Here is a 57,671-nt window from a genome sequence, read left to right on the forward strand (position 1 = left end):
TCTACTATCCGTGAGTTGTAGAATTAAATAGCTAGATAGGGGCTTGTCTCGTGTCCACGCCTCATTCGACAACAAGTAGATTAATAGCGTTAGTTGTATGTTTTAAGTTATTGTTATTTATAGATCAAATGACTTTGTTGCGAATGGGGGATTTAGGGGTAAATTTGACACAATGGCGTGTGTTGGCAATGGTGAAAAGGAGTAAGATTAGCGCCAAACTTACTATTCTGGAGTTACAATGAAACACATTCTACTTTTAGTACTTGCCGTTATTTCTTTTCAAACCTACGCTCAAAGTAAATACGTGTGTACCAAAGGCCATGCTGAGCGTGATGTTGAAGTGATTTATCATGCCCCAAACAGTAATACCTTATGTGAAGTTAAATATACCAAAAATCATCACAGTGAAATTTTATGGAGCGCTCAGCATAAAGTGGGTTATTGCGAAACGAAAGCGCAGCAATTTACTCAAAAACTGGCTGGATTTGGCTGGTCTTGTTATGCGGTGAATGATCAAGTAACAGGATAATTATTGGGTTTTTAACACCTCTATTGTTGGTATTCTCCCCCTTTTGGCTATAACAATCATAGAAGCAAAAATACGGTTATTTACCGCCATGTTTTTGCTTCTAAGTATCTTTTTGTGTGCAATATCCCCCTTCAAATCTTCGCATTTATTATTTATAAGCATGTTCTTACATTCTAAATCGCACTTTCAAACTATATTAATAATTAACATATAACGATGTCATATGTTGATTGGCTTGTTTTATTTGAGGGCGTTGAACATGCGACAAAACATTGATGCAGATTACATTCATAAGTTAAACAAAAAATTTCATGATCAAGAGGAGGCATATAATTATGATTCTCGCATGGGAGCAACGTATGACTATGAATCACAACAACAAACGATTAAAGAATTAGAGTCGGTATTAGGGCATGCACTCCCTAAAGGCGGAACTGTGGTTGATGTGGCATCAGGGACGGGTAATTTAGCGGTTAAGCTCGCGGCAACCAATTGGTATAAGCAAGTGATAGCGGTTGATATTAGTGAGCGTAGTTTAGATGTTGCTCATCAAAACGCACACAAAATGCAGACAACGATTAAAACGATTACTTCAGATATGACCATATTACCTTTTGATGATAACAGTGTTGATCTGGTAGTCGGCTGTGCTTTTCTGCATCATCTTCCTGATCCTAAAACCTTTATGCAGGAAGTGTTACGTATTTTAAAACCGGGTGGTGAGTTTATTATTATTGGTGAGCCAACAACACATGGTGGACAATTAATTGAGATTATCAAAGCGCCATTAGTGTGGATCAATAACCTGCGACGTTATTTTTTTAATCAGCGCCAGCAGCAAATGCGTTGGGATCATGCCAATATTGATGTCCATGACTTTAATCAACAAGATGCAGAACAATTATTACGGGGTTTTAATACACCGAAGATCATTACTGAAGGTTTTTTGTCACCCATTGTTGACCAAGGCTTGATGACCCCCATTCGAAGTATATTGAGTGAAAAATCAAGAATAAAACCCATATTCGTATCGATTAATCGTGGTCTTGCTTGGTGTGATGCCACGATTTTCAATGCTATCATTCCTAAATTTTGGCGAGTGTCATTGAAACTTAGTGGTGAAAAGCCATAGCGTATACTTAGCCTTATGAGTACTCTTTCACGTATTATCGTGGCTAGTATCACAAAATTTAACTGTATTTATACACAGTGATTGGTGTTGACCTATGATGATGTATCAGAATTATTATTTACTCATTAGGGTGTTATGGCATGGCTGATTCAAAAGCGAGTTGTTTGTGTGGTGCGGTGAAGATTGTTGCTGCAGAGATCAATCCTAAGTTTACTGTATGTCATTGCCAATCATGCCGAACGTGGGGTGGTGCGCCATTTTTTGCAGTGCAATGTGGCACTAACGTAACCTTTGAAGGTGAAGAGAACATCAAAATATATCCATCATCTTCTTGGGCATCACGTGGGTTTTGTTCTGAATGTGGTACGCATTTGTTTTATAAAGTGAAAGCAAGTGGTGAATATAATATGCCCGTTGGCTTGTTCCCTGATGTGGAAGGGCTAACAATGAATATGCAGTATTTTAGCGATGCCCGTCCTAGTTATTATTGCTTTACTAATCAAACGCAAGAAATGACCACCGCTGAAATCATGGCTTATTTTGCCGATAAAATGTAAGTGTGAGATGGGCTGAAAAGAATCAGCCCATGATCATTCAATCGTTTCAAAATAGAACTTATAGTCACGTACTCCGTCTATCTGAACACCTTTTTCTCTTAACTCAATGAATTGCTGGAGCTTAACGGTTCTAAAATCCATCGCCTTCAGTGCCAGTATTATGCGTAGTTCATCCATTGAACGTGATTTAGCGTCAGAACTACAACTGTTGCAGACAACATGTGTTTTTTGCTTAAAACCAATCTGATTGAGCCAATTGAGATCTTTGGTGTCTTTACGTAAGCCACAAAAATAGCAGCGATTGTCTTGTTTCAATACCGCCTGCTCCCGTAATGCTTTCGGGGAGGGTGATTGGGTTGCAGGGGGCGTTTTTTTATTGCCACTAAACGCAGACAACTGAACGACATTAGACATGTGAAATTACTCTTATTTATTAAGAACTATAGTATATAACTGAACATTATTGCGGTGTGGTTTTATATGGTATTTCTTACATTCGATTAGTCCAATTATCATTTTTTTGCGGATAAATGTGAGTCTGATGACTGGGGATATTGCACACTATCGTCATTCCCTACAGTGAATGCCCGCGAGGGCGATAGAGAATCTACTATCCGCGTGTTGTCGAATTAAATATTTCGCTGGTGTCTTTTAGGCTTAATGACGTGGTAAATAGATCACGGATAGTTCGTGCCTTACTTTCGAGATGACGGATAATAACTTCTCGTTATTCCCAACAGTGAGTAATACGACAAATTGCACGATTATCACCTCGATAGTTACTGAAGGTTTAGCTTAGCTGCAATTAAGCATCACTGCCATTGCAACAATGATGCTTAAAAGACAAGATAATAACATTGAGCCGATTATGCTTTATCTTGTGCTAACCACTCAGCCACTTGCTTGGTGTAGTAGCTTACAATAAGATCAGCACCTGCACGTTTAAAGCCAGTTAATATTTCATAGACCACACGTTTTTCATCTAATGCGCCCGCTAATGCTGCGAACTTGATCCCCGCGTATTCGCCACCGACTTGATAGACTGCCAACGGTAGGTTGGTTTTACGGCGAAGATTGGCAACCACATCAAGGTAGGGTGTGCCTGGTTTCACCATCAAAATATCTGCACCTTCTTCTTCATCAAGTAAGGCCTCAACTAAGGCTTGACGACCGTTGGCACAATCCATTTGGTAGGCTTTGCGATCACCACTTAATTCACAGTCAACCGCGGTGCGGAATGGGCCATAGAAAGCCGACGCAAATTTTACCGCATGAGCAAGAATCGCTACATGTTCAAAACCTGCCGCATCTAATCCTTCACGAATGGCTTTTACCTGGCCGTCCATCATTGCTGATGGGGCTAGCATATCTGCACCTGCTTTAGCCGCAGTCACACTTTGCTTAACCAGTAGTTCTAATGTTTCGTCATTAAGGACATGTTCATCATGGTAGACACCGCAATGGCCGTGAGTGGTGTATTCACAAAAACAAATATCGGGGATCACCATCATATCTGGGCAAGCGGCTTTGATGGTTTTAACCATACGGGCCAATAAGCCATTATCGTTCCATGTGTCACTGCCGATTTCATCTTTAGTATGCGAAATACCAAATGGCATTACATAACGCACACCAAGCTCATAAAGTGTGTGTATTTCATCTGCCAGCATGGTTTCTGGAATACGTGAAATGCCCGGCATGGTGCTAATAGGCACTTCTTCAGTTAAGGTTTCTTCAATGAAGATAGGGTGAATAAGATCGGCTAATTTAAAGTCATGTTCACGCACAAGATCACGCATATTAGCAGTGCGACGCATACGACGAATACGTTTAACAGGAACAGAGATAGGGTTTGTCATTGGATGTATTCTATTTTTTATGTTAATCAGACATACATCATACAAATGTTATTGTTCACGATGCAAGTAATTGTGTTGTCTATCATCAATCCGACTAAACTTAATGCGAAAGCAAATATCCAGAGGTTATTATGAGAGTTATTTTATTATTAATGGTGACTATTTTTTCTTTTCAGGCCTACGCACAAGATCAGTATGTTTGTAAAAATGGTAATACTGAGCGCAGTGTTGAGGTTGTTTATAGCCAACCGGGTAGCAAAGTGCCTTGCGAGGTTAAATATACGAAACCGAGTGGTAGTCAAATATTATGGAGCGCAAACCATGAAGTTGGCTATTGTGAAAGTAAAGCTACAGCGTTTGCTGCTAAGTTAGATACCTTGGGCTGGTCGTGTTCTAAAGTAAATAACACGATGACAGAGTAGCTATTGAGTCAATAAAGCTGTTGTCAGGCGGCCATTAAACGGATTAAAAGACGTTGGGTTTTTTAATCCGTTTGATGTTCGAGTGAGCTTATTTTAATGAGGTAAGTAAATATCCTCTAAGTGTCGCTTATAAAACCCGCAGCCAAAGCATTTAAGTGTCATTAATCAACAATACAGATCCATCGGTTTTCCCTATCAACTTAATCAGTTAAAACTGCTTTTGTTCTGATAAAGAAGGGGATAGATTAAAAGCAATTAATTTAGAATTAGATCTGGAATATCATTATGACAACCATGACAACGCGTTGCCCACATTGTAAAGCATTGAACCGTTTACCCCTTGAGCGTGTTAACGACGAAGCAACATGTGGTACTTGCAAAGAGAAATTACTTGATGGCATGCCAATTGAAGGTACAGCTGATAACTTTGCAAATTTAATCAATGGTGATAAACCTGTTGTTGTCGATTTCTGGGCCCCGTGGTGTAGTCCATGCGTAGGTTTTGCGCCTGTTTTTGCTGATGTTGCTAATGAGCGTAATGGCGCTGCGCGTTTCGTTAAAATTGATACTGAAGCCCAACAAGCATTAGCGGGTCAATATCGTATTCGTAGCATCCCAACCATTATGGTTTTTAAAGGTGGTAAAATGGTTGATATGCTAAATGGTGCGATGCCTAAAACTGCCTTTAATGAGTGGTTAAATAACGCATTAACAAAATAATCATCAGTATTCTGTGGTATTAGTAACAGATATTTGCTGGTGGTATATAAATATAAGAGCCTAGTTATTTAAAAAATAGCTGGGCTTTTTTGTACGATTTTTTTGACTAAATACCCAAAAATACGACTATTTAGCATATTATTTATGCTAATTATGTGTAAATGTAAAAAAACACTATGCTAAATTTTTAATGTGATCAAGATCTCTATATACTCTCGCCTCGGCCAGAACAGTTACGTTCAGCCACCTTATTACAAGCTGTCACTAGGATATGTGAACGACCCACGGAGTTGGACCGGCGTTAACTTTAGCTTGTTAATTTAGGTGACTTGTATGTTGTACCATTGGACGAACACCCCTTTAGTTGTTTACGTATATAAGCGTAATACCCATCTTTTGTTGATTCTTCAGCAAATGTTTTTCCGATGCAGCAGCACAATCAATACCTTCATTATTCGACACCCATTTATAAACACAGCAGGACGAAATAATGCAGTTGTTAATTAGTTTGGCCGGTATTGCAGTACTGGTTTTATTCGCAATTTTACTTTCAGATAACCGTAAAGCGATCAATTGGCGTACCGTGATTGGTGCTTTGGTATTGCAAGCAAGTTTTGCTGCATTGGTATTGTATATTCCACTTGGCCAGAAAATGCTGGGCGCAATGAGTAATGGTGTTGCGGGTTTATTGAGCTTTGCTGATGTCGGTATTCACTTTGTTTTTGGTGATTTAGCTAATATTGAAAAAAGTGGGTTTGTGTTTGCAATCCGTGTGCTGCCATTGGTGATTTTTATCAGTGCGTTAATTTCTTTACTGTATTACTTCGGTATTATGCAATGGGTTATTAAAGTGCTAGGTGGTGGTATTCAAAAATTATTAGGTACGAGTCGTGCGGAATCATTAGTCGCTACGGGTAATATCTTTTTGTCACAAGGTGAATCTCCGCTACTTATTCGTCCATTTTTAGCCAAAATGACCCGTTCTGAACTATTTGTGGTGATGACATGTGGCATGGCATCCGTTGCGGGTTCGGTGTTGGGTGGATATGCAGGGTTAGGGGTTGATCTTAAATTTTTGATTGCGGCTAGTTTTATGGCTGCTCCTGGTGGTTTGCTAATGGCTAAAATTTTGGTACCTGAGCAACAAATACCAGAAGAACAAGTTGAAATAGAAATGGCAACCAGTGAGCACAGTAATGCGATTGATGCATTGGCTGCTGGTGCTATGAACGGTATGAAAGTATCGGTGGCGATTGGTACGATGCTAATTGCGTTTGTAAGTGTTATTGCAATGGCAAATGCAGGTCTAGAGCAAGTTGGCTATGGTTTAGCAAGTGTGACTTCAGCGGTTGGATTGGACTCTGTATCACAGTGGTTTACGACGACACCACTTAGTATGCAGCTTATTTTAGGTTATATTTTTTCACCACTTGCGTTTGTTATTGGTGTGCCAGCCCATGAAATGATGGCGGCAGGTACATTCATTGGTGAAAAGCTAATCCTTAATGAATTTGTTGCTTTTATGGATTTTGCATCCGTAAAACAAACTTTATCAGCGCATACACAAGTGATCATTACTTTTGCGTTGTGTGGTTTTGCGAATATTGGGTCAATCGCGATTCAGATTGGTTCGATTGGTGTAATGGCACCTGAGCGCCGTAGTGATGTGGCACGATTAGGCTTTAAAGCGGTAATGGCGGCGACATTAGCTAACTTAATGAGTGCAACTTTAGCGGGTATTTTTGTCGGACTATAATCAATAGCATTATTGGCAGATAAATGAATGATCAAGCCGTAGCAATGGTTGTTGCTACGGCTTCGTTGTTATTATCGTTGAGCGTTTTTTTAATAACTATTTATCAAATTGTTTAATTAAGACGGAGGTATCAGCGCGACTAAATCCACGTTGTTGTAACTGTTCATAATTAGCATCAACTTGCTTTGCTAGCGGTAAATCAATGTTAAGTTTCTCAGCAGCATCAAAACAAATCGCTAAGTCTTTACGCATCCAATCAACCGCAAAGCCGAAATCAAACTGATCATCAGCCATCGTTTGAGCACGATTTTCTAATTGCCATGAACCCGCAGCACCGTGTTTTAGCACTTCAGTCATGGTGTGAATATCTAATCCTGATGCTTTAGCTAGTGTTATTGCTTCGGAGAGTCCTTGTAATACACCCGCTATGCATAACTGGTTGGCCATTTTTGTTATTTGACCATAGCCTGTTTCACCCATCAGTGTGCTTGCTTTAGCATATTGATCAATGGCATGTTTAGCTTTATTAAACACCGCTTCATTACCGCCAACCATTACCGTTAAGCAACCATTAATGGCACCGGCTTCTCCGCCTGATACTGGTGCATCTAAAAAGTCACAACCAACAGCATGGGCAGCATCCGCAATTTCTCGTGCAACGTCAGCAGAGGCGGTAGTATGGTCGACCAAAATAGCGCCAGGTTTAGCTGTCACTAAGATACCTTGTTGACCTTTATAGATCTCACGCACATCATTATCATTACCGACACAGGTAAAAACAATATCAGCATCTTTCACTGCATCGCAAGGCGTAAGGGCAATGGTGCCATTATATTCTTGAATCCAAGCGTCTGCTTTTGTTTGGGTGCGGTTATAAACTGTTACGTGATAGCCTGCTTTGGCAAGGTGACCTGCCATTGGGTAACCCATTGTTCCTAGACCTAAAAAAGCAACATTTGCTGTCATGATTAATACTTCCTTGGTTTCAATTGTAAGCAATATGTAACATTATAACAGACTCTACTATTGCGTAAATGGGGGGAGTTGTATGTGTTTTGTTTAAATAACTGATGATTATCAACAGGATTAATTATTCGAGATTAATCGCTTGTAACAACTTGTGTTGCCAATTATCATAACACTCACTTTTGTTTTATGGATTGGTTTAGTTAAATCTAATGTTGTCAGCTGTATTGCGTATGATGTTATTGGTATTATGTTTAGGAGCAAGTTCATTTGCTTCCGCATCGTCACATGCAAATATTATTCAGTTTACTTCGACCAGTCCTGTTTATACGGATGTTATTGAAGCGCCTGTGCTTAACACGAAAACGGTTAACACTGCTGCAGTTACTCTCGATATAGCAACGCATCCTGCTCCTGCTCTTACTCATCAACATAAGACAGATCAAACGCCGCCCCAAAAAAAACACCCCACTGATCGCTATGTTAGTAATAATGGCTTGCCGGTTTCCTTTTATAACACCAAGTTAGTATGGAACTTTCCATCGCCAGCCAATATGAAGTTTCCACTTCACAGTGGTAAACATCATCGTTCAGAAGTGCTTAATTTAAAAAATATTATTAATACATCTAATCGATCGTTGAAGAATTTTCACCACAGTGCAGATGAAATAACGCCGATATTTGAACTGGCGTTTGAACTCCCTTTACTCCCTATACCGATGCTCGCCATTGGATATGAAGAACCCCTCAGCCCACAAAGTGATTGGATATTAACCATCAAATCCACATCATCACGTATATCTGGCTGGAAAGAATCTAATCTACTCTATTCACATTACGAGCATTCGTTCGTTACTGCGTAAGACATTACTAGCGCTTGTGTCATTTATGGCATGGTGTGCTTTACTTAGTGATGTTGCTTTCATCAACACATAAAACGTTTTATCAATTTATGTATTAAATCTATCAATAGCTATTATTAATACCAACTGTTATCGGCTGTGAATATGATAACAAGCGGTAATGTTTCTTTTTAAAGAGAAACGTTAATAATTATTATTGATGTGTTATCGGTCGCAACAAGATGGCTTGTTGCTAGATATATGGCTTAAAATAATGAGAAAAAAGAATAATAAACAGATTCTGAATCATTACTCAGCATGGAAATATGTTGTATTAATTGTGACAGTCTCGATTATGTTGCTCAGTGCTATTCCAACTTGGTATGGCGAAAATGCAGCAGTACAAATCAGTGCGAAAGGCGGCGTAATGCCAACACCTTTTGAGATTCAACGTGTTCTAAAAGACCATGGCATAGATGCCAAAACTATTGAACAGCAGCCAACTCGCACTATAGTGGTAGTTAATTCAACCAAAGAACAGACCAATACTAAAGAAGCGTTAAACAGCATTATTCATAATGAAGACCGCTTAACGTTAGCATTAGAACCTGCAGCACCTAAGTGGCTATTAGGCTTAGGTTTTGAACCTATTAAGTTAGGTCTTGATTTACGTGGTGGTGTGCAGTTCTTACTTGATGTCGATATGAAAGAAGTTTATAAGCAGCATGCACAGCAGCTGACTGATGATCTTCGTGGCGATTTCCGTAAGCAAGATATTCGTGCTGCACGCTCAGAAATGACCAATAACAATCAAGTTATTGTACGTCTGCCAAGTGAAGATGCGAATGATAAAATACGTGCATACATTCGTACTCAATACCCACAATGGCAAGCGAAGAATGGCGAAGGCAATAACTTAGTCTTGTCTATGAATGAAGATGAGCAAACCAATCTGCGTAACCTAACGGTACAGCAGAACTTGCAAACAATGCGTGGTCGTATTGAGCAGTTAGGTATTACTGAAGCATCTGTTCAGCGTCAAGGTGAAAACCGTATTCGTATCGAACTTCCTGGCGTACAAGATCCTGCTGCAGCGAAGAACGTTATTGGTGCCACAGCAAGTCTGGCTTTCTATGCGGTTAAGCAAGAAGGCACAGGTAGCACCATGATCATTGACGACAAAGAAGGTCGTCCAGTACGTGTTAGCCGTAAGCCTGTATTAACGGGTGATCATATTATCGATGCGCGTGCGAGCATGGGTGAAATGGGTTCTCCTGAGGTTAATATTACCTTAGATAGCGCGGGTGGTAGCATGATGTCAGATTTCTCACGTAATAACGTGGGTCAGCCAATGGCAACATCGTACAGCGAATATACCCGTAATGCGAAAGGTCAAACAGTACAAACCAATAAGATCATCAGTGTTGCAACTATTCAAACTCAGTTAGGTAGCCGTTTCCGTATTACGGGTGCAGGTTCACTTGCTGATGCACAACAATTGGCGTTATTACTACGTGCAGGTTCATTAACTGCGCCAGTAACTATTGTTGAAGAGCGCACAATTGGTCCAACATTGGGTGCTGAAAATATTAAGAATGGTTTCGCTGCTCTAGCATTAGGTTTAGGTGTGACATTAGTCTTTATGGCATTGTGGTACCGTCGCTTAGGTTGGGTGGCAAACATTGCGTTGATCACTAACATGATCATGCTTTTCGGTTTAATTGCCTTAATTCCTGGGGCGGTATTAACTTTACCGGGTATTGCCGGTTTAGTATTAACTGTGGGTATGGCAGTTGATACCAACGTACTTATTTTTGAACGTATTCGCGATATGGTTCGAGAAGGGCGCAGTTTTGCTCAAGCCATTGATCGTGGTTTCAGTAGCGCATTTGGTACTATTTTCGATGCCAACTTTACAACAATGATCACCGCAGTGGTTCTTTACTCTATCGGTAATGGTCCAATTCAAGGCTTTGCATTGACGTTAGGTCTAGGCCTTCTAACCAGTATGTTCACTGGTATATTTACTTCCCGTGCCATTATTAACTTGGTTTGGGGTCGTGATTCTCGTCGAGATGTAAGGGTTTAACGCAATGAAAAATTGGATTATTACAAACTTAACGAAATTGCGTTATATGACAGGTATTGTGTCAATTGCGCTAATGGTTATCTCGATCAGCTTCATCTGCATTCGTGGTTTAAACTGGGGTCTTGATTTTACTGGCGGTGTTGTTAGTGAAATTCAGATGAACAGTCAAATCACTAGCAGTGAAATTGAACCATTGATGGATGCTGGTTTTAAGCAAGATGTTGTGGCAATTGCGGCAGATGAACCTGGTCGTTGGATTCTACGCTACGCCGTACCACCTAAAGGGGTAACTTACCCAGACATCATTCAAGTACTTGAGCCGCTACATGCACAAGTACAAGTATTAAATACCAGTATTGTTGGACCGCAAGTGGGTGCTGAAATGGCATCACAAGGTGGCTTAGCATTACTTGTTACTATGCTTTGTATCCTGGGTTACCTAAGTTACCGTTTTGAATGGCGTCTTGCTGCGGGTGCACTACTTGCACTAATGCACGATGTTATTTTAGCCGTTGGTTTCTTTGCAATGACTCAGATGGAGTTTAACCTAACCGTATTAGCGGCAATTTTGGCTATCTTAGGTTACTCACTGAATGACTCGATTGTTATTGCCGACCGTATTCGTGAGTTACTGATTGCGAAACCGAAACAAGACATTGAAGCGACGAACAACGAAGCTATCATTGCAACGTTTTCACGTACGATGGTGACGTCTGGTACAACCTTGATGACGATCAGTTCATTATGGCTATTAGGTGGTTCATCATTGCAAGGTTTCTCTATTGCGATGTTTATTGGTGTATTAACCGGTACATGGTCATCGATTTCAGTAGGTACTCTACTTCCTGAATTCTTAGGCTTAAAACCTGATCATTACTTACCAAAACCTGAGTCACAAGATCCTTAATCGTTAATGATTAATTATTAATAAACAAACCGCTAACAGCAATGTTGGCGGTTTTTTTTTTGCGGTAACGTCAATATATGTATTTATTTTCAGTGCTAAATACAAATTATTGCTAAGCTGATAAGAGTAGAACAAAGCATGAGATAAGGAGATAACATGCAACGAAGAATGATAGTGATGTGTGGTGTGGCATTGTTAGTAGCTGGATGTACTTATACCAATGATGGCGATATGCGTTTTTTACCAGATAAACATATAAATAATATTGAATATAATAGCATTTATCATTATGGCTATAATCAAGGTTGTGAATCGGCATTAGCTACAGCAAAAGTGGTTGGACATACATATGCCCAAGATATGACCCTAAAAGAGAGATCAATACGTTTTAATCAAGGTTGGGAGCAAGGTTATTCAGCTTGTGAAGTAGGAAAAGAGAAGTTGCTATATAACTTGACTAAAACAGACTAAATATTTGAGATAGCTCACTTTTTTATAAATTAATTATTGTTTTATAATTCTTTGGCGGCTATTATAACCAACAAAGGGCATATGCAATTGGTGGTTTTAATTACTCGTTACAAGATATGTGTCTTTATTGTTATGAAAAAAAACAGATCCGAAGATCTGTTTTTTATGAATTTAAAACTAGCCTAAGTTTTAATTTGGATATTATTTTTATGCAGCAATTGCTGTTATTTTTTGAGCGTCAAATGCGATATGTGTAGCAACATTTATTTCCGATAATAATAAATAATTGTCTAATTTATTATTATTGTTTACTTCAAGTACAATTTGTAAATGGTATTCAATCATATCTCTAAGGTATGAATAACAATTAGTAGTGTTACTAATATTTAATTGTTTATAGCATCCTTCTTTTGCATATACCCAAGCATTGTACGTACACTTCTCGCTTTCCAGCTGTGCAATAAATTCCGCAATATTTTTCATCTTTAGTCCTTTAATGAAATTATCTATGCTATAGACATAACTAGTATGCAGTAAAAATTACAAACTAAAACGATTATCTATAGTTAATATAAATAATGTGATATTGATAAGTTTTTTTTTGTAAAAATGATGTTTGCAAATAATGAGTATTAGAATAATTTAGAATTCATAGGGTATAGTGTTAGATATATTTATTAATGCTATAAATTTATCGGATAAAATTAAATAGTTTTAGTTATTACTATTATGGTTGGTATTGTTATTAAATATTTAAATAACCTCTGTTCTTGGGCTCTTCACTCTGATTTAGAGCGTCAATATCACGATAATGAGTGGGGTGTACCTCATAAAAATGATGATTATTTGTTTGAATTTTTAACATTGGAAGGCGCTCAAGCAGGGCTTAATTGGTATACTATTTTAAAAAAGCGTGCGAGTTATAGTGATGCTTTTGAAAGTTATAATATTGATAAACTTGCAGCTTATAATGAACAAGAAATAGAACTACGCATAACAGAAATTATTGAACATTATGATGTCGTGAGGCATCGAGGTAAATTACGCTCGGTATTTACTAATGCGCGGGCTGCTAAAGCATTGCAAATCCAGTATGGGAGTTTAGCCACACCATTGTGGCAGTTTGTGAATAATGAGCCCCAGATCAATCATTGGTTATCAAAAGATCAGGTACCAGTAACAACTTCGGTGTCACTCGCATTGAGTCAATATCTAAAGCAACAAGGGTTTAAATTTATTGGTAATATAACTTGTTATGCGTTTATGCAAGCAGTAGGAATGGTGAATGATCATACGATTAATTGTCATTGTTATCATAGTATTGCAAACAACAAGATAAAATAGTTATAAATGTAAAAAAGATCACATTTAAGAAGTTAAATTCGTTATTATATCGCATCCATTTTTCATGTTTTATGGGGCGTTATGTCTAAAACGGCAGTTAAATTAATTCAGAAAGTAACCTGGGTTGGATCTATTGCAAACATTGCTTTAGCATTTATAAAAATTACTATAGGTAAACTTACTGGCAGTCAGGCGCTTATTGCCGATGGTGTACACAGTTTTTCTGACTTGGTAACCGATACGGCTATTTTAATAGGCTCTCGTTATTGGACGGCACCTGCGGATAAAGAGCATCCCTATGGGCATGGGCGTTTTGAAACGTTAACCAATATCTTTATTGGTTTTATCTTAGCCATTGTGGGTATTGGAATCGGTTGGGATTCATTACATTCAATCAGTAGCGAATCACATTCAGAACCGGGCATGTTAGCGTTTAGTGCCGCCGTGGTGTCTATTGTTGTTAAAGAGGTGCTTTACCGCTGGACAGCAATTCAAGCTAAAAGTATTAATAGTCGCGCATTGTATGCGAATGCTTGGCATCATCGTTCTGATGCATTAAGTTCATTGCCTGTTGCTATTGCTGTGATCGCAAATTACTTTTTTCCTTCTTTCCATTATTTAGATCAAATTGCAGCATTAATTGTAACGGTAATGATTTTAAAAGCAGCCTTTGAAATTTTATGGCCTGCAATTTTAGAATTAACTGAAGCAAAAGCTGATTCAGATATTGAAAAACAAATTCAGGCATATGCAGCTGAAGATAAAGATATTAAAGAAGTTCATGCGATAAGGAGTCGTCGTACTGGCAGTACCATTCTATTAGATTTTCATCTATTGGTTGATCCTGAAATGAGTGTTGAGCGTGCACATAATATTACTGAAAATTTCAAAACACATTTGTTAAATAAATTAGATGAAGTTGTTGATATTATCATTCATATTGAGCCTTATAATTGCCAAGAGCGAATAATAAATAGGTGTTGTGATGATTGTGATGGTAAAAAAGAATAAATAGTGATTATTTAATGAATAACAAGACCGATAATTAAACGGTCTTGTTATTATTTTAATTATTGAAATAACGTTAATTAATCGTATTTTGTAACCAATGATTAATATCCATTAAAACATCATTATAATATGGGTATTCGATAGTTAAATTATTAATAGCGGTACTAATCGCGGTACTATTATAAGGTAAGTTAATTAATCGTTGCTCTAATAATTCTAACGGTGCAGGATCAAGACTGTCAGTAAAGAGTTTTACTTCAGTGATATTACCCTTATTGACATCAAGATGCAGTTCAATACCACCCCAGCTAAAGCGCTCATCTAGGCTATGTGTAAACTGAGGCGTATTGCCAAAATTCCAATCCCAGCGACTAAATTTTGCAAAGGTTTCATTAAAGCTAGCTAACTCGGGTAATGCCTGTGGTGAGATATGCTCGGCTTCAACATGATCGTTATAATAATCACAAAATGTATCAATGATGGCATCACATACCATTTTATGATCAATATTAGTGACTATTTGGTTGAGGTTCGTCACTCGCGAACGGACGGAAGTGATCCCTTTTGCTGCTAGTTTCTTTTTATCTGGATTAAGGTAATGTGCTAACTGTGTTAAATCGGCACTCAGTAATAAAGTACCATGATGAAACCCGCGATCCATTGTTTCACGGTATGCTGAGCCTGAAAACTTACGCTCTCCCTCGGCATCTTCAACGACTAAATCATTACGACCTGTCGCTTTACCATTAATCCCTAGTTTTTTTAGTGCTGTAAGTACTATATCGGTTGATATTGTTTTGTTGTAATCAGGTTTACCCGCCATAAAGGTAAAATTGGTATTACCTAGATCATGAAAGACTGCACCACCGCCACTTTGACGACGAGCAAGAGTAATACCATCTTGTTCCATTTTAAGCGTATTACATTCTTTCCATGGGTTTTGTGCCCGTCCGATGACAACCGTATTGTCATTTCGCCATAAAAATAATACTCGTTGCTGGGGCGACATTGTACGGAAAATAGCATCTTCAACAGCAAGATTGAACCATGGATTGGTTGAGTCTGAAATCAGCACTCTAATTTTTGAAGACATCACGCATACCTGACTAAATGTGGATGCAATGAATTTACCCTGTGATTCGAAAGAGGTAAAGCAGGGAGAGACAGAAGAGGGTCTTTTGTTTGAGGGCTATAAATAAAAAAACCAAATCACATCCTATAAACTGGAACAAATGTGATTTGGTAACATGTTTTTAATTATGGCTTGTCTAGAGAATCTTGGTGTTTTCTAGATCATAAAATAAGAATAGCATCACATTTTTAAGATGAAAATAACGATAATTGCAAGGTAAGGTTACTTTTGTTATGCATTACAATGAAAAATGTAATAGTTGAGTAAATAGAAATGTGTGAGTAATAGATATGGGGGGGAGTAAATAGATATGGGGGGGAGTAAATAGATATGGCTGCACATGATAAGAATAACAATAAGGCGTTGGAGTGATGAAGGAAGCGTAGGGTATAAAGCGTCTCAATCAGTAAGAGCATGGAATAATCACCATGCTACCTCTAATCTATTGATGATATAAGAATCTTATTGCTAGTAGATTAGTTACTGGTTGTTCGTTGTTTGTTCTGTTGGTGTTGGTTGACTTACTTGGTTAAAGACATCATACGTGATGAAATAGCCAATCAATAAAATGAGGGGGATGAATTTTATCCACTTGTTCATAATGATACCTAGCCCAAAAATGTTCGGCTACCATACCAGTCTTCTTCTTTGGGTAAATGACTATTAATGAAAAGTTAGGTTTATATTATAAGATCATCAAGATATGAAAAGAATAAACAGAAATAACATAATGAATTAAATGCTTTTTTTTTCTTCTTTAGCTCGGCAGTTGTAACGAATGCTTGCAAATAGATAAAAAGCCGACGTATCGGCTTTTTGGAAAGAGGATGATTGTACTCACAGTCAGATTAGAAATAAAGGCGCATGACTGATTCAGCAACACAAGCAGGACGACGACAGCCTTCGATTTCAACCGTAATTTCTTGCACTATTTCTAAACCGCGCTTAATCGGTGTTACCGACTGAATTTTTGTTCTTGCACGAATATTAACGCCAGTTTTAACAGGGTAAGGGAATCGAACTTGGTTTAGACCATAATTGACGGTCATTTTTGCAGATGGAAATTTTGGGCTAGCAGGATCGACACTGTCAGTTAATACTGATAGGAGTGAAAGCGTTAAAAAACCATGCGCGATGGTTGTTTTAAATGGAGATTCTGCTGCTGCTTTTTGTGGATCGGTATGGATCCATTGATGATCGTCAGTAACGTTAGCAAAGTTATTGATACGTAGCTGATCGACGGTTAACCATTCGCCAACATGAATTTCTTCACCTAATGATGCAGTAAGCTCAGCCATTACTTTAGTGGCTTCTGGATGCATCTCAATAACAATAGGATCAGAGATTACTTCACCGCTAGATATAGATACGAGGTTATGATCTTTTACCCAAGTTGCAAAATGGCTGCTATTGGCTTTATTGAGGAATTCAATCCAATAGTCACGGATTGATGGTGATAGCCAGTCTTTAAATTCAAACGGGTGATGTGATAACACTTCACGTTTACGTTTGATAAAATCGACTACTTTTACTTTCATAGAGCATAACCTTAGTTTGAAATGCCACATTTGGGTTTGGGGCTGGGCATTGTAGCTATTATTGACAGTAGCACAACTGGTATTTTTTATAACAAATACTTATAAAACTCATCGGATGAGTTGATTTTAAAGGATGTTGATGCCTTTACGCAATAATTAAATGGCGTTTTTTAACGATTTTTTATAAATCACCGCAGTGAGTCTCTCTAATAATATTAAATATTACTTATGGGTATGATAAACGATCAGTTCTTAACCATGGCTGAAATCATATAAAGGATAGATGGCTATAATAATAAAGGTATATGACTTATATCATGGAGGAACTGATGATTGCATATGAAGCTAATTTTGATGGTTTAGTCGGGCTAACACATAATTATAGTGGTTTATCGGCAGGAAATATTGCTTCACAAAAATATAGCCAGCAAATATCAAATCCTAAAAGTGCCGCATTACAAGGCCTAGATAAAATGAAAGCATTGGCTAATTTAGGATTGGTACAAGGTGTTATTGCTCCTCAAATGCGGCCAGATACAACTATGCTAAGACGGCTTGGTTTTAGTGGTAGTGATCATCGAGTGTTACAACAAGCAGCCCAGCAGGCGCCTAAACTATTAACGAGTTGTTGTTCAGCATCAAGTATGTGGGCTGCTAATGCTGCAACAGTATCCCCATCCGCTGATACCTATGATCGACGTATACACTTCACGCCGGCGAATTTAGTGAATAATTTTCATCGTGCTATTGAACCTCAAACAACAGCCCGTATTTTGACGGCGATGTTTAATGATGAGAATCATTTTTGTCATCATCAGCCATTACCTGCATCTGAACAATTAGGTGATGAAGGTGCTGCTAACCATAGCCGTTTTTGTGGACAGTATGGTGATCAAGGTGTCGAAATGTTTGTTTTTGGACGTTATGGTTTCGATCAGCATCAACAAGCCCCTACACGTTATCCTGCTCGACAAACCTATGAAGCCAGTGCGGCTATTGCTCGTTTACATCAACTCGATCCACAACAGGTTGTGATGGCTCAACAAAATCCATTATTGATAGATCAAGGTGTATTTCACAATGATGTCATTGCGGTGGGGAATCAACAAACCTTGTTTTGTCATCAATATGCTTTTTTAAATCAAGTGGATGTTTATCAACAGTTACAGCAAAAAATGGGAGCGGACTTTTCTATTATAGAAGTGCCTAATGATGTAGTTAGTGTTGATAACGCAGTAAGTAGTTATTTATTTAATTCGCAATTAGTCACATTACCTGATGGTGATAGTAGTTTGATTTTACCGCAACAGTGCCAACAGAATCCTCAGATATGGCAATATATACAACAGTTATTGCAAGCGCGGGTCGGCATTAATCGGGTTGATTTTTTTGATTTAAGCCAGAGTATGCACAACGGTGGTGGGCCAGCATGTTTACGTTTAAGAGTAGTATTAACCGAACAAGAACGGCAAGCGGTGAACCCTGCGGTATTATTAACGGATACATTATTTAAACGCTTACGAGAATGGATTAATTTACATTATCGAGATCGGTTACGAGAAGCTGATTTAGCTGATCCAGCATTAGGATTGGAATCACAAATGGCATTAGACGAGCTGACTTATATTCTAAAATTAGGCTCAGTGTATGATTTTCAGCGAGTATAATCCGCAGATACGTGAGTAGATATCGACTACAGATTATAATAGTAACATCGCTATTTTTTACCAAAAAAGGTTGAGGCAAAACTCTTCAGATTATTTATATCCATTAAATCATCAATACCATGAATTTCACCGGAAGGCTGAATAAGTAAGTTATGATCAATATCACCCCCAGGGCTTGCTTGATCAATCATCGTTGGTAATGCATCTTGTAGGCCGAGAATGACATCTTGCTCTGGCATTTTGAGTTCAGCCGCGAATGTGGCAAGTTTCTCGGTACTAAAAATAGTAGTAATGTTGGTCGCTGAAATATTAGCATTAACTTCGTTACCGAGCCAAGAGTTAGCAATATTGGATAAGTCAGCTTGATTGAGCGTTTTAATCACAGTTTGGAGATTCACATTTTGAGCTTGAGCGTTACCGTCTAATAAATGAGAGAGCGCTGAAAAAATACTATTTTCATCGACAGCTTGAGTATTTGCAGGCGATTGATTAAAAAATTGTGCACCAAGACTAACTATTTCTACCATATCCATGTCGAAGACTCCTTACTTGATAAGCTTATTATGCGGTGACTAAAAAACGTAATACTGATGTTACGCATAAAACTTAATAAGCTCATGTTATATTCCCTGCTGAGTATATTACTGATAACAATTAATAAGTATGTTGTTAATAATAATACAAAAAATAGATTTAATTATCAGCATTTTCTGACATTTTAGTGCTAAAAATGTATTTTATATTTATTTTCGATCGGGTTGCTTATGAGGCGGTATTTTCACTTTACCGTAATATTGATTTAAATAATTATTACATCTATGTGCAGCAATGCTTGACCTGTTTTAGACCAAACATGGATAATAGTATTCATAAATCTATGAGTGAAATAATCACTTATCGTTACGAATAATTGATGGAGTTTTAATGGCAAAGCTAAGCCTACAAGAGCAAATGCTAAAAGCGGGTCTTATTGATAAGAAAAAGCTAAAAAAAGCCGGTAAGACCACTAAAAAATCACGTACTCAAGCGAAAGAAGCCAAAGCGGCTGTTGAGGAAAATCGTGTCTCTCAGCTGGAGAAAGATAAAACGCTTAACCGTCAGCGAGATGAAGAAGCGCAACAAAAAGCATTTATCTCACAAGTGAAACAATTAATTGAGATGAACCGTTTAGATCGTAATCACGGTGATATTGGTTATAACTTTACCGATGGTACCACGGTGAAGAAAATTTATGTTGATAAGATAATCCAAACTCAACTTGTCAATGGCCGTCTTGCGATTGCACGTTACCTTGATGGTTATGAAGTTATTCCTGCCGCTGTCGCTGATAAGATTGCTTTACGTGATCAAGAATCGATTGTACTGAACAATGTGGTAGATGAAAGTATTGTTGATGAAGATGATCCGTATGCTGATTTTGTTATCCCAGATGACCTAATGTGGTAAATACGACGAAATAAAGAAAGCCTCGAAAGAGGCTTTTTTTATGTCTAAATATTTGCCTAGAGGATGTTTTAGGTATTACTGTTTTAAATAAACGCCCAAGAAATGGTAAATAGGCATTGATAACCGTAATCGTTTGCTAAAAAAATGTTACTTAACGGTAGTTGTAATTCAATGAAATAGGGAATATTTTAATGAGAGTATTTATCATTTGCATTACTGGTGCAATGGTAATGATAAATACATGTACGATGGTGATAACCCTGTCAGCATAATGGCTCAGTTGTGACCATTGCGTTGTGATGATGATAAATGAACTAGGATAACAATAATGAATAATGAAATTACGCGTTGGTTACAACGAGACCCTGACTCTAAATCACGTCAAGAATTACAACAATTAGTGGCTGATAATGCGACTGTTGAATTAGCTGATCGTTTTAATGGACGCTTAGAATTTGGTACCGCAGGTTTGCGTGGTGTTGTTGGTGCTGGGCCTAATCGAATGAATCGACTCGTCATTCAAGAAACAGCAACAGGGCTTGGCCAGTACTTATTACGCACAGACAGTACTGCAGCGCATAAAGGCGTCGTTATTGGTTATGATGGTCGTCCTGACTCACGTCAATTTGCTCACGATACGGCAGCAGCTTTAGCGGCACAAGGTATTAAGGTTTATCTCACTACTAAAGTTGCCGCAACCCCGATTGTTGCTTTTGGCGTTAAACATTTACACACTGCAGCTGCTGTTGTCGTTACTGCTAGCCATAACCCGCCGGCTTATAATGGCTTTAAAGTTTATTGGAATAACGGTGCTCAGATCATTCCGCCTCATGATGCTGGTATTGCTACTGAAATAGATAAAGCTACCCAATCTGAATTACACCTTATGGATCTAGCTGAAGCCGAAGAAAAAGGGTTATTAGTGTGGTTAGATGATGCTTATTATCAAGATTATCGTCAGGCAATAAATACTAACCCATTATTAAATAATCATCATAATCCACAAGATATAAGTATTGCTTATACTGCGATGCATGGTGTCGGTGCTGATATGGCAGAAACATTATTAACAGATGCCGGTTTTAAGCATGTCTATAGTGTTGCAGCTCAACGTGAACCTGATGGCGCTTTCCCAACGGTGAAGTTTCCAAATCCTGAAGAGTCAGGTGCCATGGATCTTGTTATTGCTGAAGCAAAACAACATGGAGCAATGTTAGCATGTGCTAATGATCCGGATGCTGATCGTTTTGCTGTGGCTGTACGCCGTAATGATGGCGAGTATCAGATGCTAACGGGTGATCAAGTGGGTACATTGTTTGGTTATTATTTACTTAATCATGTGCAAGCTTCAACCCGTTTAGTGGGTAATACCATAGTTTCATCAACATTATTAGGCAAAATTGCAACGGCACTCGGTGCGCAATATTATCAAACACTGACTGGCTTTAAATGGTTAACCAATGTCGCAATGGAGCGTCAAACCGTTGATCATCAATTCTTGTTTGCCTATGAAGAAGCGTTAGGTTACACCATTGGTAATACGGTATGGGATAAAGACGGATTATCTGCGTTAGTGGCATTTGCTCAGCTGACGGCAGAACTATCAGCAAGCGGTAAGACGGTTTGGGATCAACTTGAAGCGATTTACCGTGAGTACGGCTTATATATTAATGCTCAACGCAGTATTGCACTTGATCCAACCGCTGCACCTATTGGTGATTTACTCCGTGCAACGCCACCACAAGCGATTGCAGGATTAGCTATTCACAGTACTGAGGATTTTAAAACGTCATTACGTATTTTTGCTGATGGATCGGTTGAGGCGATTGACTTACCTGTTAGTGATGTATTGATTTATCACCTTGAAGATGGTGCTCGAGTGGTTGTGCGACCATCTGGTACTGAGCCTAAATTGAAATGTTACTATGAAGTGGTTGAACCAATGAGCCAAGACGATATATTTGAACATGCTCAACTACGCGCACGAGAAGCAATGGATCGATTAATTACTCAGCATCAAGCATCACTGTAATTCCGATTACCGTTATGTGGTAAAGCTGAACTCTGATCAATTTTCAGTGTATAATCATGAAAATTAGAATTTGTTTAAATAACCAAGGGTTTACCATGCACGATCTTAATTTATCGTTACCTGATGATTATGAAAAAGAGCCAGAATTACCGATTCCATCAATTGATGATCAAAAGAAAATTGTGGCAGAGCTTAAACGTTTAGAAGCTGCGGGTGAGTTAACACCTGAAATTTTACATGCGTTCATGACAGGTGAGCGTTTACCTGAATAAGGTAATGTGATCAGACGTAATAAAAAGCCTCTTACTGTACTTCAAGCTGAAGTTGTAAGAGGCTTTTTTATGTGTCATAGAGAATAACAATCGTGATATATACGTGTATCGATAACCCCAATTATCTTTACGCGATAATATTATTGATTTTTAGCCGTTGAATTTAAACGGTAATCCACCATATTAAACTTACGCGCTACGATAGGTAGTCGTGCCATGATAGTCGTAACAAATAAGATCAATAGCGTTGGTAATAACCAGCTAGCATGGGCTTGGTATAGCGGTAATGTTTTATTAAAAAACTGGTTAAGATCGACAGGCATTTTACCGAGAATACTCACGGCATCAACAGTACCAAATACCACAGCTGTCACTAATACTGAGGTATGCGTTAGTGTTGAAACATGAATGGTCGAAGCCGTTAAAGAAGCAAACACTAATGCAATCGCAACAGGGCATAATACTAAAATAGCCGGTAAGCTGACTTTGAGAATATCATTAAGACCAAAGTTAGCAATCATGCCTGTTAGCACCACAATAATTGTCGCGGTAAAACCAAACGATGCTTTGAATGTTTGTTGATAATATTCAGCGCAGGCATTGGTTAAACCAACGGTAGTGGTTAAACATGCCATGATGATAATCGCCGCCAGTAACCATTGACCATAGACCCCAAATTCACCCGCAACATAACGAGTAAGGATCACACTGCCGTTCATGCCATGAGTGGCAATAGAGGTTGAGGTTGCGCCAACATACCCCATAGCAATATAACAACTGCCCATTAATACAAAATAGATCATTGCGACTTTAAATGAGACGCTAGCGATTCCTTTTTGTGATACTACGCCTTTTGCTTTAATTGCTTGAATGATAACCCAACCAAAACCAACCGCTGCGATAGCATCCATGGTCATGTAACCTTGGATTAAGCCACTGGTGACAGCACTATGCTGATAATCGCCATAAGGTGCAGCAGGTACACCTAGCGGTGAAATAAATGCCGCTAGCCCTAATCCTGCTAATAAGAAAATCAGCGCAGGTGTCATGATCTTACCGATGTAATTAACCAGATTACCGGGTTTAAACGCTAAAATTAATGTTAAAGCAGAGAATACAATCGAGAAAGCAACCAGATGATCTGATTTGAAAAAAGGTTTTAATCCCATTTCATAAGCAACAGTAACTGCACGAGGCATGCCAAAAGCAGGACCAATCGCAGTAAATAATAAAATCCAGAATGTCGTTGCTAACCATTTCGGTAATGCTTTAGTGAGGTTGTTTGTGCTGCCTATGCGGCCCAGAACAATAATAGTAAAAGCAGGTAGACCCACAGCGGTGACTAAAAAACCACTCATTGCTGATGATAATGATGTACCTGCATCTAACCCCATCGCGGGAGGAAAGATCAAGTTACCAGCACCTAAAAATAGGGCGAAGGTCATAAGACCGATAGCGAGTAAATCTTGTGTTTTCAAATGTTGTACCTGCATTATGGTAAGTGTTGAACAGTAATTAATAACGTAATAGTGTAAGTGTTATCGCACTGTCACTTCGTTAATAATGGTTCCGCAGGTTTGCTGAAAGATGGTATGAAGAGTTGAAGCTTATCCTCCATCAGCAACGGCTGACGGAAACTTGCCCGCCAGCCTAGCGAATAATCACTAGAATAAAAGCGGAAATAATTCGAGATATTTTTATTATCGTCATAGAAGTCACTTCAACCCAAGCATTAGTCGCTTTCGTTGAAGCTAAGTGTTTGTGTGCTCTATGTTCAAACGCAGTTGAATGCATAAATTAACAACTTCTATTAGTGAATAAGTGAATTACACGTTAAAAGTATAAAGAAAAGTTAGTGTTGTAAATAACTTTCTTCAACTTTTTATTAATGATTGTGAAAAAAATTTAATTTAAGCGTTTAATGTTAACCAATTAGCGAGATTTTAAAGGTTTACTGTTGATCAATAGTGGTGGTGCTAATTTATTGTGTTGTTAGAGTGTGCTGTTTTTTGAAAAAGTGATGAGAGTGAAGGGCTAGATATCATCTAGCCCTACGATAATGAACCGTACACTTTATTAATTTACAGCGACGCTATCGTGATTTTTATAGCCATAACTGCATAATTTACTGATTAAAATAGTGATGCTAACGGGGACTAACCAAGAGGCATGAGATGCAAATAATGGTAGCCAATGTTCAGCAATGGTTGTGATGGTTGTGGGTAATTTATCTAAAATATTTAAGGCATCAATGCTGCCAAAAATTGTTGCAACGATCACCACAATAGTTTGGCTAGTGGAAATAATACGTTTTGTTGGTGTTGAGTGATTACGGATGAAAAATGTTGAAATAATTAGCGAAATAGAAATCGGACATAAAATTAAAATTGCAGGCAGACTCACTTTAATAATGGTTTCTAAACCGACGTTAGAAATAATTGCTGTTAACACCATAATTACGGTAGCACTGAGTTTGAATTTTACACCGTAGGTGTTTTTATAATACTCACCGTTAGCATTGGTTAGGCCTACCGTTGTCGTTAAACAAGCCATTAAGGTTATCGTGGCTAACAACAGTTGTCCAAGCGTACCAAATTCACCGGCCGCATAACGGGTAAGGATTTCACCGCCATTGGTTGCTTGTGGCGCAATACCAGAAGACGTCGCACCTAAATACCCCATAGCAAGGTAACAAAGTGACATTAGAACCGCGTAAATAAGTGCGATGCGAAGAGTATAGTAAGAAATTGCTTTATTAGATTCGACACCAGTATTACGGATTGTTTGAATAATAACCCAACCAAAAGCAACCGCTGCAATCGCATCTAATGTCATGTAGCCCTGAATCAAGCCATTAACAGTAGGTGCTTTTTGGTAGATTTCAATTGCTGTGGTTGGTGAGCCTAAAGGATTAATAACCGCTGAAATTGCCAGTAGTGCCAACATTGCAATCAATGCGGGTGTCATGACTTTACCAATATAATCCACTAATTTTCCTGGTTTAAGTGCTAACACTAATGTTAGTGCACAGAAAACAGCAGAAAAGACCATTAAACCATTGCCAGAATAGAAAGGCTTTATACCCATCTCATAAGCAACGGTAACCGCTCGCGGTAAAACAAACGCAGGGCCGAGTGTTGTTAGCACTAAGAACCAAAAAGAACGATCCATCCATTTTGGTAATGCAGCAGTTAATTTTTCAGCAGAAGATAGCCGTCCCAGAACAACCAGTGTTAATGCAGGTAAACCAACAGCTGTTAGCAAAAATCCAGCAATAGCAATTAACCAGTTTTCACCAGCTTGTTGTGCCATAAGAGGGGGGAATATTAAGTTACCAGCACCAAGAAATAGTGCAAAGGTCATAAAACCAATGGCTGCAAGTTCTTTTTTTTTCAAATGACATACCTTATTCAAAAACGAACAATATGAGTCAGTATGCTGGAAGAGATAATAAGAAGTGAAATTCATATCCGCCAGCGTTACTGACGAATAAATTACCCGTCAGCGTCAGAAAGTGACGACGACGACAGATTTTAGCGTACAAGCAATCTGTATGGTTGCTGTAATGGTAGCATCCTGATTGTTGTTAATGTTCTGAGACATAACTTATACGCTCTAAGAAAAATGAGCTCCAAACTTAATCGGTATTCGTGTGATTGTAAAGCTCGACAAAGAAATAATTACTGTTTTTTTTATGTTTACTCACTAGATACCATATAAGTAACTGAATAATAATCGTTATATAATGGTATCTGGTTTTTTATACAATCTAATGAGTCTTTAAGGCAGTAACAGAGCTTGTAGTTCAGCGAGCGATGATACGGTATAAGTGGGTCTAATACCGATAGGTTGCGGCAGGTGATCACTATTAAGCCAACACGTATCCATGCCTGCATTGATCCCACCTAAAATATCAGAGTGTGGGTTATCACCAACCATTAAGATTTGCTGGCGTTGAGTCATATTCATCTTTTGACAAGCATAATCAAAAATCTGAGTATCAGGTTTTGCTACACCGACTTGTTCTGAGATAATAAGTACATCAAAAAAATCTGTAAACCCTGTGCGTTGTAAACGAATTTCCTGCAATGCGGTAAAACCATTAGTAATAATACCTAATTTTGCATGTGGACTTAATGATTCAAGCAGTAATTTCGCCCCAGTTAATGGCGTACAAATATCAGCCATTGCCATTAAGAAATCGTGATTTAATTGCTCTGTTGATAGCGAAAGTTTGGTTGCCCATGCTTCAAAGCGAATGTTTTGTAATTCAGTCGCTGAAATTATACCGTTCTGATAATCAACCCATAATGGTTTATTAATCGCTTCATATTGTTCGAAATCAGCATCAGTAAAGGTAATGTTATGACGAGAAAACATCAGTTGAAGGCCGTGAAATGCATCAAAGTGAAACAAGGTTTCATCAGCATCAAATAAAATCCATTGGTATTTCATTACGTGTAATTCTCTATTTTTGTGAGTGAAAATGCGACTAGATGAACGCTCGCAAGCGGAGGGTATTTTACTTGAAGTCAGGAAGCTCACGCTAGTCAATCGCAGTAAATAATTGTGACCAGTGCGACTATTTTTATCGTGATGTAATTTTTATTGAACTCAATAGTGTGATATATGTCTACTTATACCATAATCACATTATCTCTATTGAGAGTGAAAAATCAGCCAATTGAGGAAAGAGAATGGGCATTTTATCTTGGATTATTTTAGGTTTAATCGCAGGTGCATTAGCAAAATGGCTAATGCCTGGTAAAGATGGCGGCGGCTGGATTGTGACAATGGCGCTAGGTATTGGTGGTGCTTTTGTTGGTGGCTTTGTTGGTAAATTTATTGGTTTAGGCCACGCAACAGGCGTTAACATTGGCAGTATTATCACTGCAACATTAGGCGCTTTCATTCTACTATTTGTTTATAACCGATTTATTCGTTAATAATCATAATATTAGAAGTGTTTGTAATAAAAAAGCGAATCGATTTATTCGATTCGCTTTTTTTGTTTTTATTTGAGGACATATTTTCCCTAAAAACGCCTTCCTCCGCTTTAGAATGATATTTTTATATAAATATTATCTCTTCCACATCTTTATTTTTACATGTATAAAAGTGCTTTTTTTTGAATGCTGTGGCTAAAAAAAGATGTTATCTGACTATCTTGTTGCATTAATGTTAGTTATTGAGCCTAAATTTGTGATTATTTTTCGCTAAATTAAAAAAGTTACTTCACACTATGTTTAGATTTTTAATGACCAAAAGCATTACTAATCGTTATAAAAAATCAGTTGTATTTATAAAAGCTGATATAGCAATTAGCTATTAATCATAACGTGGAGCACAAAATGGAAAAGGGATTTAATAAAACCCAAGTTGCGGGCATTATTGCAGGTTTTTTATTCGCAAGTACGGCCGCTCAAGTACAAGCCGCGCCAACACATGATAAGAACGTAATAGGTTACCTAACGCAATGGGAAGCATGGAAAGGTACTAATGCTGGATTTACTGTAAAAGGTGAAGCGACGCATTTGAACGTAGATATGGATATTTACTCCATTCTTAATTTCTCATTTTTTGGCGTAGCAAAAGACGGTACCTTACACAGTGGTGATTTACGTAATAAACAAATTTATAAGCCAGGTAGCGTGCAGGAGCCAGGGCCGTTACTCCACCCAGATGTGTATTCAAGCTGGGATTTCCATATTCTGTGGGGAGAATTGGAATATATTCACCAATACCCTGTTAATGAGCCGTGGGATGCCGAAAATTTAGAGAAAGTAAAAGCACAAGGTTTTGTTAAAAGTGGTAAAGGCTGGCGTCATAAGCCAACAGGTATCGAAGGCAATATGCCGATTCCACTTAAAAAAGAAGGTGGCGCTCCAGGTTTGATTGATCTTGCAAACCAAAAAGGCGTTAAAGTTATGGCATCACTCGGTGGCTGGAGTATGTCTAAGCACTTTCCTGAAATGGCCGCTGATCCCGTTAAAAAAGCCCGTTTCCTTAAAGATTTAGATAAGTTAATGGCATTAGGTTTCCACGGTATTGATATTGATTGGGAATATCCAGGCTTTGGCGGTATGAACTTCGCAGGCGATCCTGCTGATTTTGCTAACTTTGAACAGTTAATGGAAGACATCCGCAAGCGTATTGGTCCTGACAAATTGCTTACTGCTGCATTCTCAGCATCAACCGCTAAACTCGAAGGATTTAATTGGCCACGTCTTGTTAAATCAATGGATTACTTCAACATGATGACCTACGACCTTAACGGTGCGTGGTCAAATGTTACTGGGCATAACGCGCCATTGTATCCATACCCAGAAGAAGAATTTAAAGGTCTTGATTTAGATACGCTACGTATTTGGATGGCAGAGAAAGGCATCCCATCTAAAAAAATCAACTTTGGAGCAGCGTTCTATGGCCGTGGTGTTCAAACGACCGAAGCAGAGGCTTACTTAGGTGCGCCAACAGATAAGCGTATTTATAATATGTCGGTTGATGGGCCATTATTAACGGCAGTTGATGTTGATAACTGGAAAGAGTTCGAAGGTTCACCAAATTATAACTATATCGTTAAAACTTCCGGCTGGGAGCATAAGTGGGATGCGAATGCGGAAGTGCCTTATGCAGTTAAAGGTAAATACTTCTTAAGTTATGATGATGTTCCTTCGATAAAGAAAAAAGCACAATACATTGTTGATAATGATTTAGGTGGTGTGATTGTATGGCAAGTACACGGTGATATTCAATGTGAAGGCACCTTTATCAATCATGGTAGTAAGCTCAAAGAATGTACGAAATTAAGTTCACCACTTGCAGAAGCGATTGATGATGTCTTTAGTGCTGATACCACGCCAAATGCAGTACCTGAATTAACCGTACCAAGTGCACAAGCTGCTGCTGCGGGTGAGACAATTAGTTTTAATGTTTCAGCAACGGATGCCGATGGCGATAGTTTAAGCTTTAGCTCTGCAGAAGCGCAAATAATCGAAAATGGTGATGGTACTGCAACGGTAACTTATACAGCACCAAACTCAGCAACAGATATAGTGACATCAGTAACAATTAAAGTTACTGATGGCCGTAAGAGTGCAACTAAGTCTGTTGTTGTTAATGTGAAAGGTTCGGGTGTGGTTGAAAATACCGCGCCAGAATTAACCGCGCCAGCAACGGTTGATGTTGATAGCGGTCAGAATGTTGTTATTACAGTGACCGCGACAGATGTTGATGGTGATACATTAACTTACTCTGCATCAACGGGTCAGGTTACAGTGACTGCAACAGGTGCTGATGTTACCGTTACAGCGCCAACAACAGCCACAGATACAACCGTAAATGTTGTGATTACTGTTTCTGATGGTCAAGCATCAGCACAACAAACAGTGATTGTTAACGTGAAAGCTGAAAGTGGTACGGTTGGCGATACGTGGGATACAAATACTATCTATAACTCAGGTGATACCGTCGTTTATAACGGCATTACTTATACTGCTCAATGGTGGACCAAAGGTGAAATGCCTGGCGCTTCATCAGTATGGGTAGAAGAAGAGACGGGTGAAGTTGGTGGGTGGTCAGCATCTAAAACCTACAATAGTAGTGATGAAGTTATATTTGACGGTAATAACTACCAAGCAAAATGGTGGACCAAAGGTGATCAACCTGGCAATGCCAATGGCCCTTGGAAGCGTATCTAAATTGATCCGTTAGTATAAATAACTACGAATAAAACCCCGTTATAGTTATGCATTAACATGATAACTAACGGGGTTTTCTTTTTGGTTAGTCGATGGGATTACAACCCTAAAAGTAATGACATCGTTGTTGAAACAATTAACGCCCCGATCATTGGAATAGCGGTACGTTTTACTAATTCAAACGGAGATACATCAGCAACGCCTGCTACCGCTACAATAGCACCTGTAATTGGTGACATTGAGCGTGCAATACCTGATGCTAATTGCATTGGCATTAACATAACAATGGCATTAATACCGACCTTATCGGCAATATCTGGCACCATCGCTGCAAATGAGAAGAACGGTGCATTGCCTGATCCCATTAAAATTGCTGCAAAGGTAATAATAATAACCATTAGGATAATCATTAATGCTGGGGATACTGAAGCATTAATCGCAAAGTTAATCACCGTATCAAGTAAACCAATGACTTTCATACCGTGCGCAAACGCTTGGCCTGCAATAACAAGGGTGACGACGCGTGCAAATTGCTTACCCATACTGTCGAAATAAACCAAAATATCTTTAAAGATAGGTTTTGCACCATGGCGAATACCTTCACAAACCATCGCGACAGCAATCGAAATAAACATTGCGGTAACGACATCAATTTTCACGGTTGCGATAGCCATTGGGCTAAAGATCATGATCAGTGCCAGTGGAATGATGGGTAATAAAGCGTACCAAGCTGGTGGTGCAACTTGGGCTTCTTCAGTTTGAAGTTCAACGTCAGTAGTGGTTGCTGCACGACGGTCAAACCATTGTTGTACAAAAAAGTGCAATGTGGCAATCGTTATCATCGTTACGATCGCTACCGGCAATTGGTAGGTGATAAAATATTCAGTAACGGGAATATCAGCAGTACGAGCAGCAAGGTTTACGTTACCAGAGGCTGGACCTAAATCTAAACAAGCTGCGGTTGCAATAACGGCAACCCCTGACATTTTACTGACCCCAAGACGTACTAATATAGGGTAAAGCGTTACCATCAATAATAGCCCAAGCCCTGATGCACTTGGAATAAAGATATTCAGTATTTGGCCCATGATATAACCTAGCGCCATAACTAGATAAGGTGCTTTAAAATAGCCTAATGGTTTTATCGCAATATTGACCAACGCTCGTGAGGCACCAATATGATCCATATACTTAGCAAAACCGCCAACAGCCATGATGATAAGACCGAGCGTACCCACTGTTTTTGCCGTGGTATTTTTTAGAAAGGTAAAGATATCAAGCCACTGATTACCACTTGATATGTTTTCTGGAAGCGGTGTACCAGTATTAAAAATAATAGCCGCCGCCATCATTATAATACCGCCAAGCAGTAATGTTGTTTGTGGGTTGTACTTCTTGTAAATCAGTAAGCCTACAAGGAATATAATAACGAGGCTAAAAATTGTAACCATAATCCATCTCTATATCGGAATATATTCTATTAATATGGTGCTAGATTTTATGGGATTGAAAACGTTTACACGATAAAAAAACACGCCAATTAAAAGCAAATAAATGTAATTATGATATTGCTCAAATAAACACTTTTATTAATATCGGAATAATGCTAATCAAGCCACATAATTTGTTATGTTGCTATACAAATAAATAACATTATGTTTTTAAATGATATTTTATAAAAAATACAATCTTGTCTGTAAGGGGAGTCGGTTTGAATACTGGAGGTGTTTTTATCGGTAAATGGAATTATGGAGAGGCATAGCAAAGCCCGTTAGCTTTTTCGTGATAACGATTGGGAGCTCGGGCTTTATTATTTCAATTTACATGTTAGGCCGCTTGAGGTTGTAGGTAACCTAACCATGCCGTTTGGTAAAGCTGGTGAGATTGCTGACGTAACTTCTGAATTTGTGCTGTTTCAAATTCAGATAATGGACGCAGCTGTTGCTGCGCTAAACGCTCGATATGTTGAATTTTTTCATAGAGGTCATGTTCTGGACCATTTTTAATAGTTGATATTTCGTCTAAGTGTAGCTGAACTTCCGTAATGATTTGACTATGGGGTAAGCGAACTAACACATTTAAATCACGGTACCCTGATGGGGTTGGGTTTTTAAAACGATTTTTTACACTTACGATTGTTGCTTCTTTTGCTAGTAATTCATAAGCCTGAACTAATGCTGGAATGTTTTTAGCAACAATAGAACCGCGCGCAATATCGGTGATTTTGTTTGTCTCACCTTGTAATTCAGTGGTGATTTTTTGTTGTGAACGCTGTGCGGATTTAATATCAGGAATGATGATATTTGTCGCTGATGCAAGGCTGACAGTTTGAAGTAATGTCTGTAATTCGATTTGTGCGCTAGTCGCGGCTAAATAAAGAGCATCAAAATGGTTAAATGGTTGACGTAAATTATCATCTTTCCATGATTGAATACTGTATAAGCCACTCAAATCACGTTGAAATGCTTTACGACTAGCTTGGGTCTGGCGTGTTTGTGATTGGTCATGGGTATTAAAAGCGGGAGTAATAGCTGGCGCAGCCACAACAGAGCGGCTGAGCATGCAAAAAAGAACAAAACTTGTACGTAAAACAGATTTTATGTTCATTAAACAACTCCTGAGAATACTGCAATGCAATATCGAAACATACTAAAACGGGTATAACTAAAAAGACGTATGTTGGCTGTAATGTATTATCTGTTTACATGTTAATAACTTTACCTTGAATGGAACTTGAATACTGTGCTGATATTCATATTTTTGAATTATTTATTACAGTACATTTACACTATTCATAACCACACACAACTGCCACGTTGATGGTTAACTCGCCAAACGGTTATTACCCATATAATGTTGCCATACTCGATGATAAAGATGTTGTGAGTGTTGGCGTAATTTTTGAATTTTCCTTTGTTCTAGCTCATGCAGTAATCGTGATTCAATCACTGCTTGACGTTCGATTTTTTGAATTTGCTCATAAATTGAATGTTCAGCCCCATTTTTTATCGAAGCGATTTTTTTAAGATGCAATTGTATCTCAACAATAAAATGGCTATTTGGTAAGCGTATTAATAGTTTTATATCACGGTAGCCAGAAGCTGTTGGTCGACTAAAGCGATTTTTAACCCCGCGAACATCGGTATATTGTATTAAGTAATCATAGGCTGAAATTAAATCATCAATATTAGAAGCAATTATTGAGCCACGAGCGAGATCAGTTAAGGCATTAGCGTTACCATTGAGCTCTGTCATGATCTTTTGTTGGGCGCGGATTCGTGATTTGTGGGTGGGAAGAATTGCGTGACAATCAGTACGTAATGCCGCTTTTTTGATTAGTTGATTAAGCTCTATTTGCGCGAATTTTGCGTGTTTATATAATGTTTCAAATTGGTGGTAAGGCTGCTGGAGGTTATCATAGCGCCAATCATTAATAATGTTCAAACGCGTTGTTGCCGTATAGCTATTTAGGGTAGATCGTACATGATGCATCGGTATTTGCGAATATAAAGCCGTAACCATTTTTACTCCTTAATCCGTCTTTAGCAAATGGTAGCTAAATCGGTATTTTCAATGAACATCCTGTTCTGGCGCTAAATATAATACTTTTTTTAATATAAGCAACAATATTTAGCATCATAATTGTAACTTATTTGTCACATGTTGTTTTTGTCTTAAATGTTGTTACCAAAGGAGAGAAAAATGCGGCATAGTAACGAGAATGCTATCAATATTCGACGTCATGATCAGAGATTGATATGATTGATTTAACTCAGTAATTGTATGATCTTTAACCAATAAATATTGTACTTAGAAAATACTATTTTAAGGAAAAAAAATGCAGGAAAATCTATTAATTGGTTTCGTTGTGATTTGGTTAGGTTTAACTGTGGGGAGTGTAATGTTATTCCAACGTGGTAATGATGTGGCTAAAAAACGTCGTTTATGGCCAATTTATACTGTGTTTAGTAATGTTGTGATTGGTGGCTTTATTATCTTTATGCAACCACCAGTAGTATGGATGATTTCGATATTGATTTTATTAGTACCTGTGACATTGCTTACTATTCGATCCACAAAGTTTTGTGATAGTTGTGGTCAGGCGAGCCGTTCTCCTTTTTTTATGAAGCCACCACAAGCGTGTAGTCATTGTAAGAAACCTTTGTAGTTACCCCATATTTATATAAAGCCACTCGGTGAGACCTAACTTAATGGCTTTTATATTGTTGTTTTAAGTGTTAATGGAGAACGATCAAAAGTGATACCATTCCAACCTGATAGCATGAATTGACGAATATTTTGATGATTATTTTCTTGTGGATGCTCAAGTACATCATGGCGATAAAAGGCACCAAAACAGGCTAGGGTTTCATCTTTAGACAGTTGATGTAATTGTGCAAACGCAAATATTTTACATGATCCTTCATTAGTCCCTGCTTGATTGATGATCATATTATCTACATTACCATTAGTAAAACGTGTAGGTTGATAGTGATAATAGTGACAAATAGCTGTAATAATGTCGTTAAAATCAATCTTATTGGGTGTTTGTTTAATGTGTTCGAGCACTGTATTCAAAATAGACCCTATTATATGGGAAGCGTTAAAAATAAGGCTAGCTTTACGCTAGCCTATTGAAGAAGCATTGATTTAATTAGCGACGTTTATTGGCTAATGTTTTTAATTCATAATCAAGTTCATCTGGGTAGATAACAAGACCTTCTTGTTCGGGAATTGGGAAGACAACTAATGCAAGTTCGTCATCTTCTAAACCATGGGTCCAGCGGCTATGCCATTTATTTAATGAAATAGCTTCTGCTTTACATGTTTCCCATTCGCCCGTTGCCCATGCTTCTGCAAATTCTTTATTTGGCCATACAGGTACGCAATCTTCATCGTCTGTGTTGAGCATAACGCAACCATGTTCATCGGTAAGAATCCAAATTTCACGGTTGGCAACCACTTCTTTTACTAAGTGTTTGTAACGTTTCTCAGCATCAAAACTCTGAATTGTTTCAATCATTGCAGCATCTAATGGAGTAGACATACTGTCGTCCTATTTATTACACATTATTATGTCAGCAAGGATAAAACAAAAGTAGGGTAACGTCTCGTATTATCATTGCTTTTTTCTTTATAATTATTGCTTAATTTATTCAGTCAGTGTCTATATTATCGTATTTTAATGTATATTTTGATGTATAAAAAAAGCAATTAAATTCAATGTTTTCTTTTGTGTTTTTTTTTAAAGATAAATTAATTATATGATTAATTTTCGGTTACAGATATTTAATCCCATGAAAGATAACAATAATATAAGTATTTATATTATTGATGGTTTTTTATTGGTATATTTTTATTACTATTCTTATCGTTGATACAATGCAAAATACATTGTTGTTACCTATATTTTTTAATACACATCTAGAATAGCTATTTTCTTAAAGGGTGGCTCTAATGGTAGCTGTAAATGATAAAAAAAAGAATAATGGACGCTTGGTTGCCATGGGGTGCACTTATGAACCGTGGATTGCATTGTTAGAACAAGCGGGTTGGAAAACACATTGCTGTTATGATTTGCGAACTGCGGATGCAATATTAGAAGAATATAGCCCATGTGTTTGTATCGTAGATTTAAGTAATAATGATTTCAGTCTAAATAGTATTTCGCAACGCGCAAATAAAACCAAGCAGGTTAAATGGATCGCGATAATAAAAAAAGAGCAATTAAAGATTGACTCTATCTGTCAATTTATTAATAACTTCTGTGTTGATTTTTTTTCTACGCCAATACCATCAAGTCAATTATTAGATACAGCGGGCCATCAATTAGGGATGTTAGAAATTGAATCCACTTCGTTGAGTGATGTTAGTCAGCAATGCGAAATTGGATTGTATGGCGAATCTAAATCGATTAAGCATCTCAGAGATATGGTAAAAAGAGTGGCGATTACTGATGTTAATGTATTGCTGACTGGTGAGCAAGGTGTAGGTAAAGAGCTGATTGCTAAGACTATCCATAATCTGAGTAAACGGCGTAATGATGATATAACCGTCATTAATTGTTCTGCATTGGTTGAAGGTGATGAACGTATCTCTTTTTTAGACCCGACCCAGTGTGCCAGCTCGGGTAATATTATTAAAAATGGAACGGTATTACTGAATGGTGTAGAAGAGCTTTCTAAGTCGTTACAGCTAAAGTTACTCAATTATTTGCAGCAACCAGAAAATGAAAAATTAAATGAACATGATTTATTTGATGTTCGTATTATTACATCATCAAGTATTGATTTAGAACTGGCAGTAAAAAATGAAATTTTTAATAAAGAGCTTTATTATCGCTTGAACGTATTTCATGTTGTCGTTCCTACATTAAGAGAACGTGGTGCAGATATTATATTATTAGCTGAATATTATTTACAACAATTTGCGAAAGAATATAACACGCTAGCAATGCATTATAGCGAAGATGCTAAACAGTTATTATTGCGATATAACTGGCCTGGTAATGTACGTGAGCTTATTAATCAAGTTAAGCGGGTTTCATTATTAAATGATAGTAATGAAGTTAGCCTCGACCATTTTGATTTACCTAAAAAAACCAATGTGAGACAAAGTCTACGTACAATAAAAGATGAAGCTGAAAAAGATGTCCTTGTGACGATGCTTGAAGCGCACAAAGGGCAGGTTGCATCGGCAGCGAAAGATCTTGGTGTTTCACGTGCGACGATGTATCGGCTCTTGAATAAGCATAATATTATTCCAGATGTACGTTATTGTAATGGCGGCTATGCAGCGGATTAATGGTGTAGCAAAGGTTTAATTTAGCACTAACTTAAACAACAATGGGCAGTGATCGCTGAGTGTAAACTGTGACAGTTGTTGTTTATTATAGTTAATTTGACGCTGTTTAATGGCTGTTATGTTTTTAGTTGTAAAAAGATGATCAATGAGCTTTTTATAAGTGCGATAACGAATGACTTTATTTGTTAACTTTACTGTGCAATTGGCGTTAATAGTGGTTGATAGTGAATTAATTAATGCAGGTTCATTGGTTATTTGATTGAGAAAGTACTGATTATTACTAATGCGATGATTAAAATCACCCACAATAATCACTGATTGTGATTGTTGGAGCTGAGTATTAAGCCATTGTTTTATTAATTGAAGTTGTTGGGCTAGGGTTTTACATGCCTTCGTTTTTTGTTTCGATAGCTGCTTGGCAGTAAAACAACCTGATTTAAGATGAAGGTTGAGTAATACAACAGATTGTTGATTTATATTAATACGAATTATACTGCCATAACGCAATTTGTTTTTAAAAGGCATCATGATACCTGTGGCAATAGCAGGTGAACTTAATTGTGATAGATCCGTCGTATCATCGACAATAATATCGCGTTTAACTGCAAATCCTGTGTATTGATTGTTTGTATTGAAATGATCTTCGGGATTTTTTGCGCGTTCTGAAAGGTAAATATCATAGTGTTGTTGATCGATGACACGATATAGCGCTTCAATACTGTCAACTTCTTGAAATGCTAGAATGTCAGGTGAATAATGGATAAAAAAGTGCTGTAACGCCTGATAATCGGCATCCGATCGCACAATCGGTGAGGTTGGTTTTATCGATAACCATTGCATATTCCAGCTCATCAAAGTAAATGATGGTGTGTCACGGTTACTGTTTGAGTAGCTATTACTTGCTGGGAATACTATTAATAACAGTATCAAAAAACATAAATAAGGCATAGTCATTGTTGCCGTCATTATTATTGGCAGAACAATGACTATGCCTTGAGTACTTTCAAACAGGCATTATTTATGATGTGCTAGTGCGATAGTGCCGCCACCGTTATAGTTGAGTGTAATCATGGCATAACATGTTTCATTGAGGTGTGGCGCAGTATTGGTTTCGTCCTGATTCTTTAGCGTTATAAAGATTAGTATCTGCGGCGTTAATCAATTGATTTGGCCATTGATTGGCTTGCCAACTAGCGATACCTTGGCTGACAGTGACGTACTGGCTAATATCAGAACATGGGTGAGGAATAGCTAGAGTGACTAAGTTATTTTGGATACGATTAGCGACCTTACATGCTCCATTGATATCGGTATTGGGTAGTAATACGATAAACTCTTCACCACCATAACGAGACACAGTATCGTTATGTCTTAATAAGCTTTTACAGATCGTTGTTGCCACGGTTTTTAAGCAGATATCACCTTTTACATGGCCTTGAGAGTCATTAAAAAGCTTAAAATAGTCAATATCAATTAAAATGATAGAAAGTGGCTCATGATGATGTTTGGCATTAATGATTTGTTTATTAATAGAAAGGTCAAAAAAACGACGATTATTAATTTGGGTTAATTGATCGGTAAAAGATAATTGTGCCAGTCGTTTGAGTAAGCGTTTATTTTCATGTTCTTGTGTAATACGGGTCGTGAACCATTTAAAAAGCAGTTGTCGGCCTGATTCGATAATAATTATAGTAATAGTGAGTTTTGTGAAAGCAAAGAGAAGATCAAATCTGGGATCTTCAATGCTGTACCAGGTGGTAAAGATTAAGATTGGAAGTATTGCGAGATACACTGCCACGCGGTAGGCATAAAAGCTAAGTAATACGACAAGAAATAAGAGATTACCGACAATTTCGACAATAACATAGGCATGGCCTAGGTTATTAAGGTTGATAATGGCGCTTCCCCATGTTGTTCCGAATAATAATGCATAACAGGATGAGATTATTTTGTAATGCTGAAGTGTCTTCTTATGAGCAAAAAAAAACCAACCGGCAATAAACAGCAGCCCCTGAATACCAAAACTGATGGTGGTTAGTAATAAACGACTATTTTCGGTGTGAATAAAGTCAATCCAAATAATAATGGTTATTAACAGTAGTGTAATTAACGAAACTTTAGATGCCCAGATAAAACCCATGCGAAGATTTTTGTATATTGTGTTGTCAATACGTGTATCTAGTGATGAAAAATCCATTCTGTCACATCCATAATTATTAAGTAGTGATAGTCTCAATTATTGTACGAAAGGCAAGTGATTTTTTTTAAATTTTTGTCGAATGTGATAATAAATTTATTGACAATGAACTTTACAAATAAGCTTACATTCAAAAATTCGGGACGGCTCATAATCATCGTTCACAAGACAAACTGCTCGTTATAAAAATTGATCTCGATCAAGGTTTCTTTGCGCCAGATCGCGCCTAATACACCACATCTTGTTGCCGCTTATAAATAGAACACTATATTTTGTGTTTAAGTGACAGTGTCATTTTTCTGTGATTTTAGGAGCCTTGTGTGAATCCTGTAGTAATAAAGCGTGATGGTTGCCGTGTGTCTTTCGATGTTTTACGCATTAAAGAAGCCGTTATTGGGGCTGCAAATTCCATCAGCGATTCAGAGTGTCATACAATGGATGAGGCTTACGCTGCATCAGTAGCCGAAGCGGTATTAGCACAATTTTCGGGTTCTGATAATGTTGATATCCACGCCATTCAAGAAGCTGTAGAAACGCAGCTTATGGCAGGTCCACACAAGATTGTTGCTCGTGCTTATATTGAATATCGTCATGATCGTGATATTTCTCGTGAGAAGAAAAGTCGTCTAAATAATGAAATTCGTGGCTTAATAGAACAAAGTAATGCTTCATTATTAAATGAAAATGCTAACAAAGACAGTAAAGTGATCCCGACACAACGTGATTTATTGGCTGGTATTGTTGCTAAGCATTATGCAACCCAACATTTGTTACCGCGTGACATTGTTAAAGCACATGAAAGTGGTGAAATTCACTATCATGATTTAGATTACTCACCATTTTTCCCAATGTTCAACTGTATGCTGATTGATCTTAATGGCATGTTGAGTGATGGCTTTAAGATGGGTAATGCAGAAATTGATACGCCTCGATCAATTTCGACGGCGACAGCGGTAACAGCACAAATTATTGCGCAAGTGGCGAGTCATATTTATGGCGGCACAACCATTAACCGTATTGATGAGGTGTTAGCACCTTATGTTACTGTTAGTTATGCCAAGCATTTAGAAGTAGCAACAGAGTGGGGCATTGCAGATCCTATTGCTTTTGCACAAGCGCGTATTGAAAAAGAATGTTACGACGCATTCCAATCATTAGAATATGAAGTAAACACATTACATACTGCGAATGGTCAAACACCTTTTGTAACATTTGGCTTTGGTTTAGGCACATCGTGGGAATCGCGTTTAATTCAACAATCTATTCTTAAAAATCGTATTGCGGGTTTAGGTAAAAACCATAAAACAGCGGTATTCCCTAAACTTGTTTTTGCGATTAAAGACGGCCTTAACCATAAACAAGATGATGCTAACTACGATATTAAGCAATTGGCATTAGAGTGCGCCTCTAAGCGTATGTACCCTGACATTCTAAACTATGACAAATTAGTTGAAGTAACGGGTTCGTTTAAAACACCGATGGGGTGTCGTAGCTTTCTTGGTCCTTATGAAGAAAACGGCGAACTTATTCATGAAGGTCGAAATAACCTTGGTGTCGTAAGTATTAACTTGCCACGTATTGCGCTAGAAGCAAAAGGTGATGAAGCCCGTTTCTTTGAGATCTTAGATGAGCGTTTAGCATTATCTCGTCGTGCGCTAGATACACGTATTACCCGTTTAAATGGCGTAAAAGCCCGTGTTGCTCCTATCCTTTATATGGAAGGCGCGTGTGGCGTACGCTTAAAAGAAGATGATGATGTATCAGAAATCTTCAAACATGGCCGTGCATCGATATCATTAGGCTACATTGGTATTCATGAAACCGTGAATGCATTGTACGGTAATGACACTCACGTTTATGATAGTGAAATGCTACGTGAAAAATCGGTTGCTATTGTTCAGCGTTTACGTGATGCAACGGATGCATGGAAAGAAGAGTCAGGTTATGGCTTCAGTCTTTACAGCACCCCAAGTGAAAATTTATGTAGCCGCTTCTGTGCCATTGATACCAAAGAATTTGGTGTTGTTGCTGGTGTAACTGATCGTGGTTTCTATACCAACAGCTTCCATTTAGATGTTGAGAAAAAAGTGAATCCGTACGACAAGATTGACTTTGAAATGGCATACCCAGATATTGCGAATGGTGGCTTTATTTGCTATGGCGAATACCCAAATATTCAGCATAACCTTGAAGCATTAGAAAACGTGTGGGATTACAGTTATACCCGTGTACCTTATTACGGTACAAATACACCGATTGATGAATGTTATGAGTGTGGCTTTACAGGTGAATTTGACTGTACTAGCAAAGGTTTTACTTGTCCTAAATGTGGTAACCATGAGCCATCAAAAGTATCAGTAACCCGTCGTGTATGTGGTTACTTAGGTAGCCCTGATGCACGTCCGTTTAACTTTGGTAAGCAAGAAGAAGTTAAACGTCGCGTTAAGCACATGTAGCTGTTATCAATAGCATTATTTAGTTGTAAACAAGAAGTGCTTTAGGGCACTTCTTATGTTTTAAGTGTTGGTCGAATAGCCAATGCTAGCTGCAGTTAATCGAGATAGAAAATGAATTACCACAATTACTACCCTGTAGATATCGTTAATGGCCCTGGCACTCGCGTAACCTTATTTGTTTCGGGTTGTATCCATCAGTGTAAAGGGTGTTATAACCAAAGCACATGGCGTTTAGATGCGGGTCATCCATTTACCCAAGAGATGGAAGATAAGATCATTAGCGATCTTAATGATACGCGTATTAAACGGCGTGGTTTGTCATTATCAGGTGGTGATCCTCTCCATCCCCAAAATGTTGCAGCCGTTTTGAAATTGGTGAAGCGAGTACGTCAAGAATGTGTTGGTAAAGATATTTGGCTATGGAGTGGATATTTATTGTCAGAGCTTACGCCAGAGCAACAGCAAGTGGCTAATTTAATCGATGTCATGGTTGATGGAAAATATGAACAAGCCCAACGCAATCCTTCTTTAGTATGGAAAGGCAGTGAAAATCAGGTTATTCATTATTTTAAGCTTGATAGCGATAACTAAGTTGTTAAGTCACTGACTATCATTATAGAGTGGTGTTTTTTTTGTGATCTTTTTGTTTCAATAATGTTTATTTTGGTGTTTTCTTTTGAACTTATCCACTGTTTCTGTGCATAACTATGGGAAAAGTTGGTGAATGTTTGCCTGCTTAGTGTGTGGATCTGAATACTACTTATAAGTCAAAGCGGTATGTTTAAAACATTGAACGTATTCTTACTGCTTATCATTGATTTTTAGATTAAATTTCTTTGCTATTTATTTAATATTGATATTATTAAAGAGAGCAATTTTTACAATATAGTAATGGTTACTAATATTGATTTAGTTTAAGCATTTAGTATAGAAGCAGAAAATATTATGCCAATCTTTAAGACAATGTCTCATTTGTCTGCAAATAAATACCTTGTTGCGGTATCAAATGTTTTTTTAATGGCGTTGCCATTGGTATTAATTTCGACATTTTGTGAGTTGGTTGCTCTTGTTTGTGATCATTTTAATTTTAATGATTTTGGAAAAACAGCCCATTATGTCAGCCAAGTAACAGGGATTATGATCCCTATTCTGGTTAATTTTTATTTATCGACCTATTTATCTGCTGTGAAGCGAATTCCAAAAGGAACAGTAATTGCAACATCATTGACGGTGTTTTTTATTGTTTCTTATCAATGGAATTTAGTCTCTCCATTAATTCCATTGCCGAATAGTTTCCCTTTAGCGTTGCTAACGGCATATATTTCTTGTGAAATTATTGCCAATCTAAAAAAGATAACAATATTTAAAACCAAAACAGGTCATTCTTTTATTGATATATCAATGAGCATGTTAGCTGGTTCAATTGTTACTATTTTAATGGCATTTTCAATAAGCTCATTGGTACGTAAAGTATTCGAAAATTTATCGACATTTGTGTCTTGGTCATTTATTCCTCGCCTCGATCCGACCTCATTTTTAGATGGACTTATTTATGAAGTGTTACGGGGTTTATTATGGTCAGTCGGAGTTAATGGTCATAATATACTCCACTCCTATAAAATGGATCTCTATAATATTACGATGGTAAATATTACTGAGTGGCATAATTTTGGTGTTGATTTAAATATATTAAGTACTAATTTTTATGATTTTTTTACCGGTATTGGTGGTAGCGGTAATATGTTGAGCTTAGTTATTTGTATGTTGTTTTTTGCGAAAAGTAAAGGTTATAAGCTATTAGCGAAGGCGGCATTTATTCTTTGTTTATTTAATGTTAATGAACCTATATTATACGGTATACCGGTTATTTTTAACCCTATCATGCTTGTTCCTTTCTTATTAGTACCCGTAGTGAGCTTTATTATTGCTTATGGTGCTATTTATTTCGGTATAGTCCCCCCATTAAATGAAGTTTATAGTTGGTTAATGCCTCCGTTTGTTAGTGGCTACATGGCAACGGGAGGAGCAATATCAGGGGCGGTATTGCAACTAGTATTAGTTTTGATTGGTGCTGCGATATATTTACCATTTTTTAAGTTAATGGATAAGCGCAGTCTAGGGGTGGGTATTTCAGACATATTCTCTAATCGTTTATTTACCAGTGATGAAATTGAGGTAAAAACGCGTTTAACCAGTTTTATTCCATCACTACATAATAATCTGGCGGCTCAGCGGGAAATTGAAAAATTACAGAATGAAGGTGAGTTCATTCTTTATTTTCAACCCCAAGTTGATATTGAAAATAATAAAGTTGCTGGTTGTGAAGCCTTGCTTCGATTTAAAAATAATCAAGGGAAGGTTCTACCACCGACATTTATTGCTGCTTTTAATCAATTAGGTTTAATGCCTGAACTCGATTTATGGGTATTAGATAAAGCGATCCAAGCGGCAGAAAAATTTATTGTTGTTAACCCTAATTTTAAACTGTCGGTTAATATCTCACCCGATACAGTGCTTTCAAAAAACTTCGTCAAGATTGTTAAAAATCGTATTCTTGATAGTTCATTGTCTTTTTGCCATATAGAATTAGAATTTACCGAAGAATTATTGATTTTAGATGAAGCGAAAGTCGCGCAAGTGATGCTTGAACTACAATGTTTAGGTATATCTGTGGCATTAGATGATTTTGGTACGGGATACTCATCATTAGCGTACTTATCACGGTTTGAATTTAATAAGGTTAAAATTGATCGTTCTTTAGTGTTAAACCTTGACAGTCAACGTGGCCGAGAGTTATTTAAACTTGCGGTTCAACTGGGTAAAATTACGCAGGCAGATATTGTTGTTGAAGGCGTGGAACAGCAATCTGAGTTAAATTTTATTGCTTCACTTGGTGTGCGTTATATTCAAGGGTTTTATTTTTATCAACCTATGGATGAGTCTGAACTATTTAAGCGAGGCTTATTAGCTTTGCCAGTATATGAAGTTGTTGATAATTAATACACTGAAAAGTAAATCGTGATCGTAAAGACGGTTCTACTTCCATATTGGGCCCTTATACGGTAAATTCGCTCTCCTTTATATGCTCTATTGGGGACGTTATGTCACGTACTATTGTTTATACCTACAAAGAAGAAGAAAAGCAGTTAATTTTCTCTTTTGATATACACCGTAACATTCATGAAGCGGTAGCAGCTGCTGAAGGTATCGACTTAACGGCCTTTTTAAAAATGGAACAACAGGTTGAAGCGGTATCAACGTGTAGTAAAGCTGGACGTGAATACCGAGACAGCTATTTCCGCAAGTTAGGCTTTGGTAAAATTGCGCTTGCGAAGAAAGAAAACCGCGGTGTCGGTGAAAAATAAAGTATTTATAAAAAGCTGACTTTAAGTCAGCTTTTTTATTGCTATTTCTTGATGGTTAGTAACGCTAATCTAATTCGTTATATTTTTTAGCAGAGCCATAGCACTTACTAATAGGGTATTTGGCTGCATTTTGTTGGATCTTTTCTTGGCACGCCTGCATTACATCAATATCACATTTATCCGCTAAGCGTAGTAAATACATCATTACATCAGCGATCTCTTCACTGGCATGTTGTTTCTTTTCTGGCGATAACTGCTGGCTTTGTTCTGGCGTTAGCCATTGAAAGATTTCTAGTAATTCACCTACCTCACCACTTAATGCCATCGCTAAATTTTTGGGTGTATGAAATTGTTCCCAATCGCGTTGTTGAGCAAACTCGGTAAGTGTCTGTTGTAATTGTTTGATATCTGAATTGGGGCGGGTTGTGGTCATAATCATAATAAAGACAGTGAGGTTTGTTGTAGCATAAACACAAACACCGTTAAAAACACGATGTTTGCGTTAAAACAGCAGAATACTTAATGACCTGCCATTGGTGCTTTCTTACGGCGTGAGAGTGGTGGCAACGCTTCTAGTGTACAGAAAATCAAACCGAGCCAGATCAGACCAAAACTGATGGCCTTTGTATGATCAAAGACTTCACCGAATAAGAATACCGCTAATAAAAACTGTAAACTGGGTTCAATATATTGCATTAAACCTACCATAGTAAGGCTAGTTCGATTTAACGCTAAGGCAAAAAATATTAATGGTGCCACAGTGACAGGGGCTGCGCCTGCATACAATAAAAAGGTCGTGGTACCAGAGGTGAGAGCAACACTATCACCACTAAAATATAGCCATATCATATAGATGAGGGCAAAAGGAGTCAGGAGGGCAGCTTCTATCGTTACTGAGGTAAGTGCGTCATATTTAATGTATTTTTTGGTTAAACCATAGACGGCAAAAAAACTGCCCATGATTAAAGAAAGCCATGGTAATTGACCGTATTGCCATACCTGATAACCAATGCCTAGAATCGCTAGAATAACCGCGATAACTTGTGCTTTGGTGAGCTTTTCCTTTAAGAAAAACATTGCAAGAGCAATCGCAAATAAAGGGTTAATAAAATAGCCTAAACTTGCTGCTAATACTTGGTCATGGGTAATAGCCCATGTGAAGGCATACCAAGACACGCTCATTATTACGCCTGCAACACCACACATGGCCAATGATTTTTTATCTGCGAGAATATCTTTGATGGCAGGAATAGGCTGGCGTAGTAATACCATGACAATCAGCATGACAGGTACAGAGAATATCAGCCTTAATGCAAGTAGTTCATTGGTATTTGCTTGAGGTAAATATTGGTAATAGAGTGGTAATATTCCCCAAAGAATGAATGAAAATGCAGCAAGCATATTACCTGCACGATGTGATTGCATGTTAGTACCTAAGGTAGAGAGGAGTAATGATCTCAATATCATTGCAATATTAAGAAGCTGTTTTGATGAATGATCAAAAGTGGCACTCAGAGCCTTAGATACCATCCTGGTGTGAAGTGATAACATTCTCCGCTATTTTGTCATTGAATTTCTATAAGTCAATATACGCTGTGCAGAAAAGGCTGTTATTGATGCTGTTCATTTTTTATCGTTGCTGTACAGTGAAGCAGACTAAATAATAATGCTGCTAAGGTGTTTTTTTTGATAAAATATCTAGTAGGGTAAAGGTTGATATATTTAACTGATAAAGCCATATTATGGCATTTTAATTGAGAGAAAATAATGACTAAATTAACTGCAGATATCCAAGCAAATAAAGCTTTGTTCGTAACCGAAACACAAGCAACGCGTGTTGTTTGGAGCCTTCGTAATGAAGAGGGTGATTGGTTATCTGTTGCTTCTTCTGAATTTGAAGACTCTGAAGTGATGCCTTTTTGGTCAACTGAAGCTGATGCTAAAATGCAATGTGCGGATGAGTGGGCTGAGTTCCAGCCAAGTGAACTGCCACTAGATATTTTTCTTGAAGATTGGATGATCACGCTAGTAGAAGACGGCGTTTTAGTTGGTTTGAACTGGAATGAATCACTTGAAGGTGTTGAGTTAGAACCTTCAGATGTGGCTAAGCTTTACCTATAATTGTTTTATTTAATATAAAGCGGACCCTGTGAATAATAACGAAATTTTTATTTCCGTATGTTCATAGGGTTTTTATATTATTGATAATAAAGCTAATTACATGACAATGTGAATTGTCTCTAATCTTAATAGTAAAGAGATCGCATTTAATATTAAAAGATTTACAGTAGAGGCTGATGACATTTCATCATGTTTGTCTCTTCTATTATGTTCATTTTAGCTTGCACTGTTGTGTGAGCTTTTTTTTTATTATTTATTTACCCTTTCATTTATATTACGTGATGATAATAACGGCTTGATAATATCCTTCGATGTACTGGATTAAGGATATATATGGTTGACGTAATAACATGCTATTGTTTAGCTTATATCCTTGAACAGAATAATTCTTCATGTATTATCAGGTTGATTAAATAATAATATAGACAACAATTGAATCAATACCACAGTTATGGGTGACCGTTTTCGCTAAGATAGTAAATGTAGCAATAAGCATTGATTGATTGTATCTAACATATTTATTTCCACTGAAGGATTGCAGGATAAATCGTGAATAATGGATTGATTACAAAAAAAACGATATTAATTTTATTTGTTTTATTATCAAGTGTTGGGTGTTCGTCCACACCAGTGCTGAATGATACTACTGATGCAAAGGTATTAACGCTAACGCCTAAGCTGAAAAAAAACGCTGAATCAGTAGTAGATAGCCGTATCTTTGATGGTGTTTATCATCATTGGAAAGGAACGCCATACCGCTATGGTGGATCGTCTAAAAAAGGCATAGATTGTTCTGCATTTGTGCAGGTTGGTTATTCTAGTGTTTATCAAAAGCAATTACCTCGAACAACATTAGAATTAGTTAAAAAAGGTAAACAAGTTAACCGCAATAAAGCGAAAGAAGGAGATTTAGTCTTTTTTCGTACTGGACGTAACTCACGTCATGTGGGGATTTACTTAGGTAATTTAGAATTTCTACATGCATCACAATCGAAAGGCGTCATTATTTCACGCTTAGATAACCCTTATTGGAAACGCCACTTTTGGCAAATACGCCGTTTAGATAAATACTAAAAATAAACCCAGCTATTTAGCTGGGTTTTTTATTATTTCATATCAACCCAGGCTAAGCGGGCTAATAATCCTGGTGGTGTCACCAAGCCAGCGGTTGTTGCTTGTATTTTACCTTTTTTAATGATCAAAATAGTCGGTGCTCTTGAGAGTTTCCACTGGTGGGTTAATACGTTGCTATTATCATTTACTACTGGAAAATCATAACCTTTCATATTGAGATAAGCATGTAAGCGACGATCATCACCCGATCGCATTGCGATGGTGACTATTTTGGTATTTAACCAGGGTTGGTTATTCAGCCAATTAATCATAGGAGATACTACTTTACAGCTACCACACCATGTCGCCCATACATACACTAGTACGGTTTGATCATAGCTATCTTTAAAGATATTAATCTGTTGTCCATCAATGGTCGTAAAAGCAGGTTGAGTTGCTGATATTTGCATTTGATTTAAATGACGATTGCGCCATGCTTCTAATGCTGTCGTCGCTACCGTAAACATAATCATAAAAATAATAATGCTTTTGAGCCACCCTCGCCATTTTCGGCGAGGGGGTTGATGAGTATTTGATGACATTATTTACCTGCTTTTTTGAGTGCATTAAGCACACTATCGCTGGATAATATAACGGGTAATTCAATGCCTTTTGGTGCATTAGGGCCGTAGACGATATTAAATGGTACACCAAAACGCCCATAAGATTGTAAAAAGCCAGTCACGTAATCTGAAGGTTTTGTCCAATCACCACGCATTAAAACGATATTTTTATTATCTAAAGCTGAATATACCGGCTCTTGTAAAATAATGCCCATTTTGTTGGCTTTACAAGTAATACACCATTGCGCAGTAACATCGACAAATACGGTTTTTCCTTGTGCTACTTCGGTTGCTATTTTCGCAGTATCTAATGGGATCCAATGATGATCGGGCGGTAATGGCGTTGCCCATTTATTGGCAGTTAAGCTACCAGTAAATAAACTAGCAGCTACGCCTAATAACATCACAGCCAGCGTAATAATAACGGTTTTACGTCCTTTCTTACGCCCGATTAGCCATAAAATGATGACTAAGATAACTGCGCCTAGTCCCCATACGACATTACCACTGAAGAAACTGGTCATTAAGCTTAATAGCCACACTGATGTTGCTAGCATCATTAAGCCGAACAGTGTTTTAACCCGATCCATCCATAAACCAGGTTTAGGCATTAATGTTGCTAATTGTGGGAAAAGCGCAATCAGTAACCACGGTGCTGCCATACCAATTGCAAGCGCGGTAAAAATAGCAAACAGAGTCACTAAATTGGCACCTAATGCAAACGCAACGGCAGTGCCTAAGAATGGGGCACTACAAGGCGTTGCCAGTAGAGTCGCAAACATGCCCTGAATGAAATGACCTAAGTGAGAATTATCACCTTTGGTTGCTAACCAAGTATTGGTATTACTTGAAAGACGAATTTCAAACAAGCCCAGCATATTGGCACCAAATAGTACGGTGATAGCAATCATTGCACCAATAAACCATGGGCTTTGGAATTGAATGCCCCATCCAAGTGCTTGACCTGATAATTTCATTGCAGTCAGAAATGCAGCTAATAACCAAAAGGAAACAATGATCCCTGCTGCCGATGCTAAGAACTGGGTTCGAATTTGGCGACGGGCTAATCCTTGGGCAGAAATAACACTGCTTAATTTCATGCCTAATACGGGTAATACGCACGGCATAATATTAAGAATAAGACCGCCAATTAGGGCTAAGCCTATAATTTTCAGTAGATTATTCGTTGTGTTTGGAATACTAACTGGTGTATCTGTTGCTTTTGCCGTTATTTCAACCGCAAGATCATGATCACCAATAGTTACATGTAGTGGTTGGCCAACAAGTTTTGGTGTGCCAAACCAACTTGTTACAGGCAGAGTGGCGTAAAGTGTATTACCTTTTATGATCGTGGTTGGTTTTAAAAATGAGGTATCTTTAGCTGCTTGCGTATCACCATCAAGAATTACATCGGGCTGCTGCCATCCGGTGGTATTGGTTGCAACGACGGTTACTTTTTTTTCTGCTTTATTATAAGAAAGCGTATTTAACGTAACAGTGGGTGATGATTTCGGGACCTGACTTTCACCTTTGTTATACAAAAACATTGCTTCTGTCGATGGCATTAACTTATTTGGAGTGAAATCAAATGAAAGTTCGTAATCGGTAAGAACACAAATACTAGTACATGATGACATAGTTAATTTACCAGAGAGAAATACTGGCTTATTCATGTCTTTTATATGAATAGAAAGTGGGAAAATAACATCATGTTTGTAGCCAAGGGTTTCAACGCCTAAAAAGTCATGACGTTTAGGTAAAGGCCACTGCCAATCAACCTTGGCAATATTAGATGACATGTCCCAATTTATTGAGGGTGCGACACCGCCTTCACCGGGTGAACGCCAATAGGTTTTCCAATTTGTATCAAGTTTTACTTCTAGCAATCCCTGAACTGTGTGTTTAGCCAGATCTTTTTGCCCGGTAAGCATTAGTCTCACTTCAACGGGTGGGTGCTGAGGATTTTGAACCCAACCTGTTGTGTATTGTGGTGAGGCTATTGCTATTGATGCAAAGGTGATGCCAAACAAGGTTGTGAGTAAAGCAACAGTTACATTGAGATATTGGTATAACTTTTTCAATCTAGAGCTCCAAATAAACAACGCATAATGATGACGAATGCGGCAATGTTATACGTTATTCGATATATAATTCTTTGTGTTGAACCACGGTACTATCTGCGTTAAAAATATGGGTCTTTATAGTGTTAAGTATGAGACCGACAAGTAGCAGATGTTATTTCATAAAATAAAATTCTATTACATTGTCGGTAATTTCTGAAGTTAGAACAAGTCAGTAGTACGCTAAAGAACAGGGTTGATGTCATTTTTAAGTTATAAGATATAACACTGTTATAGTTTTCTGAACAGTTGCTTGATGCGAGTGCTGAAATTCACATTACGATGGTTTTTTCCTAAGTAGTATGATTGCATAAATTGGCATCGGAGTGAGTCTACTTTGGTGTTAAGCTGTTAAGCTGTATAGGTGATACGGTATTTTCATTGTTAATGATATTGCGACTTTGGATTTCAGCTTGTTCGTTGCTATAACTGTAATCAATCCCTGAAGCTCCCTGTACCATTAACCATAAATGCGTTAAAGCAAGCAGATAATGTTGATCTTGATGGGTAAAATTGTTGGCATGATCGTCACCAAGCGTAGCGCTAAAAATAGCGTTCATTTTTGTTGCAGCAGCGCGTTGATTTAACCATTGTTGATGTGCTTGTTGGTGGTGTAACGTCATAAAACCAAGTAATAAATTAAGTAATGTACTATTTGGACGTTGTTGGCGTATATGATCAAAATGTGCAGATGACGCGGAAATAAATTGTTCTAATTGCTGCTGGGTTGTTGCATCAATAGGTAAGTTGGCCATGCCAAGTAATAATAATTGCTGTTTTAGTTCTGACATGTTTATAAATTCTTATTGATTAATGATGACAGTGTCGTATAGGTAAAGATTGTAACTGAAACTATTTAAAGAGGATTGACAATCCGTTAATTTTTATCGGGAAGAATCAAAAATTAGCTTTTTATAGACAAGTATTTTGTTGGCATTGAATTTTATGGTACTGAAATTAGAGTAATCACCTTGTTTTTGTGACCTTATTAGGTATAAAGAAGGGTTAACCACTCTTATCATGTTGAAACTTATTGCTTAATGACATGAATAAACAATCTTATATGGCTAATATGTGGTAATATATAGCACGATGATACTAAAAAACAGTCATCTAATGGTGATTTTACCACCGTTATTGGCACTGATTCAGGTCAATTCAGTGCTCAGCTAGTTAATGATTTCCTTATGTATTGATAACAGTTTAATTAAAGTATCACCGCTATTTATAGCCAGAAATCATTGGTTTCAGTTATGTGTACTGTGTTCTATGAATTACCTTCGTTAGCTGTTAAGGAAGTTTGGGTTATTGTAATGATTAATAAAGAAACAATTGTGAATAAAAATAATAAATTTATTGTTGGTTGGCGCGAAGTTGCCGCTTTACCTGATCTTGGTGTCGATGATATCCATGTGAAAATTGATACAGGAGCACGTAGTTCTTGTCTTCATACATTCAAAATTGAAGAGTTTACTCAAAATGATGAATTATGGGTGAAATTTTGGCTGCATCCGATTCACAATAATACTGATATTGAACAGGTTTGTATGGCTAAAGTAGCAGACAAACGTGTTGTGAGAAACTCTGGTGGCGATGAACAATTGCGCTACTTTATTGTTTCAACCATTGATTTTAATGGTCAACGATGGCCAATCGAAATATCGTTAACAAGCCGTGACAATATGGCATTTCGTATGTTGCTTGGACGAACCTCCATGCATGGTCGTATCATTGTTGATCCAGAAGCCTCTTACCTCATTCAAAGCAAGGAAAAGTAATAGTAATGAAAATCGGTATCTTATCTCGTAATCAGTCATTGTATTCAACGTCTCGCCTTATTGAAGCGGCAGAGCAACGTGGCCATGAAATCAAGGTGATTGATGCACTTCGTTGCTATATGAACATTAACTCACAAAAACCATCGATTCACTTTAAAGGTGAAGATTTAGTGGATTTTGATGCGGTTATTCCTCGTATCGGTGCATCTGTAACATTTTATGGTACAGCGGTATTACGCCAATTTGAAATGATGGGTGTTTATGCTGTTAATGAATCTATTGCGATCAGTCGTTCACGCGATAAACTGCGTTCTATGCAGTTGTTATCACGTAAATGTATCGGTATGCCAGTGACTGGTTTTGCAAGCAAGCCTGATGATGTTAAAGATCTACTCGATATGGTGGGTGGTGCACCTGTAGTCATTAAACTGCTTGAAGGCACCCAAGGTATTGGTGTTGTGCTTGCTGAAACGCGTAAAGCGGCTGAAAGTGTTATTGAAGCATTCATGGGCTTAAAAGCGAATATCATGGTGCAAGAATACATTAAAGAAGCAGGTGGTGCGGATATTCGTTGTTTCGTGATCGGTGATAAAGTGATCGCAGCAATGAAACGTCAAGGTGCAGAAGGTGAATTCCGTTCTAACCTTCACCGCGGTGGTAGTGCAGCATTGGTTAAAATTACTCCTGAAGAGCGTAAGACAGCGGTTGCTGCTGCAAAAATCATGGGATTAAGTGTTGCTGGTGTTGATTTATTGCGTTCTGAGCGTGGTCCTCTAGTGATGGAAGTTAACTCATCGCCAGGTCTTGAAGGTATCGAAAAAGCAACTGGCAAAGATATTGCTGGTATGATTATCGAATACATTGAAAAGCATGCATCTAAAAAAACAGCGTTGCGTAGCCAAGGCTAATTAAGTCCTGTTTATGCATAAAAGCCCTTGATGATCATATTTGGTCATCAAGGGCTTTTTTTTAAAGGTGCTTTTCTATTGGTAACGTACCAGCAAGCCATGCGCCCATTTTTAGCATCGTACCGCTATCAGGTTCTGAATGAAATTGTTTACCATTGGTATCATCAGTCCAAACAATGTCATTGTGCTTATCTAATGATAAACGGTAGGCACTTTTTTCTAATAAGTGGTCCAAATCGGCATAAAAAATATCAGAGAATGGTTTCGAATCAACAATGACACCCAGTTCAGTATTCAGGTAGGCTGAACGTGGGTCAAAATTGAAAGAGCCCACAAATACTTTTCTGTGATCAATAATAAATGTTTTAGCGTGTAAACTTGAACGAGAATTGCCCAACCATGAATGCTTTTTCTTTATTTTTGGATCGATCTTGATTTCATACAGCTTGATCCCATTTTCTAGCATTTCTTTGCGGTATTTGGCATACCAGCCATGTACGGCAAATACATCATTAGACGCAAGTGAATTTGTGACGATGGTAATATTTAAGCCACGTTTAGCCGCTTTCACCAGTTCTTTTACGCCAACTTCTGTGGGTACAAAATACGGTGAAATCAATAAAAAATCTGTTTTTGCTTTGTTGATCATGGCTGATAAATGATGCAGCAATAAATCATCTTGGCTATTTTTTACTTTATAAGGCGTATCATAAATTAGCTCGGCATCAGCCCAATAAAACGGCAATGTTTGATTGGATAATTTTTTTGCCAATGGGTGCTGTTTTAATGAACGAGCATAATCAGATTTTAAATATTTTTTTTGTGCTTTTTTCCATTGTTGTAACTGGTCAGCAGTTGGCAAATGAGCTTCAGTGACAAGCGCTTCAATTGGCGTTGCAGGTTTACTGTTCCAATATTCATCAAATTGGCGTGATACTTGAGGAATAATCTTACCCATCATTAACAAGTCAAAATCCCCGAATTCAACATTATCATTCGCTGAGAAATATTCATCACCAATATTACGTCCTCCAGTGATCGCAAAGACGCCATCTGCAATGATCGATTTATTGTGCATACGGCGGTTTAAGCGGTCAAAATCAGTGACAAAACCAAGTGGTTTAAAACTACGATTACCAAAGGTATTAAATAAACGCACTTCTACATAGGGATGAGCAGATAAATTTGCCAATGCTTGGTCATCACGATTTTGCATATCATCTAATAGTAGACGTACTCGAACACCTCGTTTTGCAGCTTGATATAAATACCAAGTCAGTAAGTTACTGGTTGCATCATCACGATAGATATAATATTGCACATCGACCGTTTTTTGAGCGCTTTCAATAATCGCTAAGCGAGCAAGTAGCGCTGCCTGTCCATCACCGAGAGGGTAAAAAGCAGTTTTGTTAGGGTTAGCTTGAGTATAAGGTAATACCTTCTGATGCAAGGTGGTATTGAAGTTATCAACATTACTGTATGTTTCTGTTTTTACTGTTGATAATGGCTGTGCACAGCCAATCAGCGTTAAGGTACTTATGGCAATAAATGAATGGGTGCAAAGTTGCTTAAGACGACTTAAAGTAATCATTAGAAAACATGTTTCTGAAAAAAGTGTGGCGATTCTACCCCCATTTATAAATTTATGCTTGAGATAAATAAGCGAATGATTAATTTTGACCATAAGGGATACCAATTGAGAATTATTAATCAATTAGATGTCATTGTTGACACCTTTGAGGGACAAAAAAACCCAAAATAGCAGCACTATTTTGGGCTTAGTAAGACGCTAAATTAAGCGATTAACTTGCTACTGTATCTACACCATGCCATTGATAATGGTTATTAGGTTTTTTACTTACAATACCTTGATCAAGCAGTTGATGGAAAATAGCATCGACTTCATCGGCTGTTAATTTGAGTAATTGGCTTACGGCGCGCTTACTGCAATTAACCTGATTTTTTGTTAGTGCTTCAAGTGCTTGTTCATAGATTGTCTTCGGTGGCTCTGGTTCAACTTCTTCAATAATAATTTCGTCAGTCTCATCGTTCGTAGTGATTGATGATGTTCCTACCGATGATGGGTCAAAATGGCTTAATAATTGTGGTTGGTCGAGCATATTATAGCCATTTAGGGACAAGTGTTGTTGGCGTTTAAACTGGTAACGGAAACGGTTCTCTTCACCAATCAGACCCACAAAAAAGGCAGCAAAGAAATCCAGTAATACTGACAAGAAAATAACCAAGCCAAGTTGAGCTGATTGGTTACTGACATTGAATGTTGTCGCCAGACTATCAATCAATCCAAGTACTGAACCTTGACCGACAATTGGCGTTGTATCTCGTTCAATCGCGATTTGTTGCTGTTGTTTACGTAGTGCTTCATTTTCTTTCTGGATACGTGTCACACCAGAAGCAATACGCTCCATTTGGATGTATTTTTCGGCGGCAACATTATTGAGATCAATTTGTTTTTCAATAGCTTGAATCTGCATATTAAACGCATTGATTTTGCTTTGCTGCACATTTGCTTCACTGTGTGCTTTATTGGTTGCGCTATTAATACCACCCACGGAGCCACCAATAGAAATAGCGGCTAACACTGCATAAAACGTAAATGCGGTAAAAGTGCCACTATAATTACGGCGCGCTTTGCGTTCTCCAACTTCGTACCATGCAAAGAATTTACCCAATTCAAAAATGACAGCTAAGCCACCAAAGAGAAATTTCATTAGTGGGTCATCATCAATGGATAAAAACAACAACAGTGAAAACACGATTGAAGCAAGAATAGCGGCACCTGTGAAGCTATAAACACTCCACATTGCGAAAATCCCTTTAGGGAAGCGTACTGGTATATTTTGGTTAAAATGCATAAAAATGTCTAAGTAAGGAGCATTTGTTCAGCTGGTCGCATTATAGCGGCAAGCATATAAAAGATTGATAGGATACAGTAAAACGCATGTTAACCCCTTATAAAATGTGACACCTAGAAACCTTGCGGTTGTAAATTGAATAAAAATCACTGTATCGGTCAAATATCGACCTATAAGTGTAAGTTAAAAAACTTTTATTAATAATTGCTAACATATAAATAATTATGCGATTTAGTGTTATTAGTAAAAATGGCTAAATAATGTAAGGCCGCGGTTATTTGAGCTGCAAATTAAGATGTGTTGATAATAATCGTTGAACAGGGTTCTTTTATATGAAGAAGATATCGTCTGTTTTGTGTCTATACTGATTAGTATGATTATTTTTATAGGTGTGCGGTTTATGTTTTATGCGAGCCAACATCAGCTTCTTAACTTGAAACACAACGTGAATGAGATTGCTGTCTTTGAGAGAAATTTACCGAATAAGATGATATTGCATTCAACATTTGTCTATATAGAAGAGGGGTATTTTCAGTGCTTATGGGAAGCGGATACCATTGATATGGTGCAACAGTATATTAGTACTACCGTGGGAGATGAGTGCCAAAGTGATTATTATAATGTTGATCCCATGACGACTATTGCATAAATATCTTATTAATTCACAACGTATCTGAAGATGTTTATTAAGGGAATACATTAGCAATAACCAATTGTTATGTAAGTGTTCTGCTTTGTTGCTATTTTTAGTTGCAGTTACTGTTGTGTGATTGTGGTCACTATGATTGTGTATAAACAGTGACATTAAGCGCAATAAATTATCCTATTAATAATATTATCCATACCATAAATAAATCTTAACAATATGACTTATGGTGTGAGTAATGAATAACAATCCTATCCGTGTTGGTATGCTAATAGCTGGTTTATGTGTGAGTTCGTTAGCTATCGCTGCTGATGATTTACCCAATATTAAAA

Annotated in this window: 54 protein-coding genes (1 of these 54 running past the window's edge); 30 read left to right on the forward strand and 24 right to left on the reverse strand. The window is 37.7% G+C overall.

The features are described 5' to 3' along the window. Positions 1 to 238 precede the first annotated feature (238 nt). The 3 genes from BTO21_RS12145 (at position 239) to BTO21_RS12155 (ending at position 2,218) form a co-directional block, all read left to right on the forward strand. Positions 239 to 529: a hypothetical protein gene (locus tag BTO21_RS12145; RefSeq protein ID WP_045032289.1), complete on the forward strand. Its 291-nt coding sequence runs from the start codon at positions 239 to 241 to the stop codon at positions 527 to 529. 259 nt (positions 530 to 788) lie between these two features. Further along, on the forward strand, positions 789 to 1,661 hold the full coding sequence (locus tag BTO21_RS12150; RefSeq protein WP_052672724.1) for a class I SAM-dependent methyltransferase: 873 nt from the start codon (positions 789 to 791) through the stop codon (positions 1,659 to 1,661). Positions 1,662 to 1,801: 140 nt separating this feature from the next. Continuing rightward, positions 1,802 to 2,218 carry a GFA family protein gene (locus BTO21_RS12155; protein ID WP_045032291.1) on the forward strand — a complete coding sequence of 139 codons (417 nt, stop codon included), beginning with the start codon at positions 1,802 to 1,804 and terminating at the stop codon, positions 2,216 to 2,218. A 33-nt stretch (positions 2,219 to 2,251) separates the two neighbouring features. On the opposite strand, the gene BTO21_RS12160 is transcribed toward BTO21_RS12155, so the two are convergent. Together BTO21_RS12160 and hemB are read right to left on the reverse strand one after the other, a co-directional pair. Next, the gene (locus tag BTO21_RS12160) at positions 2,252 to 2,632 is read right to left on the reverse strand and encodes a hypothetical protein (RefSeq protein WP_105026836.1); all 381 of its coding nucleotides are present in this window, start codon (positions 2,630 to 2,632) and stop codon (positions 2,252 to 2,254) included. A 452-nt stretch (positions 2,633 to 3,084) separates the two neighbouring features. Then, positions 3,085 to 4,077, reverse strand: a complete 993-nt coding sequence (gene hemB, locus BTO21_RS12165) for a porphobilinogen synthase (protein ID WP_045032293.1) — start codon at positions 4,075 to 4,077, stop codon at positions 3,085 to 3,087. Positions 4,078 to 4,208: 131 nt separating this feature from the next. Between hemB and BTO21_RS12170 the strand changes: the two genes are divergently transcribed. The 3 genes from BTO21_RS12170 to BTO21_RS12180 all read left to right on the forward strand — a co-directional run bounded on the left by BTO21_RS12170 (position 4,209) and on the right by BTO21_RS12180 (position 6,975). Beyond that, positions 4,209 to 4,499, forward strand: coding sequence for a hypothetical protein (locus tag BTO21_RS12170; RefSeq protein ID WP_045032295.1), 291 nt, complete (start codon positions 4,209 to 4,211; stop codon positions 4,497 to 4,499). Between the two features lie 285 nt (positions 4,500 to 4,784). Next, a complete protein-coding gene (gene trxC, locus BTO21_RS12175) occupies positions 4,785 to 5,219 on the forward strand; it encodes a thioredoxin TrxC (protein WP_045032297.1) in 435 nt (144 codons plus the stop codon). A 490-nt stretch (positions 5,220 to 5,709) separates the two neighbouring features. Beyond that, positions 5,710 to 6,975 (forward strand): NupC/NupG family nucleoside CNT transporter, encoded by a 1,266-nt coding sequence (locus BTO21_RS12180; RefSeq protein WP_045032299.1) that lies wholly within the window; start codon positions 5,710 to 5,712, stop codon positions 6,973 to 6,975. A gap of 96 nt (positions 6,976 to 7,071) precedes the next feature. Here BTO21_RS12180 and BTO21_RS12185 read toward each other — a convergent pair whose 3' ends face one another. Next, the gene (locus BTO21_RS12185; RefSeq protein ID WP_045032301.1) at positions 7,072 to 7,941 is read right to left on the reverse strand and encodes an NAD(P)-dependent oxidoreductase; all 870 of its coding nucleotides are present in this window, start codon (positions 7,939 to 7,941) and stop codon (positions 7,072 to 7,074) included. 212 nt (positions 7,942 to 8,153) lie between these two features. Between BTO21_RS12185 and BTO21_RS12190 the strand changes: the two genes are divergently transcribed. The 4 genes from BTO21_RS12190 to BTO21_RS12205 all read left to right on the forward strand — a co-directional run bounded on the left by BTO21_RS12190 (position 8,154) and on the right by BTO21_RS12205 (position 12,250). Then, a complete protein-coding gene (locus BTO21_RS12190; RefSeq protein ID WP_045032303.1) occupies positions 8,154 to 8,804 on the forward strand; it encodes a hypothetical protein in 651 nt (216 codons plus the stop codon). Between the two features lie 253 nt (positions 8,805 to 9,057). After that, complete coding sequence (gene secD, locus BTO21_RS12195; protein ID WP_045032304.1) at positions 9,058 to 10,872, forward strand: protein translocase subunit SecD; 1,815 nt, start codon at positions 9,058 to 9,060, stop codon at positions 10,870 to 10,872. Between the two features lie 4 nt (positions 10,873 to 10,876). Next, a complete protein-coding gene (secF, locus tag BTO21_RS12200) occupies positions 10,877 to 11,779 on the forward strand; it encodes a protein translocase subunit SecF (protein WP_045032306.1) in 903 nt (300 codons plus the stop codon). A 156-nt stretch (positions 11,780 to 11,935) separates the two neighbouring features. Further along, positions 11,936 to 12,250, forward strand: coding sequence for a hypothetical protein (locus BTO21_RS12205; protein ID WP_045032308.1), 315 nt, complete (start codon positions 11,936 to 11,938; stop codon positions 12,248 to 12,250). Between the two features lie 207 nt (positions 12,251 to 12,457). On the opposite strand, the gene BTO21_RS12210 is transcribed toward BTO21_RS12205, so the two are convergent. Beyond that, the gene (locus BTO21_RS12210) at positions 12,458 to 12,733 is read right to left on the reverse strand and encodes a hypothetical protein (RefSeq protein WP_045032310.1); all 276 of its coding nucleotides are present in this window, start codon (positions 12,731 to 12,733) and stop codon (positions 12,458 to 12,460) included. A 246-nt stretch (positions 12,734 to 12,979) separates the two neighbouring features. Between BTO21_RS12210 and BTO21_RS12215 the strand changes: the two genes are divergently transcribed. Beyond that, positions 12,980 to 13,594 (forward strand): DNA-3-methyladenine glycosylase I, encoded by a 615-nt coding sequence (locus tag BTO21_RS12215; protein WP_065193240.1) that lies wholly within the window; start codon positions 12,980 to 12,982, stop codon positions 13,592 to 13,594. Between the two features lie 81 nt (positions 13,595 to 13,675). Continuing rightward, positions 13,676 to 14,605 (forward strand): cation diffusion facilitator family transporter, encoded by a 930-nt coding sequence (locus BTO21_RS12220; RefSeq protein ID WP_045032312.1) that lies wholly within the window; start codon positions 13,676 to 13,678, stop codon positions 14,603 to 14,605. A gap of 73 nt (positions 14,606 to 14,678) precedes the next feature. Here the strand turns inward: BTO21_RS12220 and BTO21_RS12225 are convergent, their stop codons facing one another. Beyond that, a complete protein-coding gene (locus BTO21_RS12225; protein ID WP_045032314.1) occupies positions 14,679 to 15,698 on the reverse strand; it encodes a lipoate--protein ligase in 1,020 nt (339 codons plus the stop codon). A gap of 887 nt (positions 15,699 to 16,585) precedes the next feature. Then, entirely contained in the window at positions 16,586 to 17,275 is a 690-nt protein-coding gene (locus BTO21_RS12230; protein WP_045032317.1) for a MaoC family dehydratase, read from the reverse strand. A 329-nt stretch (positions 17,276 to 17,604) separates the two neighbouring features. On the opposite strand from BTO21_RS12230, the gene astB reads away from it, so the two are divergent. Continuing rightward, positions 17,605 to 18,942, forward strand: a complete 1,338-nt coding sequence (astB, locus tag BTO21_RS12235; protein WP_045032319.1) for an N-succinylarginine dihydrolase — start codon at positions 17,605 to 17,607, stop codon at positions 18,940 to 18,942. Positions 18,943 to 18,992: 50 nt separating this feature from the next. Here astB and BTO21_RS12240 read toward each other — a convergent pair whose 3' ends face one another. After that, positions 18,993 to 19,475: a YidB family protein gene (locus BTO21_RS12240; RefSeq protein WP_045032321.1), complete on the reverse strand. Its 483-nt coding sequence runs from the start codon at positions 19,473 to 19,475 to the stop codon at positions 18,993 to 18,995. 391 nt (positions 19,476 to 19,866) lie between these two features. Between BTO21_RS12240 and BTO21_RS12245 the strand changes: the two genes are divergently transcribed. From BTO21_RS12245 to BTO21_RS12255, 3 genes are all read left to right on the forward strand, one after another. Then, positions 19,867 to 20,388, forward strand: a complete 522-nt coding sequence (locus tag BTO21_RS12245) for a DUF2058 domain-containing protein (protein ID WP_045032323.1) — start codon at positions 19,867 to 19,869, stop codon at positions 20,386 to 20,388. A gap of 328 nt (positions 20,389 to 20,716) precedes the next feature. Continuing rightward, on the forward strand, positions 20,717 to 22,420 hold the full coding sequence (locus BTO21_RS12250; protein ID WP_045028840.1) for a phospho-sugar mutase: 1,704 nt from the start codon (positions 20,717 to 20,719) through the stop codon (positions 22,418 to 22,420). A 95-nt stretch (positions 22,421 to 22,515) separates the two neighbouring features. Beyond that, positions 22,516 to 22,692, forward strand: a complete 177-nt coding sequence (locus BTO21_RS12255; protein WP_045028838.1) for an ATPase — start codon at positions 22,516 to 22,518, stop codon at positions 22,690 to 22,692. A gap of 140 nt (positions 22,693 to 22,832) precedes the next feature. On the opposite strand, the gene brnQ (BTO21_RS12260) is transcribed toward BTO21_RS12255, so the two are convergent. From brnQ (BTO21_RS12260) to yjjG, 3 genes are all read right to left on the reverse strand, one after another. After that, complete coding sequence (brnQ, locus tag BTO21_RS12260; RefSeq protein ID WP_045028837.1) at positions 22,833 to 24,170, reverse strand: branched-chain amino acid transport system II carrier protein; 1,338 nt, start codon at positions 24,168 to 24,170, stop codon at positions 22,833 to 22,835. Positions 24,171 to 24,768: 598 nt separating this feature from the next. Beyond that, complete coding sequence (gene brnQ / locus BTO21_RS12265) at positions 24,769 to 26,055, reverse strand: branched-chain amino acid transport system II carrier protein (RefSeq protein ID WP_045028862.1); 1,287 nt, start codon at positions 26,053 to 26,055, stop codon at positions 24,769 to 24,771. 417 nt (positions 26,056 to 26,472) lie between these two features. Then, entirely contained in the window at positions 26,473 to 27,147 is a 675-nt protein-coding gene (gene yjjG / locus BTO21_RS12270; protein WP_045028835.1) for a pyrimidine 5'-nucleotidase, read from the reverse strand. 242 nt (positions 27,148 to 27,389) lie between these two features. Here yjjG and BTO21_RS12275 point away from each other — a divergent pair, with 242 nt between their 5' ends. Then, positions 27,390 to 27,638 carry a GlsB/YeaQ/YmgE family stress response membrane protein gene (locus BTO21_RS12275; RefSeq protein ID WP_060998390.1) on the forward strand — a complete coding sequence of 83 codons (249 nt, stop codon included), beginning with the start codon at positions 27,390 to 27,392 and terminating at the stop codon, positions 27,636 to 27,638. Positions 27,639 to 28,043: 405 nt separating this feature from the next. Continuing rightward, positions 28,044 to 30,392 carry a glycosyl hydrolase family 18 protein gene (locus tag BTO21_RS12280; RefSeq protein WP_045028833.1) on the forward strand — a complete coding sequence of 783 codons (2,349 nt, stop codon included), beginning with the start codon at positions 28,044 to 28,046 and terminating at the stop codon, positions 30,390 to 30,392. Between the two features lie 98 nt (positions 30,393 to 30,490). Here the strand turns inward: BTO21_RS12280 and dcuC are convergent, their stop codons facing one another. The 3 genes from dcuC to BTO21_RS12295 all read right to left on the reverse strand — a co-directional run bounded on the left by dcuC (position 30,491) and on the right by BTO21_RS12295 (position 33,914). Beyond that, positions 30,491 to 31,843 (reverse strand): C4-dicarboxylate transporter DcuC, encoded by a 1,353-nt coding sequence (dcuC, locus tag BTO21_RS12285; RefSeq protein ID WP_045028831.1) that lies wholly within the window; start codon positions 31,841 to 31,843, stop codon positions 30,491 to 30,493. Positions 31,844 to 32,219: 376 nt separating this feature from the next. Next, the gene (locus BTO21_RS12290; protein ID WP_045028828.1) at positions 32,220 to 32,999 is read right to left on the reverse strand and encodes a RelA/SpoT domain-containing protein; all 780 of its coding nucleotides are present in this window, start codon (positions 32,997 to 32,999) and stop codon (positions 32,220 to 32,222) included. 216 nt (positions 33,000 to 33,215) lie between these two features. Beyond that, on the reverse strand, positions 33,216 to 33,914 hold the full coding sequence (locus BTO21_RS12295) for a nucleotidyltransferase family protein (RefSeq protein ID WP_052672638.1): 699 nt from the start codon (positions 33,912 to 33,914) through the stop codon (positions 33,216 to 33,218). 316 nt (positions 33,915 to 34,230) lie between these two features. On the opposite strand from BTO21_RS12295, the gene BTO21_RS12300 reads away from it, so the two are divergent. Next, on the forward strand, positions 34,231 to 34,560 hold the full coding sequence (locus BTO21_RS12300; RefSeq protein WP_045028826.1) for a hypothetical protein: 330 nt from the start codon (positions 34,231 to 34,233) through the stop codon (positions 34,558 to 34,560). A 50-nt stretch (positions 34,561 to 34,610) separates the two neighbouring features. Here BTO21_RS12300 and BTO21_RS12305 read toward each other — a convergent pair whose 3' ends face one another. Together BTO21_RS12305 and BTO21_RS12310 are read right to left on the reverse strand one after the other, a co-directional pair. Next, entirely contained in the window at positions 34,611 to 34,961 is a 351-nt protein-coding gene (locus BTO21_RS12305; RefSeq protein WP_373455490.1) for a HopJ type III effector protein, read from the reverse strand. An 85-nt stretch (positions 34,962 to 35,046) separates the two neighbouring features. Next, positions 35,047 to 35,439 (reverse strand): DUF2750 domain-containing protein, encoded by a 393-nt coding sequence (locus tag BTO21_RS12310; protein WP_045028823.1) that lies wholly within the window; start codon positions 35,437 to 35,439, stop codon positions 35,047 to 35,049. 410 nt (positions 35,440 to 35,849) lie between these two features. Between BTO21_RS12310 and BTO21_RS12315 the strand changes: the two genes are divergently transcribed. After that, entirely contained in the window at positions 35,850 to 37,196 is a 1,347-nt protein-coding gene (locus tag BTO21_RS12315; protein WP_065194236.1) for a sigma-54-dependent transcriptional regulator, read from the forward strand. 15 nt (positions 37,197 to 37,211) lie between these two features. On the opposite strand, the gene BTO21_RS12320 is transcribed toward BTO21_RS12315, so the two are convergent. After that, positions 37,212 to 38,150 carry an endonuclease/exonuclease/phosphatase family protein gene (locus BTO21_RS12320; protein WP_170064512.1) on the reverse strand — a complete coding sequence of 313 codons (939 nt, stop codon included), beginning with the start codon at positions 38,148 to 38,150 and terminating at the stop codon, positions 37,212 to 37,214. Between the two features lie 130 nt (positions 38,151 to 38,280). Further along, positions 38,281 to 39,393: a GGDEF domain-containing protein gene (locus BTO21_RS12325; protein ID WP_045028819.1), complete on the reverse strand. Its 1,113-nt coding sequence runs from the start codon at positions 39,391 to 39,393 to the stop codon at positions 38,281 to 38,283. A 320-nt stretch (positions 39,394 to 39,713) separates the two neighbouring features. Here BTO21_RS12325 and nrdD point away from each other — a divergent pair, with 320 nt between their 5' ends. From nrdD to BTO21_RS12345, 4 genes are all read left to right on the forward strand, one after another. Continuing rightward, a complete protein-coding gene (nrdD, locus tag BTO21_RS12330) occupies positions 39,714 to 41,849 on the forward strand; it encodes an anaerobic ribonucleoside-triphosphate reductase (RefSeq protein WP_045028818.1) in 2,136 nt (711 codons plus the stop codon). Positions 41,850 to 41,960: 111 nt separating this feature from the next. Further along, positions 41,961 to 42,440, forward strand: coding sequence for an anaerobic ribonucleoside-triphosphate reductase-activating protein (nrdG, locus tag BTO21_RS12335; protein WP_045028816.1), 480 nt, complete (start codon positions 41,961 to 41,963; stop codon positions 42,438 to 42,440). Between the two features lie 354 nt (positions 42,441 to 42,794). Then, complete coding sequence (locus BTO21_RS12340) at positions 42,795 to 44,849, forward strand: EAL domain-containing protein (RefSeq protein ID WP_045028815.1); 2,055 nt, start codon at positions 42,795 to 42,797, stop codon at positions 44,847 to 44,849. Between the two features lie 101 nt (positions 44,850 to 44,950). Then, positions 44,951 to 45,214 carry a DUF2960 family protein gene (locus BTO21_RS12345; RefSeq protein WP_045028813.1) on the forward strand — a complete coding sequence of 88 codons (264 nt, stop codon included), beginning with the start codon at positions 44,951 to 44,953 and terminating at the stop codon, positions 45,212 to 45,214. A 64-nt stretch (positions 45,215 to 45,278) separates the two neighbouring features. On the opposite strand, the gene BTO21_RS12350 is transcribed toward BTO21_RS12345, so the two are convergent. Continuing rightward, positions 45,279 to 45,653, reverse strand: coding sequence for a nucleotide pyrophosphohydrolase (locus BTO21_RS12350; protein WP_045028812.1), 375 nt, complete (start codon positions 45,651 to 45,653; stop codon positions 45,279 to 45,281). Positions 45,654 to 45,733: 80 nt separating this feature from the next. Beyond that, a complete protein-coding gene (gene rarD, locus BTO21_RS12355) occupies positions 45,734 to 46,639 on the reverse strand; it encodes an EamA family transporter RarD (protein ID WP_045028810.1) in 906 nt (301 codons plus the stop codon). A gap of 342 nt (positions 46,640 to 46,981) precedes the next feature. On the opposite strand from rarD, the gene BTO21_RS12360 reads away from it, so the two are divergent. Together BTO21_RS12360 and BTO21_RS12365 are read left to right on the forward strand one after the other, a co-directional pair. Next, on the forward strand, positions 46,982 to 47,335 hold the full coding sequence (locus BTO21_RS12360; RefSeq protein ID WP_045028809.1) for a DUF2750 domain-containing protein: 354 nt from the start codon (positions 46,982 to 46,984) through the stop codon (positions 47,333 to 47,335). A gap of 630 nt (positions 47,336 to 47,965) precedes the next feature. After that, entirely contained in the window at positions 47,966 to 48,409 is a 444-nt protein-coding gene (locus tag BTO21_RS12365) for an NlpC/P60 family protein (RefSeq protein WP_232572758.1), read from the forward strand. Positions 48,410 to 48,441: 32 nt separating this feature from the next. On the opposite strand, the gene BTO21_RS12370 is transcribed toward BTO21_RS12365, so the two are convergent. The 3 genes from BTO21_RS12370 to BTO21_RS12380 form a co-directional block, all read right to left on the reverse strand. Then, positions 48,442 to 48,990: a thioredoxin-like domain-containing protein gene (locus tag BTO21_RS12370; protein WP_045028805.1), complete on the reverse strand. Its 549-nt coding sequence runs from the start codon at positions 48,988 to 48,990 to the stop codon at positions 48,442 to 48,444. Then, a complete protein-coding gene (locus BTO21_RS12375) occupies positions 48,990 to 51,092 on the reverse strand; it encodes a protein-disulfide reductase DsbD family protein (protein WP_420874934.1) in 2,103 nt (700 codons plus the stop codon). Before BTO21_RS12375 ends, BTO21_RS12370 begins: the two co-directional genes overlap by 1 nt. Positions 51,093 to 51,463: 371 nt before the next feature. Further along, positions 51,464 to 51,922: a hypothetical protein gene (locus BTO21_RS12380; protein ID WP_045028804.1), complete on the reverse strand. Its 459-nt coding sequence runs from the start codon at positions 51,920 to 51,922 to the stop codon at positions 51,464 to 51,466. A gap of 522 nt (positions 51,923 to 52,444) precedes the next feature. Between BTO21_RS12380 and BTO21_RS12385 the strand changes: the two genes are divergently transcribed. Together BTO21_RS12385 and rimK are read left to right on the forward strand one after the other, a co-directional pair. After that, complete coding sequence (locus BTO21_RS12385) at positions 52,445 to 52,909, forward strand: ATP-dependent zinc protease family protein (protein WP_045028857.1); 465 nt, start codon at positions 52,445 to 52,447, stop codon at positions 52,907 to 52,909. A 5-nt stretch (positions 52,910 to 52,914) separates the two neighbouring features. Continuing rightward, positions 52,915 to 53,817 (forward strand): 30S ribosomal protein S6--L-glutamate ligase, encoded by a 903-nt coding sequence (gene rimK, locus BTO21_RS12390; RefSeq protein ID WP_045028802.1) that lies wholly within the window; start codon positions 52,915 to 52,917, stop codon positions 53,815 to 53,817. A 61-nt stretch (positions 53,818 to 53,878) separates the two neighbouring features. On the opposite strand, the gene BTO21_RS12395 is transcribed toward rimK, so the two are convergent. Further along, complete coding sequence (locus tag BTO21_RS12395; RefSeq protein WP_045028856.1) at positions 53,879 to 55,408, reverse strand: phospholipase D family protein; 1,530 nt, start codon at positions 55,406 to 55,408, stop codon at positions 53,879 to 53,881. Between the two features lie 211 nt (positions 55,409 to 55,619). Then, complete coding sequence (locus BTO21_RS12400; protein WP_082056830.1) at positions 55,620 to 56,693, reverse strand: Preprotein translocase subunit SecY; 1,074 nt, start codon at positions 56,691 to 56,693, stop codon at positions 55,620 to 55,622. A gap of 400 nt (positions 56,694 to 57,093) precedes the next feature. Here BTO21_RS12400 and BTO21_RS12405 point away from each other — a divergent pair, with 400 nt between their 5' ends. Both BTO21_RS12405 and ansB read left to right on the forward strand, forming a co-directional pair. Continuing rightward, positions 57,094 to 57,342, forward strand: a complete 249-nt coding sequence (locus BTO21_RS12405) for a hypothetical protein (protein WP_045028798.1) — start codon at positions 57,094 to 57,096, stop codon at positions 57,340 to 57,342. A 235-nt stretch (positions 57,343 to 57,577) separates the two neighbouring features. Further along, on the forward strand, positions 57,578 to 57,671 hold the 5' end (the start) of the coding sequence (gene ansB, locus BTO21_RS12410) for an L-asparaginase 2 (protein WP_045028797.1). It continues 971 nt past the right edge of the window; 94 of the gene's 1,065 nt are visible here — the first part of the coding sequence; its start codon is at positions 57,578 to 57,580; the stop codon falls past the right edge of the window.

Source organism: Photobacterium phosphoreum (assembly GCF_002954725.1).
Taxonomy (GTDB): Bacteria; Pseudomonadota; Gammaproteobacteria; order Enterobacterales; family Vibrionaceae; genus Photobacterium; species Photobacterium phosphoreum.

Bases quoted from the DNA above. Each gene is read 5' to 3' on its own strand.
- BTO21_RS12145 (WP_045032289.1), top strand. From the start codon at position 239: ATGAAACACATTCTACTTTTAGTACTTGCCGTTATTTCTTTTCAAACC.
- BTO21_RS12150 (WP_052672724.1), top strand. From the start codon at position 789: ATGCGACAAAACATTGATGCAGATTACATTCATAAGTTAAACAAAAAA.
- BTO21_RS12155 (WP_045032291.1), top strand. From the start codon at position 1,802: ATGGCTGATTCAAAAGCGAGTTGTTTGTGTGGTGCGGTGAAGATTGTT.
- BTO21_RS12160 (WP_105026836.1), bottom strand. From the start codon at position 2,632: ATGTCTAATGTCGTTCAGTTGTCTGCGTTTAGTGGCAATAAAAAAACG.
- hemB (WP_045032293.1), bottom strand. From the start codon at position 4,077: ATGACAAACCCTATCTCTGTTCCTGTTAAACGTATTCGTCGTATGCGT.
- BTO21_RS12170 (WP_045032295.1), top strand. From the start codon at position 4,209: ATGAGAGTTATTTTATTATTAATGGTGACTATTTTTTCTTTTCAGGCC.
- trxC (WP_045032297.1), top strand. From the start codon at position 4,785: ATGACAACCATGACAACGCGTTGCCCACATTGTAAAGCATTGAACCGT.
- BTO21_RS12180 (WP_045032299.1), top strand. From the start codon at position 5,710: ATGCAGTTGTTAATTAGTTTGGCCGGTATTGCAGTACTGGTTTTATTC.
- BTO21_RS12185 (WP_045032301.1), bottom strand. From the start codon at position 7,941: ATGACAGCAAATGTTGCTTTTTTAGGTCTAGGAACAATGGGTTACCCA.
- BTO21_RS12190 (WP_045032303.1), top strand. From the start codon at position 8,154: ATGTTGTCAGCTGTATTGCGTATGATGTTATTGGTATTATGTTTAGGA.
- secD (WP_045032304.1), top strand. From the start codon at position 9,058: ATGAGAAAAAAGAATAATAAACAGATTCTGAATCATTACTCAGCATGG.
- secF (WP_045032306.1), top strand. From the start codon at position 10,877: ATGAAAAATTGGATTATTACAAACTTAACGAAATTGCGTTATATGACA.
- BTO21_RS12205 (WP_045032308.1), top strand. From the start codon at position 11,936: ATGCAACGAAGAATGATAGTGATGTGTGGTGTGGCATTGTTAGTAGCT.
- BTO21_RS12210 (WP_045032310.1), bottom strand. From the start codon at position 12,733: ATGAAAAATATTGCGGAATTTATTGCACAGCTGGAAAGCGAGAAGTGT.
- BTO21_RS12215 (WP_065193240.1), top strand. From the start codon at position 12,980: ATGGTTGGTATTGTTATTAAATATTTAAATAACCTCTGTTCTTGGGCT.
- BTO21_RS12220 (WP_045032312.1), top strand. From the start codon at position 13,676: ATGTCTAAAACGGCAGTTAAATTAATTCAGAAAGTAACCTGGGTTGGA.
- BTO21_RS12225 (WP_045032314.1), bottom strand. From the start codon at position 15,698: ATGTCTTCAAAAATTAGAGTGCTGATTTCAGACTCAACCAATCCATGG.
- BTO21_RS12230 (WP_045032317.1), bottom strand. From the start codon at position 17,275: ATGAAAGTAAAAGTAGTCGATTTTATCAAACGTAAACGTGAAGTGTTA.
- astB (WP_045032319.1), top strand. From the start codon at position 17,605: ATGATTGCATATGAAGCTAATTTTGATGGTTTAGTCGGGCTAACACAT.
- BTO21_RS12240 (WP_045032321.1), bottom strand. From the start codon at position 19,475: ATGGATATGGTAGAAATAGTTAGTCTTGGTGCACAATTTTTTAATCAA.
- BTO21_RS12245 (WP_045032323.1), top strand. From the start codon at position 19,867: ATGGCAAAGCTAAGCCTACAAGAGCAAATGCTAAAAGCGGGTCTTATT.
- BTO21_RS12250 (WP_045028840.1), top strand. From the start codon at position 20,717: ATGAATAATGAAATTACGCGTTGGTTACAACGAGACCCTGACTCTAAA.
- BTO21_RS12255 (WP_045028838.1), top strand. From the start codon at position 22,516: ATGCACGATCTTAATTTATCGTTACCTGATGATTATGAAAAAGAGCCA.
- brnQ (WP_045028862.1), bottom strand. From the start codon at position 26,055: ATGACCTTTGCACTATTTCTTGGTGCTGGTAACTTAATATTCCCCCCT.
- yjjG (WP_045028835.1), bottom strand. From the start codon at position 27,147: ATGAAATACCAATGGATTTTATTTGATGCTGATGAAACCTTGTTTCAC.
- BTO21_RS12275 (WP_060998390.1), top strand. From the start codon at position 27,390: ATGGGCATTTTATCTTGGATTATTTTAGGTTTAATCGCAGGTGCATTA.
- BTO21_RS12280 (WP_045028833.1), top strand. From the start codon at position 28,044: ATGGAAAAGGGATTTAATAAAACCCAAGTTGCGGGCATTATTGCAGGT.
- dcuC (WP_045028831.1), bottom strand. From the start codon at position 31,843: ATGGTTACAATTTTTAGCCTCGTTATTATATTCCTTGTAGGCTTACTG.
- BTO21_RS12290 (WP_045028828.1), bottom strand. From the start codon at position 32,999: ATGAACATAAAATCTGTTTTACGTACAAGTTTTGTTCTTTTTTGCATG.
- BTO21_RS12295 (WP_052672638.1), bottom strand. From the start codon at position 33,914: ATGGTTACGGCTTTATATTCGCAAATACCGATGCATCATGTACGATCT.
- BTO21_RS12300 (WP_045028826.1), top strand. From the start codon at position 34,231: ATGCAGGAAAATCTATTAATTGGTTTCGTTGTGATTTGGTTAGGTTTA.
- BTO21_RS12310 (WP_045028823.1), bottom strand. From the start codon at position 35,439: ATGTCTACTCCATTAGATGCTGCAATGATTGAAACAATTCAGAGTTTT.
- BTO21_RS12315 (WP_065194236.1), top strand. From the start codon at position 35,850: ATGGTAGCTGTAAATGATAAAAAAAAGAATAATGGACGCTTGGTTGCC.
- BTO21_RS12320 (WP_170064512.1), bottom strand. From the start codon at position 38,150: ATGACTATGCCTTATTTATGTTTTTTGATACTGTTATTAATAGTATTC.
- BTO21_RS12325 (WP_045028819.1), bottom strand. From the start codon at position 39,393: ATGGATTTTTCATCACTAGATACACGTATTGACAACACAATATACAAA.
- nrdG (WP_045028816.1), top strand. From the start codon at position 41,961: ATGAATTACCACAATTACTACCCTGTAGATATCGTTAATGGCCCTGGC.
- BTO21_RS12340 (WP_045028815.1), top strand. From the start codon at position 42,795: ATGCCAATCTTTAAGACAATGTCTCATTTGTCTGCAAATAAATACCTT.
- BTO21_RS12345 (WP_045028813.1), top strand. From the start codon at position 44,951: ATGTCACGTACTATTGTTTATACCTACAAAGAAGAAGAAAAGCAGTTA.
- BTO21_RS12350 (WP_045028812.1), bottom strand. From the start codon at position 45,653: ATGATTATGACCACAACCCGCCCCAATTCAGATATCAAACAATTACAA.
- rarD (WP_045028810.1), bottom strand. From the start codon at position 46,639: ATGCAATCACATCGTGCAGGTAATATGCTTGCTGCATTTTCATTCATT.
- BTO21_RS12360 (WP_045028809.1), top strand. From the start codon at position 46,982: ATGACTAAATTAACTGCAGATATCCAAGCAAATAAAGCTTTGTTCGTA.
- BTO21_RS12370 (WP_045028805.1), bottom strand. From the start codon at position 48,990: ATGTCATCAAATACTCATCAACCCCCTCGCCGAAAATGGCGAGGGTGG.
- BTO21_RS12380 (WP_045028804.1), bottom strand. From the start codon at position 51,922: ATGTCAGAACTAAAACAGCAATTATTATTACTTGGCATGGCCAACTTA.
- BTO21_RS12385 (WP_045028857.1), top strand. From the start codon at position 52,445: ATGATTAATAAAGAAACAATTGTGAATAAAAATAATAAATTTATTGTT.
- rimK (WP_045028802.1), top strand. From the start codon at position 52,915: ATGAAAATCGGTATCTTATCTCGTAATCAGTCATTGTATTCAACGTCT.
- BTO21_RS12395 (WP_045028856.1), bottom strand. From the start codon at position 55,408: ATGATTACTTTAAGTCGTCTTAAGCAACTTTGCACCCATTCATTTATT.
- BTO21_RS12400 (WP_082056830.1), bottom strand. From the start codon at position 56,693: ATGCATTTTAACCAAAATATACCAGTACGCTTCCCTAAAGGGATTTTC.
- BTO21_RS12405 (WP_045028798.1), top strand. From the start codon at position 57,094: ATGTTTTATGCGAGCCAACATCAGCTTCTTAACTTGAAACACAACGTG.